60 protein-coding genes and 2 pseudogenes (2 of these 62 only partly in view) are annotated in these 55,158 nt (G+C 63.4%); 32 read left to right on the top strand and 30 right to left on the bottom strand.

What is annotated here, in order from left to right; translation table 11 throughout:
• Together LB543_RS11895 and LB543_RS11890 are read right to left on the bottom strand one after the other, a co-directional pair.
• Window positions 1–935: the 5' portion of an FAD-binding oxidoreductase gene (locus LB543_RS11895; protein ID WP_224614223.1), read on the bottom strand. 496 nt of this gene lie to the left of the window's left edge; the window shows 935 of its 1,431 coding nt (coding positions 1–935); it begins with the start codon at window positions 933–935; the stop codon falls past the left edge of the window.
• Window positions 936–944: 9 nt separating this feature from the next.
• A complete protein-coding gene (locus tag LB543_RS11890) occupies window positions 945–1,919 on the bottom strand; it encodes an L-threonylcarbamoyladenylate synthase (protein WP_224614222.1) in 975 nt (324 codons plus the stop codon).
• Window positions 1,920–2,086: 167 nt separating this feature from the next.
• Between LB543_RS11890 and LB543_RS11885 the strand changes: the two genes are divergently transcribed.
• Together LB543_RS11885 and LB543_RS11880 are read left to right on the top strand one after the other, a co-directional pair.
• Window positions 2,087–2,551, top strand: a complete 465-nt coding sequence (locus LB543_RS11885) for a hypothetical protein (protein WP_224614245.1) — start codon at window positions 2,087–2,089, stop codon at window positions 2,549–2,551.
• A gap of 175 nt (window positions 2,552–2,726) precedes the next feature.
• Window positions 2,727–3,113, top strand: a complete 387-nt coding sequence (locus LB543_RS11880; RefSeq protein WP_224614221.1) for a hypothetical protein — start codon at window positions 2,727–2,729, stop codon at window positions 3,111–3,113.
• A gap of 78 nt (window positions 3,114–3,191) precedes the next feature.
• On the opposite strand, the gene LB543_RS11875 is transcribed toward LB543_RS11880, so the two are convergent.
• Together LB543_RS11875 and glyS are read right to left on the bottom strand one after the other, a co-directional pair.
• Window positions 3,192–3,482 (bottom strand): ATPase, encoded by a 291-nt coding sequence (locus tag LB543_RS11875; RefSeq protein WP_224614220.1) that lies wholly within the window; start codon window positions 3,480–3,482, stop codon window positions 3,192–3,194.
• Between the two features lie 110 nt (window positions 3,483–3,592).
• Window positions 3,593–5,989: a glycine--tRNA ligase subunit beta gene (gene glyS, locus LB543_RS11870; RefSeq protein WP_224614219.1), complete on the bottom strand. Its 2,397-nt coding sequence runs from the start codon at window positions 5,987–5,989 to the stop codon at window positions 3,593–3,595.
• A gap of 313 nt (window positions 5,990–6,302) precedes the next feature.
• Between glyS and LB543_RS11865 the strand changes: the two genes are divergently transcribed.
• The gene (locus tag LB543_RS11865) at window positions 6,303–6,479 is read left to right on the top strand and encodes a hypothetical protein (RefSeq protein ID WP_181182955.1); all 177 of its coding nucleotides are present in this window, start codon (window positions 6,303–6,305) and stop codon (window positions 6,477–6,479) included.
• Between the two features lie 3 nt (window positions 6,480–6,482).
• Here the strand turns inward: LB543_RS11865 and LB543_RS11860 are convergent, their stop codons facing one another.
• Window positions 6,483–7,403 carry a glycine--tRNA ligase subunit alpha gene (locus tag LB543_RS11860; protein ID WP_224614244.1) on the bottom strand — a complete coding sequence of 307 codons (921 nt, stop codon included), beginning with the start codon at window positions 7,401–7,403 and terminating at the stop codon, window positions 6,483–6,485.
• A gap of 227 nt (window positions 7,404–7,630) precedes the next feature.
• On the opposite strand from LB543_RS11860, the gene LB543_RS11855 reads away from it, so the two are divergent.
• Window positions 7,631–8,092, top strand: a complete 462-nt coding sequence (locus tag LB543_RS11855; protein ID WP_224614218.1) for a GNAT family N-acetyltransferase — start codon at window positions 7,631–7,633, stop codon at window positions 8,090–8,092.
• 97 nt (window positions 8,093–8,189) lie between these two features.
• Here the strand turns inward: LB543_RS11855 and LB543_RS11850 are convergent, their stop codons facing one another.
• The 5 genes from LB543_RS11850 to LB543_RS11830 form a co-directional block, all read right to left on the bottom strand.
• Window positions 8,190–9,965, bottom strand: coding sequence for a tetratricopeptide repeat protein (locus LB543_RS11850; protein ID WP_224614243.1), 1,776 nt, complete (start codon window positions 9,963–9,965; stop codon window positions 8,190–8,192).
• Between the two features lie 143 nt (window positions 9,966–10,108).
• On the bottom strand, window positions 10,109–10,558 hold the full coding sequence (locus LB543_RS11845) for a DUF1284 domain-containing protein (RefSeq protein ID WP_224614217.1): 450 nt from the start codon (window positions 10,556–10,558) through the stop codon (window positions 10,109–10,111).
• Window positions 10,555–11,148 carry a biotin transporter BioY gene (locus LB543_RS11840; protein ID WP_224614216.1) on the bottom strand — a complete coding sequence of 198 codons (594 nt, stop codon included), beginning with the start codon at window positions 11,146–11,148 and terminating at the stop codon, window positions 10,555–10,557. The genes LB543_RS11845 and LB543_RS11840 overlap by 4 nt, the downstream gene beginning before the upstream one ends.
• Before the next feature lie 106 nt (window positions 11,149–11,254).
• The gene (locus LB543_RS11835) at window positions 11,255–11,923 is read right to left on the bottom strand and encodes a GntR family transcriptional regulator (protein WP_224614215.1); all 669 of its coding nucleotides are present in this window, start codon (window positions 11,921–11,923) and stop codon (window positions 11,255–11,257) included.
• Between the two features lie 101 nt (window positions 11,924–12,024).
• Complete coding sequence (locus tag LB543_RS11830) at window positions 12,025–13,041, bottom strand: polyprenyl synthetase family protein (protein WP_224614214.1); 1,017 nt, start codon at window positions 13,039–13,041, stop codon at window positions 12,025–12,027.
• Between the two features lie 190 nt (window positions 13,042–13,231).
• Between LB543_RS11830 and LB543_RS11825 the strand changes: the two genes are divergently transcribed.
• From LB543_RS11825 to moaB, 6 genes are all read left to right on the top strand, one after another.
• Complete coding sequence (locus LB543_RS11825; protein ID WP_224614213.1) at window positions 13,232–13,456, top strand: DUF2007 domain-containing protein; 225 nt, start codon at window positions 13,232–13,234, stop codon at window positions 13,454–13,456.
• Window positions 13,456–14,256 carry a tRNA1(Val) (adenine(37)-N6)-methyltransferase gene (locus LB543_RS11820; RefSeq protein WP_224589646.1) on the top strand — a complete coding sequence of 267 codons (801 nt, stop codon included), beginning with the start codon at window positions 13,456–13,458 and terminating at the stop codon, window positions 14,254–14,256. The genes LB543_RS11825 and LB543_RS11820 overlap by 1 nt, the downstream gene beginning before the upstream one ends.
• A gap of 77 nt (window positions 14,257–14,333) precedes the next feature.
• On the top strand, window positions 14,334–15,197 hold the full coding sequence (locus LB543_RS11815; RefSeq protein ID WP_224614242.1) for a S49 family peptidase: 864 nt from the start codon (window positions 14,334–14,336) through the stop codon (window positions 15,195–15,197).
• Window positions 15,198–15,280: 83 nt separating this feature from the next.
• Entirely contained in the window at window positions 15,281–15,466 is a 186-nt protein-coding gene (locus LB543_RS11810) for a hypothetical protein (protein ID WP_140759972.1), read from the top strand.
• A gap of 26 nt (window positions 15,467–15,492) precedes the next feature.
• On the top strand, window positions 15,493–16,380 hold the full coding sequence (locus LB543_RS11805) for a 4-(cytidine 5'-diphospho)-2-C-methyl-D-erythritol kinase (protein ID WP_224614212.1): 888 nt from the start codon (window positions 15,493–15,495) through the stop codon (window positions 16,378–16,380).
• 1 nt (window position 16,381) lies between these two features.
• Window positions 16,382–16,936, top strand: a complete 555-nt coding sequence (moaB, locus tag LB543_RS11800; protein WP_140759968.1) for a molybdenum cofactor biosynthesis protein B — start codon at window positions 16,382–16,384, stop codon at window positions 16,934–16,936.
• A gap of 147 nt (window positions 16,937–17,083) precedes the next feature.
• Here moaB and LB543_RS11795 read toward each other — a convergent pair whose 3' ends face one another.
• Complete coding sequence (locus LB543_RS11795; protein WP_224614211.1) at window positions 17,084–18,058, bottom strand: hypothetical protein; 975 nt, start codon at window positions 18,056–18,058, stop codon at window positions 17,084–17,086.
• A gap of 142 nt (window positions 18,059–18,200) precedes the next feature.
• Window positions 18,201–18,728 (bottom strand): glycosyltransferase, encoded by a 528-nt coding sequence (locus tag LB543_RS11790; RefSeq protein ID WP_224614210.1) that lies wholly within the window; start codon window positions 18,726–18,728, stop codon window positions 18,201–18,203.
• 149 nt (window positions 18,729–18,877) lie between these two features.
• On the opposite strand from LB543_RS11790, the gene LB543_RS11785 reads away from it, so the two are divergent.
• The gene (locus tag LB543_RS11785; protein WP_023771004.1) at window positions 18,878–20,032 is read left to right on the top strand and encodes a PA0069 family radical SAM protein; all 1,155 of its coding nucleotides are present in this window, start codon (window positions 18,878–18,880) and stop codon (window positions 20,030–20,032) included.
• A gap of 152 nt (window positions 20,033–20,184) precedes the next feature.
• A complete protein-coding gene (locus tag LB543_RS11780) occupies window positions 20,185–20,883 on the top strand; it encodes a ribonuclease HII (RefSeq protein ID WP_224614209.1) in 699 nt (232 codons plus the stop codon).
• A gap of 284 nt (window positions 20,884–21,167) precedes the next feature.
• Here LB543_RS11780 and LB543_RS11775 read toward each other — a convergent pair whose 3' ends face one another.
• The 7 genes from LB543_RS11775 to LB543_RS11745 all read right to left on the bottom strand — a co-directional run bounded on the left by LB543_RS11775 (window position 21,168) and on the right by LB543_RS11745 (window position 26,734).
• Window positions 21,168–21,659 (bottom strand): F0F1 ATP synthase subunit B, encoded by a 492-nt coding sequence (locus tag LB543_RS11775; RefSeq protein WP_224614208.1) that lies wholly within the window; start codon window positions 21,657–21,659, stop codon window positions 21,168–21,170.
• Between the two features lie 10 nt (window positions 21,660–21,669).
• Window positions 21,670–22,269 (bottom strand): F0F1 ATP synthase subunit B, encoded by a 600-nt coding sequence (locus LB543_RS11770; protein ID WP_224614207.1) that lies wholly within the window; start codon window positions 22,267–22,269, stop codon window positions 21,670–21,672.
• Window positions 22,270–22,331: 62 nt separating this feature from the next.
• Window positions 22,332–22,556 (bottom strand): F0F1 ATP synthase subunit C, encoded by a 225-nt coding sequence (locus LB543_RS11765; protein WP_013896722.1) that lies wholly within the window; start codon window positions 22,554–22,556, stop codon window positions 22,332–22,334.
• A gap of 67 nt (window positions 22,557–22,623) precedes the next feature.
• Entirely contained in the window at window positions 22,624–23,382 is a 759-nt protein-coding gene (locus LB543_RS11760; RefSeq protein WP_224614206.1) for a F0F1 ATP synthase subunit A, read from the bottom strand.
• An 82-nt stretch (window positions 23,383–23,464) separates the two neighbouring features.
• Window positions 23,465–23,866, bottom strand: coding sequence for an AtpZ/AtpI family protein (locus tag LB543_RS11755; RefSeq protein ID WP_140759954.1), 402 nt, complete (start codon window positions 23,864–23,866; stop codon window positions 23,465–23,467).
• A gap of 257 nt (window positions 23,867–24,123) precedes the next feature.
• Complete coding sequence (locus tag LB543_RS11750; RefSeq protein ID WP_224614205.1) at window positions 24,124–25,302, bottom strand: cell wall hydrolase; 1,179 nt, start codon at window positions 25,300–25,302, stop codon at window positions 24,124–24,126.
• Between the two features lie 145 nt (window positions 25,303–25,447).
• Window positions 25,448–26,734, bottom strand: coding sequence for an MFS transporter (locus LB543_RS11745; protein ID WP_224614204.1), 1,287 nt, complete (start codon window positions 26,732–26,734; stop codon window positions 25,448–25,450).
• Window positions 26,735–26,850: 116 nt separating this feature from the next.
• On the opposite strand from LB543_RS11745, the gene LB543_RS11740 reads away from it, so the two are divergent.
• Complete coding sequence (locus tag LB543_RS11740; protein WP_224614203.1) at window positions 26,851–27,771, top strand: LysR substrate-binding domain-containing protein; 921 nt, start codon at window positions 26,851–26,853, stop codon at window positions 27,769–27,771.
• A 17-nt stretch (window positions 27,772–27,788) separates the two neighbouring features.
• Here LB543_RS11740 and der read toward each other — a convergent pair whose 3' ends face one another.
• The gene (gene der, locus LB543_RS11735; RefSeq protein WP_140759946.1) at window positions 27,789–29,219 is read right to left on the bottom strand and encodes a ribosome biogenesis GTPase Der; all 1,431 of its coding nucleotides are present in this window, start codon (window positions 29,217–29,219) and stop codon (window positions 27,789–27,791) included.
• The gene (locus LB543_RS11730; RefSeq protein WP_224589656.1) at window positions 29,216–29,881 is read right to left on the bottom strand and encodes a tetratricopeptide repeat protein; all 666 of its coding nucleotides are present in this window, start codon (window positions 29,879–29,881) and stop codon (window positions 29,216–29,218) included. Before LB543_RS11730 ends, der begins: the two co-directional genes overlap by 4 nt.
• A 190-nt stretch (window positions 29,882–30,071) precedes the next feature.
• Between LB543_RS11730 and LB543_RS11725 the strand changes: the two are divergent.
• Window positions 30,072–31,062 (top strand): annotated as a pseudogene (locus LB543_RS11725) (polysaccharide deacetylase family protein); the annotation flags it as partial.
• Between the two features lie 21 nt (window positions 31,063–31,083).
• Here the strand turns inward: LB543_RS11725 and sbmA are convergent.
• From sbmA to LB543_RS11710, 3 genes are all read right to left on the bottom strand, one after another.
• A complete protein-coding gene (gene sbmA / locus LB543_RS11720) occupies window positions 31,084–32,343 on the bottom strand; it encodes a peptide antibiotic transporter SbmA (RefSeq protein ID WP_224614202.1) in 1,260 nt (419 codons plus the stop codon).
• A 113-nt stretch (window positions 32,344–32,456) separates the two neighbouring features.
• Window positions 32,457–33,617, bottom strand: coding sequence for a YbfB/YjiJ family MFS transporter (locus LB543_RS11715; RefSeq protein ID WP_224614201.1), 1,161 nt, complete (start codon window positions 33,615–33,617; stop codon window positions 32,457–32,459).
• 72 nt (window positions 33,618–33,689) lie between these two features.
• Window positions 33,690–33,914 (bottom strand): hypothetical protein, encoded by a 225-nt coding sequence (locus LB543_RS11710; RefSeq protein WP_224614200.1) that lies wholly within the window; start codon window positions 33,912–33,914, stop codon window positions 33,690–33,692.
• Between the two features lie 96 nt (window positions 33,915–34,010).
• Between LB543_RS11710 and LB543_RS11705 the strand changes: the two genes are divergently transcribed.
• Genes LB543_RS11705 through LB543_RS11695 form a run of 3 tightly spaced genes read left to right on the top strand, consistent with a single transcriptional unit; the run spans window position 34,011 to window position 36,631 of the window.
• Window positions 34,011–35,003, top strand: coding sequence for a LysR substrate-binding domain-containing protein (locus tag LB543_RS11705; protein ID WP_224614199.1), 993 nt, complete (start codon window positions 34,011–34,013; stop codon window positions 35,001–35,003).
• A complete protein-coding gene (locus tag LB543_RS11700; protein ID WP_224614198.1) occupies window positions 35,000–36,256 on the top strand; it encodes an aminopeptidase in 1,257 nt (418 codons plus the stop codon). Before LB543_RS11705 ends, LB543_RS11700 begins: the two co-directional genes overlap by 4 nt.
• Before the next feature lie 18 nt (window positions 36,257–36,274).
• Window positions 36,275–36,631, top strand: a complete 357-nt coding sequence (locus LB543_RS11695) for a DUF488 domain-containing protein (protein WP_224589663.1) — start codon at window positions 36,275–36,277, stop codon at window positions 36,629–36,631.
• Between the two features lie 44 nt (window positions 36,632–36,675).
• Here LB543_RS11695 and LB543_RS11690 read toward each other — a convergent pair whose 3' ends face one another.
• Both LB543_RS11690 and LB543_RS11685 read right to left on the bottom strand, forming a co-directional pair.
• Window positions 36,676–37,029, bottom strand: a complete 354-nt coding sequence (locus LB543_RS11690; protein ID WP_224589664.1) for an ArsC family reductase — start codon at window positions 37,027–37,029, stop codon at window positions 36,676–36,678.
• A gap of 112 nt (window positions 37,030–37,141) precedes the next feature.
• Window positions 37,142–37,495, bottom strand: a complete 354-nt coding sequence (locus LB543_RS11685; RefSeq protein WP_140811719.1) for a nuclear transport factor 2 family protein — start codon at window positions 37,493–37,495, stop codon at window positions 37,142–37,144.
• Between the two features lie 166 nt (window positions 37,496–37,661).
• On the opposite strand from LB543_RS11685, the gene LB543_RS11680 reads away from it, so the two are divergent.
• Window positions 37,662–38,366 (top strand): SOS response-associated peptidase, encoded by a 705-nt coding sequence (locus LB543_RS11680; protein ID WP_224614241.1) that lies wholly within the window; start codon window positions 37,662–37,664, stop codon window positions 38,364–38,366.
• Between the two features lie 7 nt (window positions 38,367–38,373).
• Here LB543_RS11680 and LB543_RS11675 read toward each other — a convergent pair whose 3' ends face one another.
• The 3 genes and pseudogenes from LB543_RS11675 to LB543_RS11665 all read right to left on the bottom strand — a co-directional run bounded on the left by LB543_RS11675 (window position 38,374) and on the right by LB543_RS11665 (window position 39,896).
• Entirely contained in the window at window positions 38,374–38,688 is a 315-nt protein-coding gene (locus tag LB543_RS11675; protein ID WP_224614197.1) for a hypothetical protein, read from the bottom strand.
• 118 nt (window positions 38,689–38,806) lie between these two features.
• Window positions 38,807–38,951: pseudogene (locus LB543_RS11670) on the bottom strand (aldehyde dehydrogenase family protein); the annotation flags it as partial.
• A 45-nt stretch (window positions 38,952–38,996) separates the two neighbouring features.
• Complete coding sequence (locus LB543_RS11665) at window positions 38,997–39,896, bottom strand: SMP-30/gluconolactonase/LRE family protein (protein WP_224614196.1); 900 nt, start codon at window positions 39,894–39,896, stop codon at window positions 38,997–38,999.
• Between the two features lie 118 nt (window positions 39,897–40,014).
• On the opposite strand from LB543_RS11665, the gene LB543_RS11660 reads away from it, so the two are divergent.
• From LB543_RS11660 to LB543_RS11605, 12 genes are all read left to right on the top strand, one after another.
• Window positions 40,015–40,722, top strand: a complete 708-nt coding sequence (locus tag LB543_RS11660) for a FadR/GntR family transcriptional regulator (protein ID WP_224614195.1) — start codon at window positions 40,015–40,017, stop codon at window positions 40,720–40,722.
• A 1-nt stretch (window position 40,723) separates the two neighbouring features.
• Complete coding sequence (locus tag LB543_RS11655; RefSeq protein WP_224614194.1) at window positions 40,724–41,926, top strand: mandelate racemase/muconate lactonizing enzyme family protein; 1,203 nt, start codon at window positions 40,724–40,726, stop codon at window positions 41,924–41,926.
• Between the two features lie 23 nt (window positions 41,927–41,949).
• Window positions 41,950–42,924, top strand: coding sequence for a sugar ABC transporter substrate-binding protein (locus LB543_RS11650; protein ID WP_224589673.1), 975 nt, complete (start codon window positions 41,950–41,952; stop codon window positions 42,922–42,924).
• A 79-nt stretch (window positions 42,925–43,003) separates the two neighbouring features.
• A complete protein-coding gene (locus LB543_RS11645; protein WP_224614193.1) occupies window positions 43,004–43,981 on the top strand; it encodes an ABC transporter permease in 978 nt (325 codons plus the stop codon).
• Window positions 43,982–43,984: 3 nt separating this feature from the next.
• On the top strand, window positions 43,985–44,716 hold the full coding sequence (locus tag LB543_RS11640) for an ATP-binding cassette domain-containing protein (protein WP_140811727.1): 732 nt from the start codon (window positions 43,985–43,987) through the stop codon (window positions 44,714–44,716).
• Between the two features lie 12 nt (window positions 44,717–44,728).
• The gene (locus LB543_RS11635) at window positions 44,729–45,484 is read left to right on the top strand and encodes an SDR family oxidoreductase (protein ID WP_224614192.1); all 756 of its coding nucleotides are present in this window, start codon (window positions 44,729–44,731) and stop codon (window positions 45,482–45,484) included.
• A 10-nt stretch (window positions 45,485–45,494) separates the two neighbouring features.
• Complete coding sequence (locus LB543_RS11630) at window positions 45,495–46,364, top strand: aldose 1-epimerase (protein ID WP_224614191.1); 870 nt, start codon at window positions 45,495–45,497, stop codon at window positions 46,362–46,364.
• A gap of 97 nt (window positions 46,365–46,461) precedes the next feature.
• Window positions 46,462–47,619 carry a fumarylacetoacetate hydrolase family protein gene (locus LB543_RS11625; protein WP_224614190.1) on the top strand — a complete coding sequence of 386 codons (1,158 nt, stop codon included), beginning with the start codon at window positions 46,462–46,464 and terminating at the stop codon, window positions 47,617–47,619.
• 291 nt (window positions 47,620–47,910) lie between these two features.
• The gene (locus LB543_RS11620) at window positions 47,911–48,846 is read left to right on the top strand and encodes a substrate-binding domain-containing protein (RefSeq protein WP_023794606.1); all 936 of its coding nucleotides are present in this window, start codon (window positions 47,911–47,913) and stop codon (window positions 48,844–48,846) included.
• Between the two features lie 121 nt (window positions 48,847–48,967).
• A complete protein-coding gene (locus tag LB543_RS11615; protein WP_224614189.1) occupies window positions 48,968–49,954 on the top strand; it encodes an ABC transporter permease in 987 nt (328 codons plus the stop codon).
• 3 nt (window positions 49,955–49,957) lie between these two features.
• Complete coding sequence (locus tag LB543_RS11610; RefSeq protein ID WP_224614188.1) at window positions 49,958–50,749, top strand: ATP-binding cassette domain-containing protein; 792 nt, start codon at window positions 49,958–49,960, stop codon at window positions 50,747–50,749.
• Between the two features lie 27 nt (window positions 50,750–50,776).
• Window positions 50,777–51,799, top strand: a complete 1,023-nt coding sequence (locus tag LB543_RS11605; RefSeq protein WP_224614187.1) for a LacI family DNA-binding transcriptional regulator — start codon at window positions 50,777–50,779, stop codon at window positions 51,797–51,799.
• A gap of 295 nt (window positions 51,800–52,094) precedes the next feature.
• Here LB543_RS11605 and LB543_RS11600 read toward each other — a convergent pair whose 3' ends face one another.
• Window positions 52,095–52,685, bottom strand: a complete 591-nt coding sequence (locus tag LB543_RS11600; protein ID WP_224589679.1) for a TetR/AcrR family transcriptional regulator — start codon at window positions 52,683–52,685, stop codon at window positions 52,095–52,097.
• A gap of 123 nt (window positions 52,686–52,808) precedes the next feature.
• Here LB543_RS11600 and LB543_RS11595 point away from each other — a divergent pair, with 123 nt between their 5' ends.
• Window positions 52,809–53,183: a hypothetical protein gene (locus tag LB543_RS11595; RefSeq protein WP_224614186.1), complete on the top strand. Its 375-nt coding sequence runs from the start codon at window positions 52,809–52,811 to the stop codon at window positions 53,181–53,183.
• Window positions 53,177–55,158, top strand: partial view of an efflux RND transporter permease subunit gene (locus tag LB543_RS11590; RefSeq protein WP_224590065.1) — the 5' portion only. 1,195 nt of this gene lie beyond the right edge of the window; the window shows 1,982 of its 3,177 coding nt (coding positions 1–1,982); the start codon lies at window positions 53,177–53,179; its stop codon lies off the right edge, out of view. Before LB543_RS11595 ends, LB543_RS11590 begins: the two co-directional genes overlap by 7 nt.

Here is a 55,158-nt window from a genome sequence, read left to right as displayed (position 1 = left end):
GCTGAGAGCACATCCTCGATCAGCGCCCGCGAATCCTCCGATGAGCGGCCGGACGATATCTGCATCAGCACATACCAGGGCCAATCCTCCATCAGCGGCCGCGTCACGCCAGGGGTATGCGCCAGCGTGAAATCGTATGGCCGCTTGCCGATGAGTTCGAAGGCGGTGAGCGCTGCCCCGGCGCGGTCCATGGCCAGGCTGAAAAGGGAAAGAGCGGCCTCGGGCGACGACAGGCCGACGAAGGCGACGTCGCGCCCCTTGGGCTTCGGAAAGAGTTTGAGTACGGCGGCGGTGATGACGCCGAGCGTGCCTTCTGCGCCGACGAACAGGTTCTTCAGGTCGTAACCGGTGTTGTCCTTCTTCAGCTTGCGCAAATCGTCGAACACCTCACCGGTAGGCAGCACCACCTCGACGCCGAGGCAGAGCTCGCGCGCATTGCCATAGGCCAGCACGCCGGTGCCGCCGGCATTGGACGACAGGTTGCCGCCGATCTGGCAGGAGCCTTGCGCGGCGAGCGACAGCGGGAACAGCCGGTCGGCGGCATCGGCCGCTTCCTGCAAGGTCTGCAGGATCACACCGGCCTCGACCGTGACCGTGTTGGAGAGAACATCGATCTCGCGGATGCGGTTCAGCCGCGACAGCGACAGGACGATTTCATGGCCGGACTTGTCCGGCACTTGGGCCCCGACCAGCCCGGTGTTGCCGCTTTGAGGCACGACTGGCGTTCCGGTCTCCGTCGCCAGCCGCATGATCCGGCTGACCTCGTCGACGCAGCCCGGCCGCAGCACCAGCGACGTCGCGCCATGCCAGAGGCCGCGTCGCTCGATCAGATAAGGTGCGATGTCCTGCTGATCGCGCAGCGCATATTTATCGCCGACGATCGCCGCGAAACGATCGAGGAGAGCGGGATCGAGTGTCTTTGCCGTTTCGGTCATGTGGGAAAACTACGTCGAGGGCTGTGCATTGTCACGAGGAGCGGCGGCACGGGAGAGCCGGTCGTTGATAGCCTCGCCCAGCCCGTCAAAGGGGATCGGCTCGACCGCGATGGTGCGCGCGCCGCTGCGGTCGAGTTCCTGCATGTAGGCGAAGAGATTGCTTGCCGCTTCACGCAGATCGCCTGAAACCGAGAGGTTGAGGAAAGCGGTTGCGCCGCGCCAGCCTTCCGCTCTCCGGATGCCAAAGGCGAGCAGCGCTTCGCCCTCGCCGATTGCCCGCGCGTTGAGCCGCACCGCGGCACCCGGCGCGTAGTGCGAGGCAAGCATGCCCGGCGCCTCGACGCCGGCAATGCCGCCGCGCAGCAGGTCCATGCCGATGGCCGCCTCGATTTCGCCTGTGGCAATGCCACCGGGCCGAAGCAGGCGCAATCTTTCGCCCTCGGACTTGACGATGGTCGATTCCAGCCCGACCGGTGTGGCGCCGCCATCGACCACCAGCTTGATACGCGCGCCTAAATCCGCCGCCACCGCTTGCGCCGTCGTCGCGCTGATCTTACCGGATGAATTGGCGCTGGGTGCCGCGAGCGGTCGGCCGAGCCTTGCGATCAGCTCGCCGCCAAAACCTCTCGGCATGCGCAAGGCGATCGTGTCGAGCCCGGCGGTGACCAGCGGATGAACGCCGTTGCCGGGGCGCTGCGGCAGCACCAGCGTCAGCGGACCCGGCCAGAAGGCAAGCGCGAGCTTCGTCGACAGCGGATCGAACAGAGCGATTCGCTCGGCCATCGCCATGTCGGCGACGTGGGCGATCAGCGGATTGAAACGCGGCCGACCCTTGGCTTCGAAAATGCGCGCCACGCCAATGCCGTTGGTGGCGTCGCCGGCAAGCCCGTAGACGGTTTCGGTCGGGATAGCGACGACCTCGCCGCCCTCAAGCAGCGCCAACGCCGGTTCCATCGCTTCGCCGACGGCAAGTATTTCAGCCACTCTCGTCACCTCGCGGAAGCCGGCTGCGTAGTACGACAGCGTCGCGGGGGCAAGCGGGCATTGGCAATTCATCAATTCCTAAAATGCTATGTTTCCATGAAAGCCGGTATCAATCGCCGGGCACTATCGTGCGGGCTTCTGGGCAATGGGGAGCTATGTCAGTGTCTATGCGCATCTGGGGAACGCTTGCTATCAGTCTGGCTGCCATGGCTGGCGGGGCTCAGGCCTCGTCGCTGGTCTTTCCCGGTGCGCCGGCCTCGACGCCCTCCATCCTTGCGCTGAAGGCTGCCGACGGCAAGGCGAGCGACGTGGTGTCCGTGGTTGCGATCGGCGAGCCCGACGTCACTTATGAAAAGGTGGCGGCAATCCCGGACAAGGCCGAGGCGAGGCACGCCTTCCCGCAGAGCCCGATGATCATTCGCGGCGGGATCGTCGGCGGCGCCTTCTCGACACCAGTGCAAGCCAAGGCGCCGGCCGCCGCAACCGCCCCCGCTACGGCAACCTCCCCCGCCACGGCGACCGCCTCGGCAGCCCCCGCGCCGGCGGCGCACGGAAAAGCAGCGGCACCGGCGGCAGCCGTAACACCGCCGGCAGCCCAACAGCCTGCTTCAGGAGCCGGCAAGGTCAAATAGCGAGCTGCCAACTGGCCGATCAAAATGCTCGATGGCTTGACGGCAGTCTGGCGCGCTGCGCAACCATTATGAGGCGAATTTCGTCTCGACGATCTGGCTGGCGGCCCTGGGGCCTGAGTTTCGCCAAGCGGCTCCGGCAGACGGGATTGCATCGTTCAAGGCAAGGGGGTTGCTCATGAAAAAATCGAAAACCGTTACCGTGGCTGGGTTTCTGCTGGCGTCATTGCTTGGCGGCGCGGCCCATGCGGATGACATGCTGGGGTCCTATGTCGCGCGCATTTCCGATCGCGATCACCAGGCAAGCGACGGCTATGCGCTGGATGGCGCCGCGCAAATGGTGCGGCAGGACCGCGCCAACTGGCACAAATTCCACCGCCGCGACAGCGACGACGAACGTGATGCCTGGTTCAGGACCAACGACCAGCGTGCCGACCTGCAGCGCATGCTGGAACGCCCCGGCGCGATGAGTTCCTCGACCAAGCGCGCCATCGTCAATGGCGAGCCGCTGATCCAGGTCGACGTCTACGAAAACAGCGTGCGCGTCAGCATTCTGGAGAACTGATCAAATCAGTTTGAAAAGACAACAAAAAGGGCGGCGCCAAAGCGCCGCCCTTTCCTCGATAAAACCTGTCACCTGAAATCAGGCCGCTTCTTCCTTGTCGTCTTCGTCGGACTCGCCGTCTTCGGATTCTTCATCGTCCTCGGCGTCGTCGCCTTCGGCTTTCACGGCGTCATCGTCGTCATCTTCATCAGACTCTTCGCCGTCTTCGTCGTCGCCTTCTTCGTCATCGCCATCCTCGTCCTCGTCAGACAAATCGGCGGCTTCGGCCGTGGCAGCGGCATGATCGAGGGCGGTTTCGGAAGCGGATTCAAGCGCCTCGGCGGGGGCCGAGGTTTCTTCTGTCACTTCGATTTCGTGATCGGAATTCATGGAAGCCTCCGTTGGGTTGGGGAACATGTTCCTTTTGCCACGGAGAGGTCATCGTCATATGACTGTAAGCCGGCTCGAACGGCCGGCTGGAAGATATTTTTCCTCGCCTCTCAACCAGCGATTTTCGAGAAATCCGCGACCTGACCGGTAGCCGTGCGAATGCGCGTGAGCAGCGCAAGGCGGTTGGCGCGCACGGACAAGTCCTCATCATTCACGAGAACATGCTCAAAGAATGAATCAACAGGTTCACGCAAAGCGCTAAGCGCCAGCATGGCAGCGGAAAAGTCTTGGTTTTGAATCGCTTCGCCGGCTTGCTTCTCGGCCTGATTCACCGCCGCAAACAGCGACTTCTCGGCATCTTGCCGAAACAACGCCGGTTCGACGGTTTCGGCGACCGCCGTTTTCTTCTTCTCCTCGGCGGCCAGGATGTTGGCAGCACGCTTGGTGCCGGCGAGCAAATTCTTGCCGTCCTCAGTGTCGAGGAAAGAGCCAAGGGCTTCGACGCGGCGGACGATTTGCAGGAGATCGTCCGACTGCGGCGTGATAACGGCGTCGATGAGGTCGTGCCGAGCCCCCTTGTCGCGGAGGTAAACCTTGAGACGGTCGTGGAAAAACGACCGTAGCTCGTCAAACAAAGACATGTTGGCTTGGTATTCAACGGCCGTGTATCTGCTGACGTATGCGTCGGCGATCTTGAGAGCATCCGCTTGCTGGAGAGGGGAAATCCGGTTGGCCTTCTCTGCAGCCTCTAAGAGCGTGTAGAGATGCAGGTATTCGTCTTTCCCCAAATGCGCCAAGATTTCGGTCTCGGCCAAATGTTCCGCAGCAGCTTCGCGGGAAGACAACACATCGGCGACAATCCGCCCACGTATCGCATCAGCCTCCTTTGATATTTCGAAGTCGCGCTGTTTATAGAAGACGTCGGTAAGCTCAACGTTCACGGAGTTCTCGACCAGAATCCTGATCACCCCGAGCGCCGCCCTTCTCAACGCATAAGGATCTTTCGACCCCGTCGGCTTTTCGTCAATCGCCCAGAAACCGACCAGCGTATCGAGCTTATCGGCGAGCGCGACGGCAACAGATACCGGATCGCTCGGCACATAATCGGAAGGCCCTTGCGGCTTGTAGTGCTCTTCGATGGCCGCGGCCACGGATTGATGGTCGCCCTGCAGCAACGCATATTTGCGGCCCATGCCGCCTTGCAATTCGGGAAACTCGCCGACCACTTCAGTGGTGAGATCGGCCTTCGCCAGGACAGCGGCGCGACGCGCCAGCGCGGGATCGGCGCCGACGATCGGTGCCAGTTCTTCCGCCAACCGCGCAATCCGCTCCACCCGCTCACCCTGCGTGCCGAGCTTGGCATGGAACGTGACATTGAGATGGTCGAGGCGGGCCATGCGCTGGTCGAGCGGCTTCTTCAGATCGAGCCCAAATTTTTCCGCAGATGCCCGGAGCTGCTCGAGATCGGGCAGATCCCCTTGGTCGGTCGTCCAGAAATAGAGCGCGTCGGACAGTCGGGCGCGCACCACCTTGCCATTGCCGTGGGCGATTTCCTTGCCGCCGTCCTTCGCCTCGATGTTGGCGGTCAGGATGAAACGGTTGGAGAGCGCGTCGCTTTCTCCCTGCGGCCGCGTCACAAAGCATTTCTGGTTGGCGCGGATGGTCAGGCGGATCACTTCCGCCGGTATGGCCAGGAAAGCCTGCTCGAATTCGCCCATCAGCACGACGGGCCACTCGACCAGCCCGGACACTTCTTCAAGCAAGCCCTCGTCCTCGACAAGGTCGAGCCCGTTGGCGAAGGCGAGGTTGCGGGCGTCGGCAAGGATGATCTCCTTGCGGCGGTCGGCATCGAGCACGACCTTGGCCGCTTCCAGCTTCGACACGTAATCGTCGAAGCGGCGCACGGTGATTTCGCCAGGCGCGAGGAAACGGTGGCCGTAGGTGATGTTGCCCGAACGGATGCCGTCGATCTCGAAATCGACCACGACCGGCTCCTCGGTCTCGGGGCCGAAAGTGCACAGGATCGATTGCAGCGGGCGCACCCAGCGCAGCGAGCCCGGCTTGGCCGAGGCCGGCCCCCAGCGCATCGACTTCGGCCAGGGGAAATTGCGGATGATATCGGGCACCAGTCCGGCAATGATCTCTTCGGCCGCCCTGCCCGGGTTCGAAATATGGGCAACGTAGAAGTCGCCCTTCTTCGGGTCGGAATGGACATGGGCTTCGGCGATCGAAGACAACCCGGCCTTGCGCAGGAAGCCTTGGACGGCCTGTTCAGGCGCCGATGTCGACGGCCCCTTGATATCCTCGTGAATATCCTTCGAGCGTGCGTTGAGGCCACGGATATCGAGGGTAAGGCGCCGCGGCGTCCAGTACTCGCGCGCCGCCTCGTAGGTCAGACCCGCCTCGACCAGACCGTCGGTCAGCATCTTCCTCAGCTCGCCCGCCGCCTTGCGCTGCATGCGGGCAGGGATTTCCTCGGAGCGAAGTTCGAGCAACAAATCCGGCATCAGCGTATCTCCGCCCGCATGCCATTTTCCTGTTTGCGCGTCCTCGCGCCTCCGGCGCTGCGGTCGCGCGGCTGGGCAGGAATCTCTTCGGAGCGAAGTTCTAGAAGCAGGTCAGGCATGCTTGGGGCTCACGCGGCAAAATGGTCCGCGCGGGGCATAGCAACTCGGCTGGCCGCTGTCACCCTTTCCAGAAATTTTGGCCACCCTGTCGGGACGAGCCGACCCCGCCCGTCCTTGGATCAAAGATTTCCATGAACCTGATGCAGCGCTGAAGCGACCCACGCTCAGGCAGGGAACTATTGGCTGAACGATCATGAAAACCGCATCCAGACTTCTTCAGATCCTCGCGCTCAGTGCCTGCTTCACCGCGCAGGCCCACGGCGCCTTTTCGATGCCGGGCGTGCGGCAGGCGCTGCGGACGATGTCTGGTCCGAGCGGCCAGATCCTGCCGCAGATCAACGCTTCCCTCGAAATGATCAACGGCGCTTGAGGCTCAGGCCGCCATTCCACCGGCCTGCGTCTTCAAGAACGCCTCGCCGCAGGCTTTCGCCAGATTGCGCACGCGCAGGATGTAGCTTTGCCGCTCGGTGACCGAGATCACACCACGCGCGTCGAGCAGGTTGAAGACATGGCTCGCCTTGATGCACTGGTCGTAGGCCGGGAAGACCATCTTGTGCATCGGCAAATTGTCGTTCGAGGCCGGCGCGCCGGCCTCGAGCAGCGCCTTGCACTCGGCCTCGGCATCCTCGAAATGCCGAAGCAGCATCGCGGTGTTGGCGTATTCGAAATTGTGGCGCGAATATTCCTGCTCGGCCTGCAGGAAGACGTCGCCATAGGTCACCTTGTCGGCGCCTTCGCGGCCGTTGAAATTGAGGTCGTAGACATTGTCGACGCCCTGCACATACATGGCCAGGCGCTCCAGGCCGTAGGTGAGTTCGCCGGCCACCGGCGCGCATTCGATGCCGCAGACCTGCTGGAAGTAGGTGAACTGCGACACTTCCATGCCGTCGCACCAGCATTCCCAGCCAAGACCCCAGGCGCCCAGCGTCGGGCTTTCCCAGTCGTCCTCGACGAAGCGGATGTCGTGCAGCAGGGGATCGACGCCGATCGCCGCCAGCGATCCGAGGTAAAGTTCCTGCAGGTTCGGCGGATTGGGCTTCAGGATCACCTGGTACTGGTAGTAGTGCTGCAGCCGGTTTGGGTTCTCGCCGTAACGGCCGTCCTTGGGACGGCGCGAAGGCTGGACGTAGGCGGCGGTCCAACGCCTGGGCCCGAGTGCGCGCAGCGTCGTTGCCGGATGAAACGTGCCGGCGCCGACCTCCATGTCATAGGGTTGGAGGATGACGCAGCCATAGGCCGCCCAGTAATTGTGCAAGGTCAGGATCAGCCCCTGGAACGAGCGGCTGGGATGCATATGGGCTGGGATTTCAATCGTCACGATGGCCTCGGCGACACAGGCTAGCTTGCGGCCACGTCCTAGAGACACGGCGGCAAAGCGTCAAGCAAGGCGCGTCCGATGCAGGCCGCCGTGAGCATTCCGGACGATGTTGAAAACTTTGCCAGCGACTGGCCCATTGCCCGTCGCCACTGCCCGCGATCCAATTCGACCAAGCATCCGCCTCAAGCACAACAGGTTCAGCCATGTCCAGCCCGATCACCATCCGCCCGGTCACGCGTCAGGATTTCGACCAATGGTTGCCGCTGTGGGACGGCTACAATGCGTTCTATGGCCGCTCGGGCGAGACAGCGCTGGCAAACGAGATCACCGCGATGACATGGTCACGCTTCTTCGACGCCTATGAGCCGGTCCATGCGCTGGCCGCCGAGAGCGGGAGCCGGCTTCTTGGCCTCGTCCACTACCTGTTCCACCGCAGCACCACGGCGATCGCGCCGAACTGCTATCTGCAGGATCTTTTCACCAACGAGGCCTCGCGCGGCAAAGGCATCGGCCGGGCGTTGATCGAAGGCGTCTACGAGCGCGCCCAGGCGGCGGGTTCCGGCCGGGTGTACTGGCTGACGCATGAAACCAATCACACGGCGATGAATCTCTATGACAAGGTCGGCGAACGCTCGGGCTTCGTCGTCTATCGTAAGATGTTCTGAGGACGTTTCCAGCGCGTCGGCATGCGTTTGAGCGGCACGGATCTCAAAACCAAAACGGGGCTCTGAGAGCCCCGTTCGCATTCCAAAAAAGGCGGTTTCAGCCCTTCGGGGCCGGGACCGGCTCCGGCTTGACCTTCGGGGTCTCCTGCGCCGTGTTGGATTCGATCGGCGGCAGGCCCTTCATCAGCTTCTGCTGCAGGTTGGCCAGCACGTCGGGATCGGGCTTCAGATCGCGGGCCTGGTTCCACTGGAAGGTGGCTTCCAGCTTGCGGCCGACGCGCCAATAGGCGTCGCCGAGATGGTCGTTCAGAACCGGATCTTCCGGCTTCAGCGCGACCGCGCGTTCCATTTCGCGCACGGCGTCATCGAACCGGCCGAGGCGGAAATAGGCCCAGCCCAGGGAATCGACGATGTAGCCGTCGCTCGGCCTGAGATCGACGGCCTTCTGGATCATCTCCAGGCCTTCCTTCAGGTTGGTGTTCATGTCGACCCAGGAATAGCCGAGATAGTTCAGCACCTGCGGCTGGTCCGGCTGCAATTCCAGCGCCTTGCGGAAATTCGGCTCGGCCTTCGGCCATTCCTTCAGCCGCTCATAGGCGATGCCGCGCTGATAGAAGATGTTCCAGTTGGCGGCGGTCGGCGTCTTCAGCACCTCGACGGCCTTGTCGTAGAGATTGGCGGCGGAGCGGAAATCCTCCTTCGAGGAGTAGACGCCCCCAAGCGCCAGATAGGCGCGCATGTCGTTGGGATGGGCTTCGACGAAGGCCTTCAGATGCGTGATCGCCTCGTCATGGCGGTCGAGATCGGCAAGGTTGAGGCCAAGCTGCAGGTCCGAAATCTCCTTCAGCGGCGAAGAGTCGGGGATGCGCCGATAAAGCGCGATGGCGCCCTCGCCGTCCTTCAGCTGTTCGGCGACGGCGGCAAGTTGCACGAGCGCCGCGTCGCTGTCGGGCTTCAAAGCCAAGGCATATTGCAAATAGAGACGCACGAACGGCTCGCCGCCGCCGCGGTTGAGCGCGGTGGCAAGATCGAGCAGGATTTCGGAAGCACCGTCGGACGGACCGGAAACGAAGGGCGCGATCTTGTCGCCCTTGCTGATCTTGTCACGCAAGGCGACGATTTCCAGCTTGCCCGGCGAAAACGCCTCGGCCTGGTCGAGCACCGAGAGCGCCTTGGCCTTGTCGCCCTTGCGGGCCAGGAACGAGGCATAGGCCTGCGCGTTGCGCATCCAGGTTTCAGGCGCCGCACCGCCGGCGGCGGTGTCCTGCATCGTCGCAGCGTAGATCGCCTCGGCCTTTTCGGGCATGCCGGATGCATCGGCAATCAGGGCGCGGTGGAAGGACTTGAACAGGCCGAACCAGTCAGGTCCCTGAAGCTTGTCGATCGAAGCCATCGCTTCGCTGGCCTGGCCGGCACCTTGTTCGGCCCAGCCGGACATGACGCCGGAGATCAGCCGGTCGAGATCGGATTCCAGCGACAGCTTGAGCCAGTACTGTGCCTTGGTGAAATCCTTCTTGTGGAAGGAATCGACCGCCAGCGCCAGGCGCGAGAAGCGCTCGACATCGGGCACTTCCTTGAGCTTGTCGGCATAGACCAGGGATTCGTCGAACCGCCCTTGGGCGATCAGCGACAGCATCAGGCTCTGCTGCAGTGCGGTGTCGCTCGGATTGAAGGCCAAGGCCTGCTTGTAGTACGCGATGGCGCTGTCGAGATCGTTGTCGCCTTCGGCGATCCGGGCAGCCAGATAGGCGCCCGAGAACGACGATATCTTGACCGGTTCGGTGGATTGCTTGGCATAGGCCGGCAAAGCCGAGATCGCCATGCCCGTCACAATTGCCAGCCTCGTCAGCCAGCGCGCATGTCCTTGCTGCATCATATCCCTTTCAGCCAGGCGCCATCTCCGCGTCAGCGGGATCGACCCAGACTCGATCTTTCCAGGCAAAGCATGGCCTTTTTGGGGTCGCGCTTCAATCCGCCCGAAATTCACAATCGGGTCACCCGATTAACAAACCATGGCTAAAAGGGACAGTTTTGCGTCTCGACGGGCCGTTGCAGCCGCGTATCGCGATAGCCGCCGCTTGCCACCGCGCTGCACAGCCCGCTCCATTCGCAGCCTTGGCACGCCTTGCGCACGTGGCCGGCCGAGAACGCCTGCCGTAGCCGTATCAGGGTCGCGGCATCGAGATCGAGGCGGACGCCGTCCCGGATCGGCCGAGCCAGCAGCGCTTCCACGTCATCGCCGGCCTGCCGGTCGCGCCCGGCCGCGCTGTCGCGCAGGCAGTGCGGTTCCGGCTCGCCAAGCAACGGGGCACAGATGTCGTCCGGGCCGGAAACGAGGAGGATGTCCTCGCCCCGGCTCAGGCGCTCCGCGATCCCGTCATAATTGGCGGTGAAGGCGGGGCTGTATCCCTTGCCCACATAGGTGAGCAGGCAAAGGAGATGGTGGGCGCGAAGCCTGATCGTCACGGCTTCGGCAAGTTCATCTTGCCGCGCGGGAGCGCCATCAGCGTCGCAGCGCCAAGCGCCGACTTCAGCAACCCGCCGACGATGAACGGCAGGAAGCCGAAGGTGATGGCCTTCTCGGCGCCGATCATGACGGCAAGCCAGGCCGTGCCGAGAGCCAGACAGGCGAGGTTGCCGAGCAGCATGGCGACGAAGGTAAGCAAAACGCTGTTGCCGTTCCAGCCACGTTCGGCCAGCCAGCCGACAAGCGCACCGGTGATGGGAAAGGCAAAGAGATAGCCGCCCGTCGGGCCGACGAAATGCTGAATGCCGGCGGCGCCGCCAGCCAGGACCGGGAAGCCGACAGCACCTTCGACCAGCCAAGCGGCGATCGTCACCGCGCCAAGCCGCCAGCCATAGAGCGCGCCGATAAGCGTTACCGCGAAGGTCTGCATGGTCACGGGAACAGGCACCATCGGCACCTCGATGTAGGAGGACAGCGCCAGGAACAGCGTGCCGAGCACGACGGCACCGGCCTGCCAGGCGAGTGATCGCTGCTGCAGCCGCAGCGGGCTGAAAGACGGTCTGGCGGACGAGAATGCAAGGTTGGTCATAGGCTTCCCTTCGGTCGATCCAAAATTATAGATAATTTGTGATTTCGATCTATTATCGAATCCACATTTCTGGAGCGATAGCAAGCCCGGGCTCGGGAAAAGGCGCTTAACCCACGATCGCGAAGGCTTCGCGCGTGGCGCCGGACGCTGTCCTGACCGGCTTGCGGCCAATCCATTGGACATGCCGTCCCAGTGTCGCCGCAGCCGATTCGGCATTTCCCTGCCGCAAGGCGCTGAGGATCGCCCGGTGATCCTGATCGGTGCGCGCCTCCCACTCCGAACGCCATGCCGCGAACAGGAAGCGGGCGCTTGCGGCGTGCAGGTCGTCAATGGTGGCAAGCAGGCGCGGCATGCCGCACGGCGCCAGGATCAGCCGATGAAAGGCGCGATTGGCCTCCTCCCACGACCTGACGTCGCGGGATTTGTCGCCGGCCTTGGTCGCCTCCTCGGCCTGATCGAGAATGGCCGAAGTCAGATGCGGCGCGGCGTGGCGCAGTGCCAGCACTTCGAGCGCCGCCCGCATTTCGGCGACCTCCTTGACCTCGCCCAGATCGAAGGCAGCCACGCGCACGCCACGGCGCGGCTCACTGACGGCGAGCCCCTGCGCCTCGAGGCGGCGGAAGGCCTCGCGCACCGGCACATGGCTGGTGTTGAATTCCTCGGCGACATGATCCTGCCGCAGCCTCGCCCCCGGCTCGATCGCGCCGGAGATGATGCGATCCGCCAGCGCCTTGCTGATGCGCACCGCTATGGTGTCGTCCGTGCCCTTTGCCATGAGTTATAGATAATTTGCGGCAAGGCGGCTTGTCGAGACGGCAGGGGCGAATTCTCTTTCCACTGGCACAGCCTGGAGGACGTCCGTGAAAGCCGGTCTCCTCAGTTCACCCGGCTGATGCAGAAATCGATGACGTCGATCAGCGCCGATTTCTGCGGCGTCTCTTCCAGCGGCGCCAGCGCGTCGCGAGCGATCTCGCCGAAATGGCGGGCGCGTCCGATCGTGTCGGCAATGGCGCCGTGGCGGGTCATCAGGCCGATCGCCTTTTCCAGCCCGGCGTCATCGACGACATTGTCCTCGATGGCACGCTTCCAGAAGGCGCGTTCGGTCTTGCTGCCGCGCCGGTAGGCGAGGATGACCGGCAAGGTCACCTTGCCCTCGCGAAAATCGTCGCCGACATTCTTGCCGAGATCCTTGCTGGTACCGCCATAATCCAGCGCATCGTCGATGAGCTGGAAGGCAAGACCGAGATTCATGCCATAGGAGCGCAGCGCGGCACGGTCGTTGCGGGTCGCCTGGGCGATGACCGGTCCAACCTCGGCGGCGGCCGAAAACAGCGCCGCGGTCTTGGCCTTTATGACGGCGAAGTGCTCGTCCTCGGTGGTTTCGAGGTTCTTGGCGGCGGCAAGCTGCATGACCTCACCCTCGGCGATGATCGAGGCGGCGCTCGACAGGATGTCGAGCGCTTCGAGCGAGCCGACATCGACCATCATGCGGAAGGCCTGGCCGAGCAGGAAGTCACCGACCAGCACGCTGGCCTGGTTTCCCCAGATCATGCGGGCGGTCTTCTTGCCACGCCGCATGCCGCTTTCGTCGACGACGTCGTCATGCAGGAGCGTGGCCGTATGCATGAACTCGACCGACGTAGCGAGCTTGACGTGGCCCTCGCCGGCATAGCCGAACATCTGCGCCGCGGCCAGCGTCAGCATTGGCCTGAGCCGTTTGCCGCCGGACGAAATCAGATGGTTGGCGACCTCGGGAATCATCTCGACGTCGGAGCCGGCCTTGGACAGGATCAGTTCGTTGACGCGCCCCATATCGGCGGCCGTCAAATCGATCAAATCCTTGATGGAGGCGGGTTCCCGCTTCCCGTCTTCGATGTTGAGAACGACACCCACGACAATCACTCCCGTCTTGGTATAACGCGTGCGACGGCACCCTTAGTCCCGGCATGGACTCTAGGGCGGCGGACACGGCCACGGCAAGAGGCGAATTGGCGCGGCGGCGGCGACAGCGTGTCAACGTCGGGAAAATGCGGGTATGCGGCCGGACGTTTACAGGCACGCTGCAACCTGCGAGTTTCTCGCGATGATAGAGCTCATCCGCACCAACGACGCCGTCATCATCTCCTTTGTCGAATCGCTGATGCGCGATGCCGGCATCGGCTGCTTCGTCGCCGACCAGAACATGAGCGTGCTCGACGGCTCGCTCGGCATCCTGCCACGGCGCATCATGATCGATGCCGACCAGGCCGACGCCGCGCGCCGCATCCTGACCGACGCCGGCATCGCCAACGAGATCCGGGGGAAATAATGTCGGCCGCGCCAGCCGCACTTGCCACCGATACGCCGGCCCACACGGTCGATGCCTTCCATCGCGGCCGGTTCTGGCTGGTGCAGCCCAAGCATGGCGGCCATCGCGCCGGGATGGATGCGATGATGCTGGCTGCATCCGTGCCATCCTCCTTTGGCGGAAGGCTCGCCGATTTCGGGGCCGGCGCCGGTGCTGCCGGTCTTGCGGTGCTGTCGCGCTGTCCGGGCGCCCAGGCAGTGCTGGTCGAACGCGCGCCCGAGATGGCCGCCTTCGCGGCGGCCACGCTTGCCCATCCCGGCAATGCGCATCTCAGCGATCGCGCGGCCGTGCTCGTCGCCGATGTCACCGTTTCGGGCCGGGCCCGGGCCGCCGCCGGGCTTGCCGACAATGATTTCGACTTCGTCATCATGAACCCGCCTTTCAACGCTGCACGGGACCGCGCCACATCGGACCGCCTGCGAAAGGAGGCCCATGTCATGGAGGATGGGCTGTTCGAAAGCTGGATCCGCAGCGCGGCGGCGGTTGTCAGGCCGCGCGGCGGGCTTGCCGTCATCGCCCGGCCCGAACAGCTCGGCGCCATTCTCGACGCGATTTCAGGCCGCTTCGGCGAAGCCGAGATGCTCGCCGTGCACCCTCGCCCGGACGCGGCGGCAATCCGCATCATCGTGCGGGCGGCTCTCGGGGCACGGGGAAAGCTTGCCATCCGCCCGCCCCTGATGCTTCACGCGCGATCGGGCAACGGCCCCGACGAGCGCAGCGAAATGATCACCAACGGGCTCGCCTCGCTGTTCGGAGACTGAGCTGTTCGCGGCCTGCACATTGCCGTTGGCTGGGAAATCCCTACATGCCTGCAACCATCGCCGGAGACCACGTCATCGTGAAACGTCTTTTCAACCGTCTGCTGCCGAAGTCCTGGCGCTCCACCGTCGTCACCATTCCGGTCATCCGGCTGCACGGCACCATCATGGCCGGCGGCGGTCTGTTCCGACCGAGCCTGTCGCTTGCGTCCACCGCCGGACTGATCGAAAAGGCCTTTTCCTTCGACGCACCCGCGGTCGCGATCTCGATCAACTCCCCCGGCGGCTCCCCGGTGCAGTCGCGACTGATCTTCAAGCGCATTCGCGACCTTGCGGTCGAGAAGAACAAAAAGGTGCTTGTCTTCGTCGAGGATGTCGCGGCGTCTGGCGGCTACATGATCGCGGTCGCGGGCGACGAGGTCTTCGCCGATCCGTCGTCCATCGTCGGTTCGATCGGCGTGGTGTCGGCCTCGTTCGGCTTCCCGGAACTGATGAAGAAGATCGGCGTCGAGCGCCGTGTCCACACCGCCGGCCAGAACAAGGCGGTGCTCGATCCATTCAAGCCCGAGAAGAAGGAAGACGTCGAGCGGCTGAAGGTGCTGCAGCTCGAAGTGCACGAGACCTTCATCGACCTGGTCAAGGAGCGGCGCGGCACGAAGCTGGCGGACGATCCGGACCTGTTCACCGGGTTGTTCTGGACCGGCAAGAGAGGCCTGGAACTTGGCCTCGTCGATGCGCTTGGCGACATGCGTACGGTGCTGAAGACTCGCTTCGGTCCGAAGACCGAACTCAGGCTGATAACGGCGCCGCGTGGTTTGTTGGGCCGCTTCGGCCTGTTCGGCTCGAGCAGGGGCTTTTCAGCGCCCGATATCGCCGCCGCGGCGGCCAGTGGCGTCATCGATGCGGCGGAAGAGCGCGCATTGTGGGCGCGCTTCGGGCTTTGAAAAAGCCATGAAAGCGTCTAGCATGGTTGCCCGAAAGACCCGACCGGCCGCCCTTACCGGCCCAGCGTGGTAGGAGTTTGGACATGCCACAGCTCATTTTCTTCGCCGTCGTCGGCATCGCCGCCTATTTCGGCTATCGCACTTTCGTGCGCGAGGCCGAACGCGTGACGGCCAAGGTGCGGCGCACCGAAAAACAAGCGGCAAACGGCACGATGGGAACGCTGGTCAAGGATCCGAAGACCGGCGAATACCGGCTGGCCAAGGACTGACCCTCATTTCACTCGCGATCGAGACTGTGCAATCCGGTCCGCGTGTCCGGACATGGGCGGCACCCGCCAAGATAAACCTTGCCTTGCACGTCACCGGCAGGCGCCCCGACGGCTATCATCTCATCGAAAGCCTGGCCGTGTTCACGCGCTTTGGCGACAGGATCGAGATCGCGCCGGCCGAAGGCGACGATTTCAGCGTGTCCGGCCGCTACGCGCCGGACGTTCCGCTCGATGGCGACAATCTGGTGCTGAAGGCACGCGACGCGTTACGGCAGGCCGCTGGTCCTCGGAGCACGCCGCCCGTGACCATCAGGCTCGAAAAGAACCTTCCGGTCGCGTCCGGCGTGGGCGGAGGGTCGAGCGACGCGGCGGCCGTGCTGCGTGGGCTGGCCGACAGCTGGAGCCTGGACATCGATAACGCCGAGCTGGCTCGGATCGGTCTCTCACTCGGCGCCGATGTGCCGATGTGCCTGGCGGCAAAGCCGCTGCTGGCGCGCGGCATCGGTGAGGAGCTATCGATGGTGCCGGATTTTTCGGCGCTGGGTCTGGTGCTGGTCAATCCGGGCACACCGGTCTCGACGGCGGAAATCTTCGCTGCACTGTCCCGTCGCGACAATGAGCCACTGCCGCCCCTGCCGCGCGGCATCGAGTTTCACAGCCTGCGCAACTGGCTGGAGGTGACCCGCAACGATCTCGAGCAGCCCGCCCTTGCGATACAGCCCGCCATAGGCAGGGCGCTTTCATGGCTTGATAAGGCTGGATCAGGGTTTTCGCGAATGTCCGGATCGGGCGCGACATGCTTCGGCCTGTTCGAGACCGGCAATGTCGCAAAGCGCGCGGCGGCCGAGATCCGCAGCCGCCAGCCCGACTGGTTCGTCGCGGCAACGCGCAGCATGGCATCGGAGGCTGAGTGAGATGGCCAGGATTGACGAGAGCCGTGCCTTCATTCCGGTGCGCATCGCGGTGCTGACGGTTTCCGACACACGCAGCCTCGCCGACGACAAATCCGGCCAGACGCTGGCCGATCGCATCACCGGGGCCGGCCACATCCTGGCCGGTCGCGACATCGTCACCGACGACCGCGAAAAAATCCGCGACACCGTTCTGGCGTGGTCGCGGGACAAGGCCATCGACGTCGTGATCACCACCGGCGGAACCGGTTTCACCGGACGCGATGTGACGCCCGAAGCGCTGGAGCCCATCTTCGAAAAGCGCATGGACGGCTTTTCGGAAGTGTTCCACCGCATCTCCTACGACAAGATCGGTACCTCGACGATCCAGAGCCGGGCGACCGGCGGCGTCGTCAACGCCACCTTCGTCTTCGTGCTGCCGGGCTCGCCCGGCGCCTGCAAGGATGCCTGGGACGGCATCATCGAGGCACAGCTCGACTACCGGCACATGCCCTGCAACTTCGTCGAGATCATGCCGCGCCTGGACGAACATCTGCGGCGCGGGAAGACCGCTCCATAAGGGTCGAGGCACGCACCGTTTACAAGGTGGAACGGCACCGGCGTCTTCGAAAGGTCACCCCAAACCGGATGTTGGAGGAAAGTACCTTCTCGTGAAACGGCCATATAGCTGTACACGACAAGAAAGACGGCCTCAGACAATCAGCTTTCAGCGAATGACCGGTTCGCCATGAAAGCGCCGACGCGAGGGACGCGAAACACCGAAGCCGACTTCCATCATCAGCCTCGGCGTGCGCGCCGGCACCGTGCCCATATGGAAACCGAAGGGATCCTCGACGAAGCCGAGACCCGCCTCCCCGGTCAGGGTGACCGGGCTTTGCTCGCCATAAACGTCCAGCACCTCCTTGGCGGGATGGCCGACGAGAAGGGTGAGCTGATGCTTTATGGCACGTTTGTTGTGGCTGCCCCTGACATAGACGTGCGGGCCAGTATCGATGTCGACGGGCTTGAGATAGAAGAAGAATTTCAGCATCCGCCAGTCGTCGAGGTCGAAATGATACTTGCCGAGCGAGGCAAGGTTCTTGTGGGCTTCCGAGGCCTGGCCAGTTGGAAAGCTCCACCAGACGCGCGTTGTGATCAGTCTGGCCTGAGCGCCGAGATAATGTGCGGCGATGTCGAGAAGCAGCGGATCGCGCTGTACGGCGAGTGCCGCCGGGCAGTCGAGGATGCGTTCGAAATAGTGCCCGCTGAGCAACGAGCGGCCCAATCGTCTCTCGGCTTCGGCATGCTCGCCCGGCATGAATTCGAGGCGGCGGTCGAAATTGCCGAAACAAGGCGTGCGCCCCGCGAAACGCGCGATCTCTTCATGGATCACAGCCGGCAGGACGAGGCCTGAAAACAGGCCTTGGGAGCGTAGCGCATCGACCACCGTCCTTCGCTCGACACCCGCAAACATCGTGTTTCCCGCATTGTCGACCGGACGAGCGCGTCTTGCGCCCAGCCAGTGCATGCGGCGCCCGGGCATGGTGCGCGCCAGCACGAACATCGGCAGCCAGGCAGGGTTTTCGCGCAGGTCCGCGAGATAGGTCGGAACGCGCACGGCGATGCGCCGCAGCAGGCTGCCATTGCGCGCGACGGCCTCGAGACTGGCAGTGCCGGATTTGTCAGGAATCGAAAGCTTCATTGGATCCTCGGCTGTGACGGCGCCACCGATGCCGCACCGGTTACCGCGCGGCATGACCCGAACCCAACTCACCACCTCGTCGTAAGGTTACCTCTGCGTCAGTTTTTGTGCAACGCACAATGGGCAGAGCAGTTGCAAAAAATCATTTCGAGGCGCGGTGCCCGTGCTTCGGCGGCGCCGCCCATATCTCGGCGTCGAGTTTCCTTGTCGCCAGGCCGCGCGCCAGCGCCTCGGCGCTGCCGGCACTTTTCGACAAGGAAGCGGCCTGGCGCTTGCTGATCACCAGCCCGTCGGCCAAAGCACGGTTGCCCGAAAAGACCCGGGCCATGAACGGCGGACGGCTGCCCCGCGCTCGCGAGAACCGGGCGGCCATGGTCTGCCTGGCCGTATGGGCGACGACCGCGTCGATCCAGCCCTCTGCCAGCCTCGCACCCGGTTCGAGAAACAGCAGCCAGTCACCCTTGGCCTGGCGGATGCCGGCGGCGATGCCGCCGCTCCCCACATAGTGGCAGCCGGCATGCTCGGCGACGCGATGCGTGTGGTCGGTGGAGCCGGTGTCGCAGACGACGACCTCGCGCACCACGCCCTCGACCGCGCCGCCAATCAGCGTCGCCAGCGTGCGGACGAGCCCCTCCTCGTCATTATGCGTTTCGATGAGAACACTAAGCATCGTGAGCCGAATAGCGGAAAGCGTTGACCGACGCCAGTTTTTGCAGCGCACCATAGAAAGTTCTTGCTTTGTTCTCATCGACAAAATAGAATAATTTCATGAGCAGAGCGATTCGACACAACATGGACAGTCCCTGGGAGCGGGCGAAGATGGAACCGATCATGCGCGCCGACATTGCGGCCTTCGGAGCAGGACGAGCCGAAATGGCCAACGCGATGATCGAGCAGAGTGGCATGCGGGTCCGTCCGGACCGCAACCGTGGCCGGTCGGCGGGCATCAATCCGTCAGGCCGGTTCGAACCCGTCAGCCGGCATGTCTTCGACGACGGCTGGAGTTCGCTGGAGGAACTGCCTCCGTTCAAGACCGAGGTGCAGGTGGAGAAGCCGCGCACCATCATCACCCGCAACGAATCGCCCGACATCTCCTTCGACCGGTCGATCAATCCCTATCGCGGCTGCGAGCACGGTTGCGTCTATTGCTTCGCGCGGCCGACGCACTCGTTCATGGGCCTGTCTCCGGGCCTGGATTTCGAATCCAAGCTGTTTGCCAAGCCGGACGCGGCACGCCTGCTCGACAAGGAGTTGTCGAAGGACGGCTACCAGCCGCGCACCATCGCCATCGGTACCAACACCGATCCCTACCAGCCGATCGAGAAGCAGTACCGGATCATGCGCGAAATCCTCGAAGTGCTGGAGGCACGCGGTCATCCGGTCGGCATCGTCACCAAATCGGCCCTGGTGGTGCGCGACATCGACATTCTGTCGCGCATGGCCGAGCGCGGGCTCGCCAAGGTGGCGCTGTCGGTGACGACGCTCGACCGCATGCTGGCCAGGACTATGGAACCCCGCGCCTCGACACCGACCAAGCGGCTGGAGGCGATCAGGCAGCTTTCGGATGCCGGTATACCCGCTTCGGTGATGGTGGCGCCAATCATTCCGGGCCTGACCGACCAGGAGATGGAACGCATCCTCGACTCGGCACACCATGCCGGTGCGCGTGAGGCTGGCTATGTGGTGCTACGCCTGCCGCTGGAGGTCAGCCCGATCTTCAAGGACTGGCTGCTGCGCCACTATCCCGACCGCTATCGTCACGTCATGTCGCTGATCCGTTCGATGCGCGACGGCAAGGACTACGATTCGGAATGGGGCAAGCGCATGAAGGGCGCCGGACCCTATGCCTGGCAGATCGGCCGGCGCTTCGAGATCACCGCCAAGCGGCTCGGCCTCAATGCCGAACGGCGCACGCTGCGGACCGACCAGTTCGTCGCCGCCGGCAAGGACCAGGAGCAGTTGATGCTGCTCTGAACCGACAATCGCCGCGGCTGTTTATTGCCGCCGTGGCGAAAAAATCCCGTCCGGCCTGCCCCGGCCTGCAGACGGTGCCCTCCCGGTCCGGCGCCCCACCCGACCCGGAGGGACTTGCGGAGAATCGGAGCCGATGCGAACCTCGCCGCAACATGGCTCGCGCGCGTTCTGATTCTCCGCTTCTCTTCGAAATCGTCGAGAAGCCCGATTTCTCCTTCGAGACGAAGGCGATGGCCGATGGCCTGTGGCCGGTCGCGGGGATGGACGAAGCCGGCCGTGGACCGTTGGCCGGGCCGGTCGTCGCCGCGGCAGTGGTACTCGACCCCGCCAACATTCCCGAAGGGCTCGACGATTCCAAGCGGCTTAGCCATTTGCAGCGTGAAGCGCTGTTCCTGCGCATTCTTGGCTCCGCGCAGGCGGTCTCCATGGCCTCAATCAGCGCCGAGGGCATAGACGGCAGCAACATCCTCAAGGCGAGCCTGGAAGCAATGCGCCGCGCCCTGGTCGGACTGTCGGTTCAACCGAAACTCGCGCTCGCGGACGGGCGCGACGTGCCGCCAGGACTGCCCTGCGAGGGCCGCGCGCTGATCAAGGGCGACCAGCGCTCGCAATCGATCGCCGCCGCCTCGATCGTGGCCAAGGTCATGCGCGACCGCATGATGTGCGGCTGCGGCAATCATCACGATCGTTATGGCTTCGAAGTCCATATGGGCTACGCCACGGTCCGGCACCGCACGGCGATCGAGGCGCACGGGCCTGTGGCGCGGCTGCACCGCACCTCGTTCGCGCCGTTCCGGCTGGGTGGCGCCGAGGTGATGGAAGAAGAAGAAAGCTTCGCCGGGTTGGAGTAAGCGACGGCAGTGGTGATGGCCGATCTCCCCCCTTGTGGGGGAGATGTCCGGCAGGACAGAGGGGGGCGCTGTCCCGCCAGCCTATCAATCGGTCGCGCCCAGGTTCCTCGGTAAATTTCACCCTATGCGGAGGATGAAAGTCAAACCGCTGGCGATCCTTTGCGCCCCCCTCTGCCCTGCCGGGCATCTCCCCGACGAGGAGGTAGATTGCCCCGTTGACGCACCGCACAACAAAAAAGCCGCCAGGTTTCCCAGGCGGCTTTGATTTACTCGATGTCGTCAGCTCAGTTCAGCTTGGCCTTCACATCCTGGAGCGCCGACTTGAACAGGTCGGCTCCGGCCTTGGAGTCAACCTTGGCAGCGAGCAATGCGCGTGCCGCCTCGACAGCGATGTCGACGGCGCTGGCGCGCACCTCGCCGATCGCTTCGCGCTCGGCCTGGCCGATCTTCTGTTCGGCAAGCGCGGTGCGCCTGGCAACGTAGTCCTCGGTCTTCTTGTGGGCATCGGCGGCCAGCAGTTCGGCCTCGCGCTTGGCGGCCGCGACAATGTCGGCAGCCTCCTGCTCGGCTTCCTTGCGCTTCTTCTTGTACTGGCCGAGCAGTTGCTGGGCTTCTTCGCGCAGCTTGCGTGCCTCGTCGAGCTCACTGCTGATCCGGGCGGCGCGGGCGTCGAGCGCCTTGGCGATCATGCCGGGCACCTTGATGTAGACGGCGATGGCCAGGAAGATGATCAGGGCAATCGTGGCCCAGAGCGTTGCGAGAGATGTAGCGTCCATGATGCGCTCCTCACCGGGCCACGGATTTGACCGCGGCCGCGATCTCGGCCTTGCTGGCCTTGCCGCCAACGAGTGCCTCGACGATCGCCGAAGCGGTGTCCTCGGCGATGCCGCCGACTTCCTTCATGGCATTGGCCTTGATGGAAGCAATGCGTGCCTCGGCCTCGCCAAGCTTGGCGTCGAGCGCGGCCTCGATCTTCTTACGCGCGGTCTCGGCTTCCGCCTTGGCCGCATCGTTGGCCTGCTGGCCGATCGAGTTCGCGTTCTTCTTGGCTTCCGCTAGTTCCTGCTCGTAAGCGGCAACGGCGGCGTCTGCCTCGCCCTTCAACCTCGCTGCTTGGTCGAGATCCTGGCTGATGCGGTCGTTGCGGACATCGATGATGCCCCCGACGCGCGGCATCACGACCCGCTTCAGGAAGAGGTAGAACAGCCCGAACGTGATCGCCAGCCACAGAAGCTGCGACGGGAACGTCTCCGGATTGAATGGCGGAAACGTGCCGTGCGCTTCGGCAGGCACGCTGGTGCCGGAATGCGTGTCGCCTCCGGTCGCAGCGTGGCTGGTGTCGGCTGATGGCGCGGACTCTTGCGCGAAGGCAGATGTCACGAACATGGACTATCCCCAGATATCAGGCCCGCCGCTTGCGCGGCCGGCCTGTCCAATCTTCTCAGTACTCAGCCGAACAGGGCCAGCAGCGCGATGAGAAGCGAGAAGATGCCCAGAGCTTCGGTCACGGCGAAACCGAAAATCAGGCGGCCGAACTGGCCGTCGGCAGCCGACGGGTTGCGCAGCGCGCCCGAGAGATAGCTGCCGAAGATGTTGCCCAGGCCAATGCCCGCGCCACCCATGCCCAGGCAAGCGATGCCGGCGCCGATGTACTTTGCTGCTTCTGCGTCCATTTGTTCAACTCCTTTGGATCTGAAAATTCCGTTGCTATTCCATCCGGCGTCGTGCCGGAAACCCTGATTAGTGCGAAGGATGCAGCGCGTCGTTCAGGTACATGCAGGTCAGCACCGCAAAGACGTAGGCCTGCAAGAGCGCCACCAGCAATTCGAGCGCCGTCAACGCCACCGCCATGGCCAGCGGCAGGATCGAACCCGCGATGCCAAGCGCGCCCAGCGCGCTGAGGCTGACGACAAACCCTGAAAACACCTTCAGCGTGATGTGGCCGGCGAGCATGTTCGCGAACAGACGAACCGAGAGGCTGACCGGGCGCGACACGAAGGAAATCACCTCGATCGGAACGACGAGCACCATCATCAAGAGGGGCACGCCTTTCGGCACGAACAGCTTCAGGAAGCCGAGGCCGTGCTTCATGAAACCATAGACGATCACGGTGCCAATCACGATGATGGCCAAACCGAAGGTGACGATGATGTGGCTGGTGATGGTGAAGAAATAGGGGAACAGGCCGAGCAGATTGCCGACCAGCACGAACATGAACAGCGAGAACACGAAGGGGAAGAATTTCATGCCCTGCGTGCCGGCGGCATCGCGCAGCATATTGCCGACGAACTCGTAAGCCATCTCGGAAACCGACTGCAGCCGGCCAGGCACCAGGCTGCGGCTCGACGTCGTCAGAAGCAGGAATGCAGCGGCAACGACCACGGTCGCGACCATGAACAGGGCGGAATTGGTGAAGGACAAATCATAGCCGCCGATCTCGATCGGAACCAGCTTGATGATATGGAACTGGTGGATCGGATCGACCTTGTCAGCTGCCACGTTCAAACCCCGTCAATGCCGCGTACGGCTAAATTACCATTGCCGCATGAAGCGGCTATTTCCAAATGCCGCCTAAGGGCGGTCATTTGCTGTCGTCCCGGTCACGGCGCGGCTTCGCACCTTGTCCGAATTCCGCCACAACGCCAGCCGAACGCATGACGTTGAGCACGCCGGCGCCAAAACCAAGCAGCAGGAAAACGATCAGGCCCCACGGCGATGTCCCCGCCATACGGTCGATGATCCAGCCGATGCCGGCGCCCACCACCACCCCGGCGATAAACTCGCTGGATAGTTTGATCGCCTGACCGTATCCGGTCACTGGTTTCGCGTCGTCTTTCCCCTCGAGCCGGTTCGGCAGCCTTGTCGCAAGCGATGCTCCAAGTTCACGCCGACGGCGCTCAAGATCGTCGTCGCGGATTTCGGGGTCATGCTCTTTGCCGCGGCCGGTTTCTCCGGTTCCGTCTGGCCCTTTTTTTTCGGCCATCGCAACCCCCCTGCCCGGGCAGACCGTCACCGTCCGTCCGCTTCTAAAGTCGCCGGCAACATAGTTAGAGGGTTTGCGCCCGTCAAGCCACGGGCGGAACTTCCATGCTGGGTATTTTAGACAGCAAATTCAATGGATTAGAAAGGTGCGACATCGTGCCCTTTGCGATCGGGGGGATGCGCCGCGCGAATCCCCCAGGCAATGGCTCTCCGATCGACGGTGCGACCGGCCAAAAAGAGCGGTGACCGGCGGGCCGCTCAGCTCCAGCCGCCACCATAGGTCCGGTAGAAGATATGCAGGCCGATCTTGGTCATCTTCTGCATCGTGCGCGCCCAGCCGGGATGGACATAGTTGGCATAATAGTGGGTGGACGATCCTACTTCCGGAATGAAGATCTTGCCGGCGGTGACGGCCATGCCGACATCCTGCGCGGTCTTGTAGGCGACAGGATTGTCGATGCGCTTCTTTCTGCCGTCGCAAGCGAACGAAAACTGACAGCGGTTGAACCAGCTGTCGTTCTGGTAGACGACGCCGCAGATCGAATTGGGATAGGCGGGATTGCGGACCCGGTTGAGGATCACCTGGGCAACGGCGGCCTGGCCGCGCACGGCTTCGCCGCGTGCCTCGAAATAGATGCCGTTGGCCAGGCATTTCTGCTCCGGCTTGGAGAAGACGCTGGCCGGAAGCGGATTCTGGATCCAGGCGTGATCGCCCTTGGCCATCGGCGGAATGAAGCGGCCGCTGTTGGGCTGCTCGTCCTGGAGCAGGGCTTCAAAAGGGGAGGCCTTGGCATAGTCCGGCGCGGATTGCGCATAGGCGGTCGCCAGTACGTCGGGATGTTCGTTGTTGACCAGGGCGGCAAGCATGGCCGGCACGCCGGGATCCGGCTTCTTGTCCTCACGCGCGTGGAATGCGGCGGCGATCTGGATTTCCTTGCCTTTGATCTGAGGCTTGGCGAAGGCCATTTTCAGGTCGCTGTCCATGCTCGGCCGCATCAGCGAGGAGGTCCGCTGGAAGATCGACCCGGCATTGAAGTTCTTCGGCGGTGCCACCGGAGAGACCTGGACGATGCGGCCCTTCTTGTCGGCGCGCACGACGCGATCCTCGTCGGGCGACCCGCTGACCTTGCCGCCCTTGCCACGGAACGAGACGGAGCCGATACCGGGAAGGCGAACACCGGAACCCGAGATCGAGCCGGTGATGTCGGAATCGACGAACGGCATCTCGGCCGCGTGGACCGAGCCGGCGACCGATTTCTCGACATAGGAGTTCCAGCGCGTCGGCGCTTCGAGGCCGGAAACGAGGCTTGTCATGTCCTGGTAGGCGGCGACGGTCGGGAAGCCGATCCAGATGCCGAGGCCGATGATGAACGGAGACACAAGGCTGCGTTTCTCACCGGCGGCGGCCATCAGCCGCTTCAACACACGTCGATGCACGGAACTCTCTCCAGGAACGCAACTGACCCCACTGGAGAGCAAAATGATGCATTAACCTTGATGGGACGTTAACGGGATCGGTCGGGTTTTCTCAGTCGGCTGGAGGTCGTGGCTTCGAAGTCGGGCGGTTTTGCGGCGGGAGCGCTCAGGTCCGCCTCACGAAGATCGGCCAGGTGGCCAGGGCGCAGGCGGCGGCCGACAGCCAGACGCCGGGCCATGACCAGAGGTGCAGTAGCCCCGGAATGGCCACCGGAACCAGGAAGAAGCCGACGAAGACAAAGCTGTTGGCAAGGCTGAGTGCCGTTCCGACATGGCCGGCACCGGCCAGCGTGGCAAGCTCGGTATAGGCAACGCCATGCCAGGCGGAGACCGAGATGCCGGCGACGACAAGCACCAGGGGCAGCACAGCGATCAGAAAGGATTGGCTGCCAGGCATTGCGGGAACGGCCAGAACCAGCACCCAGAGCATCACGAAGGCCAGCGCGCTCAGCGCACTGCACGAGCGAAGAAACTGACGACGGTTGCCGTGGCGGTCGGTAAAGCGGCCGCTCCACACGCGCATGACCATGGCGCCGACCTGCACCAAGGCGAGGCTCGCGCTGATCGCCGTCGTGCCAAGTCCGGCGAAGTCGTGCAGGAACACCGACGCGAAAGTGAGGACCGCCACCTGCGGAAAGCAGAGCAGGCCGATCGCGGTCGAGATGCGCCAGACCTCGACGTTGCGCAACGGCGCCGGTCCATCAGACAAGACAGCGTGGCCTTCACCCGCTGTCGGCGGTTCGTGCAGCCAACGCCAGGCAAACAGTGCCGAGAGAGCGGATGCCGCCGCCAGAAACCCGAACACCGCGGCAAAACCAAAAGCCAGGGCAAGCGAAGGCAGGACAAGCGCGCCGAGGCCGCCGCCGAGCGGCACCGCCGTCTGCCTGATGCTCATGGCAAAGCCGCGCTCATTCTCCCGGAACCAGGCCATGATGGCGCGGCCGCTCGAGCCGTTGACACTGCCGCCAAGCAGTCCCGTGACGAGCAGGCTTGCCGCCAGCAGTGTGACATCGGGAATGCCTGACCTTGTCGGCACGACGAGCATCGCCATCGCAAGCAGCCACGCCGCCGTCGCGCCAAGCCCGATCAGAAGCACGCGGCGATCCCCCCAGCGGTCGGTGAGCAGACCCCACGGCAGTTCGCTGAGCGCAACGCCCAGCCCGAGCAGGCCAAGCGCCAGGCCGAGTTCGGCATTGCTCAAATGATAGCCCTGGCGAAGCACGACCGCCGTTGCCGGTATGCCCGAGAAAGTGGCCGAAAACCCGGCATTCGCGGCAACCCCGATGCCCAGGACCTTCCAGCGATGGCTAGGCCCGAAGGTCCGGCCGGCCGCGGTGATGGCGGCGCCTCGTCCGGATGGCTGGCAATCGTTGCGAATGACGGTGGCAGACATAGTTCCATTCCCGTGACGCCGGTCGAGCGACCTTGACGGGAGGGATGTAGCGCCATAGCTTCATCCATAAAATCAGGAAGTTTTTGATCAATAATCCTGTAAATAAGGACGATACCATGCGACGCGTCACATTCGATCTCGACGTGCTGAGGACTTTCGTCACCGGCATGGAGCTCGGGAGTTTCGCCAGGGCAGCCGAACGGCTTGGCCGCTCAACCTCCGCCGTCAGCGCACAGCTGAAGAAACTGCAGGAGCAGGCCGACACGCCGATCTTCCGCAAGGCGGGTCGCGGCCTGTCACTGACCGAAGCCGGCGAGACGATGCTCGGCTACGCGCGGCGCCTGATCGAGATCAATGACGAGGCAGTCTTGGCCATCCGCGATGTCGAACTGGAGGGCTGGGTGCGGCTCGGCCTGCAGGAGGATTTCGGCGAGGCCGTGTTGCCGGACGTGCTCGGGCGCTTCGCCCGCGCCCATCCCAAGGTTCGGATCGAAGCACGGATCGGGCGCAGCCACGAATTGGCCGAGCGTGTTCTTTCCGGCAACCTCGATATCGCGCTCGCCTGGCATGATGGCACGACGCTGCCCTACAGCCGGCATGTCGCCGACGTGCAGGCGCGCTGGATCGGCCCGGCAAAACCGATGGAGGCAGGCCCCCACACCGACGAGGCGCTGCAACTGGTTGTGTTCGAGGCGCCTTGCCTGCTGCGCACCGTGGCGACCGAGACGCTGGATCGTGCCGGGCGCCCCTGGCGCATGGCGTTCTCTAGCCCCAGCCTTGGCGGCATATGGGCGGCGGTGGCGGCAGGCCTCGGGCTGACGATCCGCACCGACATCGGCCTGCCCGCGAATGTCAGGGCGCTCGCGCCCGGAGTGCTCGGACTGCCGCCGCTGCCCAAGATGGCGCTGCACCTGCATCAGAAGGATGCCGAGCTCGATCCGGTCGCGGCGCGGCTGGCCGACATCCTGCTGCAATCGGCGTTCGAGGCGTTGCCCGAGGGCGCCGACACGAAAGAGAACCGGCTGAAAGTCGCTTAAGCGTTGCCGCCCGAGCCTCACCGCTTCTTCGCCCGGCCGGCAAAGGGGTTGTCGGACGTCCTCAGCGCGATGCGGATCGGCACGCCCGGCATGTCGAAGGCTTCGCGCAGGCTGTTCGAGAGATAACGGACATAGCTTTGCGGCATCGCGTCCGGCCGCGAGCACTGGACCACGAAGCCCGGTGGCCGCGTCTTGGCCTGGGTGACATATTTGACCTTCAGCCGGCGCCCGGCGACAGCGGGTGGCGGATGATGCGTCAGTATGGCTTCGAGCCAGCGGTTGAGCTTGCCGGTCGAAACACGGCTGTTCCAGACCTTGTGCGTCTTCAGCACCGCATCCATCAGCTTGTCGAGGCCGCGTCCGGTCTCGGCCGAGACCGGCACGGCCTGAATGCCGCGCGCCTGCGGCAAGAGCCGCTCGGTCTTCTCACGCAATTCGGCCAACAGCTCCTGCGGGTTGTCGATGAGGTCCCATTTGTTGAAGGCGATCACCGGCGCCCGGCCCTCGCGGATGATCAGGTCGGCGATCTGCAGATCCTGCTTCTCGAAGGGAATGGTGGCATCGAGCACGATGATGACGATCTCGGCGAAGCGGATGGCGCGCAAGCCATCCTGCACCGACATCACTTCCAGTTTTTCGTGGATCCTGGCCTTGCGGCGCATGCCGGCCGTGTCGAACAGTTTTATGCGGCGGCCGCGCCAGTCCCAGTCGACGGAGATGGAATCGCGGGTGATGCCCGCCTCCGGTCCGGTCAGCAGCCGTTCCTCGCCGATCAGTGCGTTGATCAGCGTCGATTTGCCGGCGTTCGGCCGGCCGACGACGGCGATGCGCATCGGCTTGGTGTCGTCATAGGCCGGCTCGGCATCCGGATCGGCGATGTCCTCGCCGATCAGCACTTCGCTGGCGGCGGCTTCTTCGTCGTCGCCGTCTTCATCCTCGCCGAAAGCCCGAGCCTCGCCCAGGGCTTCGATGACTGCGTCGCGAAGGTCGGGCATGCCTTGGCCGTGCTCGGCCGAAACCGGGATCGGCTCGCCAAGCCCGAGCTCCCAGGCTTCCAGCATGCCGCCCTGCGCGCCCTTTGCCTCGGCCTTGTTGGCGACCAGCACGACAGGCCTGCCGGATTTGCGCACGATCTCGGCAAAGGTCCTGTCATCCGGCAGCAGGCCGGATTTGGCGTCGACCGTGAAGAAGATCAGATCCGCCTCGCGGATGGCGATTTCGGTCTGCGCGCGCATGCGGCCCGGCAAGGTCGACGCGCCGGCATCCTCGAAGCCCGCTGTGTCGATGACGTCGAAATGCAGATCGTAAAGCTTCGCGGCATGGACACGGCGGTCACGGGTGACGCCCGGCGTGTCGTCGACAAGCGCCAGCTTCCTTCCGACCAGCCGATTGAAAAGCGTCGATTTGCCGACGTTAGGCCTGCCGATGATGGCGACTTTGAAGGTCACGACGCACTGCCCGACCCGCGGATCAGTTCGGACATCAAGGTCGCCCGCTCGCGCGCGTTGCGCGGGGCGCCGTCATCGGAGGCGATCTGGTCGAACAGTTTCAGCGCGTCCTGGGTCTTGCCTTCCTTCCAGGCGGCAAGCCCGAGCGCCTCGCGCGCGCTGTGGCGCAGCGCGTTGGTGTCCGATGTCAGCGCCTCGACGCGGCTCGACACGTCGGCGAAGGTGCCGTGATCGACGAGCAGGAGCGCCGCCCTCAGCCGCGCCATGTCGCGCAGGCCCTGGGGGATGGCGGTGTCGGCGGCGACATCGTCGAAATCCTTGACGGCGGCATCGACGTCGCCCTTGTTGGCCTTGACGGTCGCGGCGCGCATGCGGGCGAGCAGCGGATAGGCGCCGTAGCCATCCTTCTCCAGCTGATCGAGCGCGGCCAGCGCGTCATCGCTCTTGCCATCATTGGCAAGCTTCAGCGCCTGCGAGAAAGCATCGCCGGAGCGGTTGGCGCGCGTCTCGTCCCAATAGCGATAGCCAACGAAGGCGGCGGTGCCGAGCACCACCAGGACGGCAATCACAAGCAAGGCCGGGCCAAAACGGTCCCACAGCTTCTGCGCCTGTTCGCGACGCATCTCGTCATTGACTTCACGGATAAAACTGTCGTCGGACATCAATCAAAACCATTCCTGCCCCGGGCCGGGGCGGTTCATGAGCCCGCGTTTTAGCGAAATTTTGTCGGCATGGAAGGGGTTCGAGCGGAAAATCGGCTATTGCCGGGGCAAACCCACGAAAACCCGATCGCACCGGCGCCACATTTGCGCGATAGCCGGCTTGCCGGTCACCCGGAGCCGTAGATTGCCGATGCCTTGTTTGTCCCGCGTTGTTGCGTTCTCGCTTGCCTCGCTCGCCACCGCCGGCGCGGCCCTGGCCGATCCGCCCGCGCCACCAGCACCGGCAAGGCCGAAGCAGGTCGTCATCATCTCCTTCGACAGCGCGCGCGACATCTCGCAGTGGAAGCGCAGCCGGGCGCTGGCCCAGCGCACCGGCGCGCATTTCACGTATTTCCTGTCATGCGTCTTCCTGCTGTCGCCCGAGACACGCGGCCAATACACCGCGCCGGGCAAGAGCGCGGGCAAATCCAACATCGGCTTTGCCGCCTCCAGGCAGGAAGTGGCCGAGCGGCTGGAACAGATCGGCCTCGCCGCCCATGAGGGCCACGACATCGCCAGCCACGCCTGCGGCCATTTCGATGGCAAGGACTGGACCAAGGCCGACTGGCTGAAAGAGTTCGCCTCATTCGAGCACATTCTCGAGGACGCCTATGCGATCAACGGCATTGCGCCCGAACCCGAGGGCTGGCGTGATTTCGCGCGGCATACGGTGGTGGGTTTCCGGGCGCCGTATCTGTCGACAGGCAAGGCGCTCTACGAGGCGCTGCCGACAGCCGGTTATCAGTTCGATGCCAGCGGCGTTTCAAAAGGCCCTGCCCTGCCGCCGACCATCGGCGGCATCACCCGTTTTTCGCTGCCGCAGATCCCGGAGGGACCGACATCGCGGCCGGTGATCGCCATGGACTACAATCTCTATATCAGGCATTCCGCCGGCTTCGAGCGGCCGAGCCAGGCCGGCGAGTTCGCCGACCGCACTTCAGGCGTTTCGCACTGCGTTCGAAGCACAATATCAGGGCAAGCGCATTCCGCTGGAACTCGGCTTCCACTTCACGCTGATGAATGACGGCGCCTACTGGAATGCGCTGGAACGCTTTGCCGGCGAGGTCTGCGTCAAGGCCGATGTCGAATGCATCACTTTTCGCGACTATGTTTCGCGGCAGGATGGCGGCCAGAAGCAGGCCTCGGTTGGCGTCAGAGCGTTCTCAAGCCGGATCCTCGGCGCCTTGCCTTGCCAGATAGCGCTGATCGATATCAGGCAGCGGCTCGCCCAGCAACGTCGCCTCGAAGGCGCGCAGACGTTTGTGCACCGACTGCAGTTCGACGATTGTCGACCAGGAGGTCAGCAGGAATTGCAGCGAACCAGTCACCTTGCCGAACGCGTTGGAGATCTGGTTCAGCGCACCGAACGTTATCTTATGCGCGACCAGCGACGGCCCCAGGATCAACAGCGAGAAAATGTTGTCGGCCTGCAGGTAGGTGTACCGGACGACGTTGAAATAGATGTAGTGGAAATACAGCCTGAAATAGTTGTGCCGGACATTGGCGAACAGCTCGGCGGTGGTGGCGGGTTGCGCCCTGTCCACATGGTCCTCGCCATAGACCAGTTCCTTGCGGTAGGCGGCTTCGACGCGTTGGTTGCGGAACTGCAGCCCCGGAAGCTTCATGCCGGCAACCATCACCGAGATGGTGCCGAACAGACACCAGGCAAGTGCCGCGACCACCAATGGCTGCGGGATCGCGCCGATGATCGGCAGTTCGCTGATATGGGCCTGCAGCTGGATCATGACCGGCAGGAAGGCGATCAGTGTCATGATCGACTGGACGAAGCTGGAACCGAGATCCTCCATGATCTGCGAGAACCGCATGGTGTCTTCCTGGATACGCTGCGACGCGCCCTCGATATGGCGCAGCCTGCTCCAGTTCTCGATAAAGTAATTGTTCATGGCCGTGCGCCAGCGGAAGATCCAGTGGCTGACGATGAAGGCATTGACCACCTGCACGTTCATGCCGACCAGCGCCAGCCATGAGAAGTCGGCCAATCCGGTGTAGAACTCGGCATTCGTCGACTTCCCGGTCCCCGACATCAACCCCTGTACATAGTCAAAGAACGGGCCGTACCAGGCGTTGACGGCGACGCTGACCTGCACGTTGAAATAGATGAAGAACAGGATGACCGCCGTCATCAGGATCGACCAGCGCTGCCATGGGTGCGGAGAATACCAGCTCCAGAACGCATAGAAGATGGCCACGCACAGCACGAAGTAGATATAGAACCAGAGGAACGGCTTCGACACCAGCACCGCGATGCCGATGATGGGCGGCGCGCCGGCAACAGCAGGTGGCATGCCGAAAACCGCCCCCAATTGCTCCCCGCCGAAAAACCAGAACAGGATCGCCGCAAGGCTCCAGATGGCGGCCGAAGAGAAGAAGAGCTTCGGCTGCGGGAAGAAGGATACGAACACTGTGGCGAATTCCTCGATCTATGCGCAAATCAGGTGGGTTCGGCGGGCATAAGGTCACACATTAGGGGGAAAGAAAATGCCCGCCCGATCTCAGGCGCAGAGCAAGACCACAATCATGGCGATTTTGGCGCGGCCGACCATGTGACGGCGCCGGAGACGACCAGGACGGCCGCGGCGACGATCGAGGCGAGGAAGAAATCGCCCGACGCCTGGGCCAGAAGCCCGGCCGCGATCGGGCCGGTGATCTGGCCAAGACCGAAGGAGGCGGTCATCAGGGCAAAGACGCGCCGGGGCGACCCCGGCGCCTGCCGCCGCGCCGCCTGCAGGCCCAGTGCCGTGATGGCAATGAAGGTGCCGCCGAGCAGCACGCCCCCAAGCAGCGGCCCCGTGCGGCCGCCGGCGGCGACGCTCGCGGTAACGCCGACAACTTCGACGAAGCATCCCAAGGCATAGGCGGCATAGAGCCCGATCCGCCCCGCTAACTTTTGCCACAGCCAGACCGAAGGCAAACCCGCAAGGCCGGCAACCATCCACACCACGGCCTCGAAGACACGGCCGCCGCCGCCCTGGCGGACGATGGCGACGAGGAAGGTCGCCGTCACGACATAGCCGAAACCGAACAGGCCATAGGCGAGGATCACCTTGATCAGTGACCGGTGTTTCGGCAGCCCCGGTTCAGGGAGGGCTTCGCCATTGGTGAGCGGACCCTGGTTCGTCAGCAGCGCCACGGCGACGAAGCCGCAAGCCGAAATCGCGCCCGACCACAGCCAGCCCTGCGCCCACCCGGCGTGACCCGTGACCAGCACGGCCATCATCGCCGCCGATATCGCGATGCCGAGGCCAACGCCGCCGAAATGCCAGGCCTGCAGATCGCCGCGCCCGGCCGCAGCGATATGGCTGAAAACGATGCTGGCCATGAACACCATGACGAAAGCGCTGGCCAGGCCGGCCAGAAAACGGATGGCGAGAAAGGCAGCCATGGCGTCGGTCAGCCCCATCGAGGCTGCCAGTACGGCGCTGGCACCGAGTGCGGCCAGCACCAGCAAACGCTCGCGTCCATGCGCCCAGTTGCCCGCCGCCACCAACGCGCCGACGAGGTAGCCGACATAGTTGGCCGAGGCGATCCAGCCGGCATCGGCCGGCGACAGATGCAGTTCCTCCATCATGCCGGGCAGGATCGGCGTGTAGACGAAGCGGCCGATGCCCATGGCCACGGCCATGGCGATCATGCCGGCGAAGGCGTAACGCAGCGCTGTCGATGCGGCCAATGTCATTGCAGTGCACAATAAATGTGCGGGCGGGTGAAACAATCCGCCTTGTGTTGGGCCAGTGCCCGGATCGCGCGCTCAGCAGCGCCCGCCGCAACCGGCATTCAGTGAAACGACCTCATGCACGGTCCGGCGCGCCGTCAGGCGGAACGGCACATCACCGAGTTCGCGCTCCGACATCGCGTCCAGCGCGGGATAGGCAAGCGGATCGGTCAGCCATCTCAGCGTATCGATATCGCAGCGCGCGTCATCCGCCGAAGTCACGGCGAACAGGACCTTCAGCGACGACAACATGCTCGGCATTTCCGGCTCCATGGGGCCTGTTTCCATCGATAAAGTCCGACGTTTCGATATCTCTTTCAATTGAGATTCCGGCCGGATCGGTTTAGAAAATCTCAAATGGCCACGCTCAACCGCGTTCATCTCAACGGCCTTCGCGCCGTGGAAACCGTCGCCAGTCTCGGCTCGCTCGCGACCGCCGCCAGCGAACTCAACGTTTCCGCCAGCGCCGTCAGCCAGCAGATCAGCCGTACCGAAAAGCAGCTCGGCCAGGCACTGTTCGAGCGCACGACGAGCGGTCTCGTGCTGACCGAATTCGGCGCCATCTTCGCGGCCCGCCTTGGTGCTGGATTTCGCGAGCTTGCCCAGGCCGTGGCGCTGGCCGACGAGGCGACCCAATGCACATTGGTCGTTTCGGCGGCACCGGCCTTTGCCTCCAAATGGCTGCTGCCACGGCTGTCGCGGCACTTCGACCGGCATCCCAACGTGCTGTTGCGTATCGATGCCTCGGTGCGGCTGGCCAATCTCGATCATTCGGACATCGACATTGCCATCCGGCTTGGCGACGGCAAATGGCCGGGTGGAAAGGCGGAGCTGCTTCTGGCGCAGGAAGTCTTCCCGGTCTGCCCACCTGGCATTGCAAGAAAACTGAAGTCGATCGGCGACCTTGCGCAGACCTGCGCCATCACCGACGAGCGGGCGATGATCAGCTGGGAGAGCTGGTTCGCGGCCGCCGGCGTTCAACCCGTCACCTTCCAGAAAGGCGCGCGCTTCACCGACCCGATGCTGTGCCTGGAATCGGCGATCGCCGGCCATGGCGTGATGCTGGGCTGGCAATTGCTGACGGCGGACGCGCTGGCCGATGGGCGACTGGCGGCGCCGTTCGGAATCCGCGCCCAGAGCGGACTCGGCTACTGGCTGGTGACGCCCACCACCAAGGCCGAGAGCCGCAAGGTCCGGGACTTCAAAATCTGGATCAAGGAAGAGATCGCGGTGACGATGGCACGGTTCGGATCGTCGGTCGCGGAGCCCAGCGGCGCGATCGCGGTGGAAAGCACCGCGGCACCGTTCTATGTTCAATCAGACATCCCACGACGACAGGCAGGATCATGACCACACATTCGCGCGGCGTTTCCGCAACGATCGACCCGGTGAAGCTCGACAGGCTGGCGGAGGTCGCCGTCAAGGTCGGGCTGCAATTGCAGCCCGGACAGGACCTGGTACTGACCTCCTCGATCGCGGCGCTGCCGCTGACCAGGCGCATCGTCGAGCATGCCTACAAGGCCGGCGCCGGACTGGTCACGCCGATCTTCAACGATGACGAGATGACGCTGGCGCGCTACCGTTTTGGCGCCGATGCCGGCTTCGACCGCGCCGCCGGCTGGCTCTATGAAGGCATGGCGAAGGCCTTTTCCAACAATGCGGCGAGGCTCGCCGTGCGCGGCGAGGATCCTTCGCTGCTATCGGCACAGGATCCGGCGAAGGTGGCGCGTGCCAACAAGGCCAATTCGATGGCCTACCAGCCGGCACTGGAGAAGATCACCGGCTTCGACATCAACTGGAACATCGTCGCCTATCCGGACCTCGCCTGGGCCAAGCAGGTTTTTCCCGATGACGCCGACGATGTCGCTGTGGCCAAGCTCGCCGATGCCATCTTTGCCGCTTCGCGGGTGGATGTGGAGGACCCGATCGCCAACTGGAAGGCGCACAATGCGGCATTGCGCGGCCGCACCGAATGGCTGAACGAGCATAATTTCCATTCGCTTTATTTCACCGGCCCGGGCACCGACCTGATGGTCGGGCTGGCGGATGGCCATGAGTGGATGGGCGGCGCCTCGACCGCCAAGAACGGCATCACCTGCAACCCCAACATCCCGACCGAGGAAGTTTTCACCACGCCGCATGCGAGGCGCGTCGAGGGGCATGTCTCCTCGACCAAGCCGCTGTCCTACCAGGGCACGCTGATCGACGACATCTCGGTGCGCTTCGAGGAAGGCAGGATCGTCGACGCCAAGGCATCGAAAGGTGAGGACGTGCTGAAGAAAGTGCTCGACACCGACGAAGGCGCGCGTCGCCTCGGCGAAGTGGCTCTGGTACCACACTCCTCGCCGATCTCGGCCAGCGGCCTGTTGTTCTTCAACACGCTGTTCGATGAAAACGCCGCCTCCCACATCGCACTCGGCCAGTGCTATTCGAAGTGCTTCGTCGACGGCGCCTCGCTCAGCCAGGACGAAATCGCGGCGCGCGGCGGCAACAAGAGTTTCATCCATATCGACTGGATGATCGGGTCGGACAAGATCGACATTGACGGCGTCGCCAAGGATGGCAGCCGCGTGCCAGTGATGCGCAAGGGCGAGTGGGCCTGAGAGGCCAGTTGAGGTGTGATGGCCTTCGATATCGCGGTCAAGCGCGTCTACGAAGCACCCGGCAACGACGATGGCCAGCGGGTACTGGTGGATCGGATATGGCCGCGTGGCGTCGCCAAGAAGGATGCGGCGCTAACGCTGTGGCTCAAGGAGATCGCGCCGAGCGACGAACTGCGGAAGTGGTTCGGACACCAGACGGCGCGCTGGGCGGAGTTTCAGAAGCGGTACCGTGGCGAGCTGGACGGGAATGAAAAGGCGGTGGCGCAACTTCGCGCCCTGCTCGGCGACGGCAAGGTGACGCTGCTCTATGGCGCCCACGACGAAGCGCATAACAACGCCGTGGCACTGGCGGGGTATTTGCGAGCCAACGCGTAACATCGAGACGCCGGCGAAGGATCGCGGCGCGGGTGAGAGTCGGTCTACTTCCCGCCCACCGCCCCCTCATAGACATCCGGTTTGAACCCGACCAGGATGCTGTCTCCTATCTCCAGCACCGGACGCTTGATCATCGTCGGCTTAGCCAGCATCAGCGCTTTCGCCTTCTTCTCGTCGAGACCTTGCCTATCCGTCTCCGGCAGTTCGCGAAATGTCGTGCTGCCCTTGTTGAGCAGCTTTTCCCAGCCGACCTTGCCGACCCAGCCATCCAGCCTGGCTGCCTCGATTCCTTCGGCGCGATAGTCGTGGAAACGATAGGCAACCTCGTGGCTCTCCAGCCAGACGCGCGCCTTCCTGATCGTGTCGCAGGTGGTGATGCCGTACATGGTGATCGTCAAAGCGTGGTCCTCTGGCTGACAGTCGAATCCGCCCACAGCCTAAAACCGCTCTTCCCGCTTTGCCAGCAAATCGGCGAAGTGGGCCGGAAGCCGATCGCTCCGGCCCGGTAGCTCAATAATAGAAGCGCTCCTCGGCGATCTTGCCGTCCTTGACCGTGTACAGGCCCACCTCGTCCATGGTGACACGCTGGCCGGTGGCCTTGGGTGTTATGTCAAAGGTGAAGCGCACCGCGAACTGGTCGCCGTTGACATAGGGACCCTCGACCGAGCCGCCATGCACTTCGTTGTTGTCTTGCCACCACTGGCCCTTCTCCTTGACGGCCGCCTTGCCACTGCAGACGGCCATCGGCCCCTCCATGGCTTCGTAGCTGACGATATCGTCGGCATTGTACTTCTCGGCAGCGCCTTCGTTGTCACCCTGCTTGAGGCGTTCGGTGAAATCCTTGGCAATTTCCGCGTTGGTCATGTGTGTTGCTCCTGTTCGACGCATTGGAAATAGGGAACCGCCTGCTGGCCGACCACTGCCAGACCGGTCCATAGCTGACATGGCGCTGTCAGGATGGATGCCTGCCATCCTCATCGGCAGAGCGACTTCAGTTGCAGACACAAGCCAATTCCGCAATTCTAGGCTCATGTGTAACCTCTACAATATCACCACGACGCAAGAGGCGATCCGCCAATGGACGCGCGCACTGCGCGACGTCATTGGCAACCTTGAACCTTCCGTCGACATCTATCCCAATCAACCCGGCCCGGTTGTTCGCAACACGCCGGAGGGGAATCGGGAGCTGGCGAAACTGCTTTGGGGTTTGCCGACACCGCCAGAGCGTATGAAAGGCAAGGCCGATTACGGCACCACGAACGTTCGCAATCCGCAATATTCGCACTGGCAACAGTATGTCGGCATCGAACACAGGTGCGTCGTGCCAGTGACCAGCTTTGCTGAACCCAGCCCTACCTCGAACGACAAGGACCCAGAAACAGGCATCCAGCGAAACTACTGGTTTGCCCGTGACGAAAGCCGGTCTTTATTCTTCTTCGCTGGGTTCTGGACTCGCTGGCAGGGCGTGCGAAAAGTCAAGGATGGGCCAGGCGACTTCGAGCTGTTTGCCTTCATGACGACCAAGCCTAATGCACTCGTCGCGCCAATCCATGACAAGGCCATGCCCGTCATCCTGACGACGTCGGAAGAGACCGAGACCTGGCTGACAGCCCCATGGTCCGAAGCACGCCATTTGCAGCGTGCAGCCCGCGACGACGCTTTGACAGTCGTTGAGAAGCCAGCCACACAGATCAAGTTTCCGCGGCAGGCGCCAGCACAGGGGTCCCTTTTCTAGGCTTCGTTCAATCATCGTCTCGCCAGATCACTCGGCGAACCATGCGGATTTCGACAAGGCGCCTGACACGAATTTTCAGACGTTCGGCAGCGCTGGGCAGAACGATGCCTGCGTCAAGCTCGCGCTCTTTACATCGCTCGCATCGCATATGCCGTTCGACGTCCCAAAAGGGAATGTCGCCGACCAGCTTGACGAGGTCGCCGGGCAGGTAGTGCCGCGTGATGTTGCAGTTCCGGCACCGGACACGAATGAGCTGCCCGACTTCGTGCGCGAGGCCCAAGGTCTGCACATTTCGGCGCGGTCGGCTGCTCGGTTCAGGCATTCGCCGATTTGGGAATGTACTCCTACTCGAGTCAATTCCTACTTAATTCCACATTCTTTTGTCCGCGGCCGGCGGAAGAACCTCAAGACGCAATAGCCGGGGCGTTTTGACCGAGACTTTACGCACCGTGGCCAATAATACTCCTGACCTTGAGGAAATCGTGGATCGCCCAGTCGGCATATTCGCGGCCGTTGCCGGACTGCTTGTAGCCGCCGAACGGCGCGAACGGTCCATTCCGGATAGTTGATCGAGACTTGGCCGGCACCGGAGGCGGGCCGTTCGTCTTCGGCTGCAATGGGCCGATCGACTTATCCAAACCTGTTGGCTGGAGCGCCTTGGACACCCGGACGGAGCGCGAACACGCCGCCTTCTTGCGGGTTCGCCTCAAGATGATCCGCGCTCATGGTAAATCGGGCTGAAGTTACAAACAGCGTGTCAAGATTCTCGCCACCGAAAGCGCAGCTCGTTGGCCAACTGCAAGGCAGCTCCGCGATGCGGTCCAGCCTGCCGTCGAGCGCGATACGGGCAAGGCAGCTTCCTCCCACCACCCGGCAGTTCCAGATATAGCCTTCAGCGTCCAGGCAGGAGCCGTCCGGCAGGCCGCGCCCGAAATCGACGAAGAAGGGCTGTGGTTTGCCAAGCCGCGACGCACTCCTGTCCCAGGCATAGCTGTAAAGTGCGTTCTTCGTCGTATCGGCGGTGATGAAGCGGCCGTCAAATGCCCACACCATCGTGTTGGTGATGCCGAACCGATCCTTGCTCAGGCTCGTCACCTCGCCATCCGGACCGATGCGATAGAGCCGGCCTTCGTCCCGCGCAATGGCGACCGGCGCGTCGTCCGGTCCAATATTGTTGGCCATAGTGCCGACCCAGAATGAACCGTCCGGCGCCACAGCGCCTTCGTTGAGCCGCGTCGCTCTCCGATCCGGCTCGATCGTGGCGATCGTTCGGAACGCTCCACCGAAATCCCACAAGGCGACCTCCTTGCGCAGGCCGACGATCGCGCCGCCATCCCTGCGCAGACCGACGGAGGTGACCAGATCCGGCGTCGGCCAACTTTCATGGTCTCCGGTCACCGGATCGAGCCGATGTATCCGGCGACCGATGATGTCGACCCAGACCAGCCTGCCGCGGTGATCGTCCCAGACGAGGCTTTCGCCGACCACGTCGCGCGCTTCGAAGATCAGGGCAGCTTGCGTTTCCTTCATGAGGTCCTCTGGTTCAGGTCATCCAGAAATCGACTTGACATATATCTTCTAGCTGACATATGAGCAATTTGGCAATCACCTGTCATACAGGTTTTAAGGGAGTGAGATGCAAGATCCGATGGACACAGCGGGTGAGCCGAGCCCCGGCCTGGTGAGCACGGCGATCCAGGCGATTACCCGGCATATCCGCTCCGAAGGTCTTGCGCCGGGTGATCCCCTGCCCAGCGAAGCCGCCATGACGCGCCAGCTCAACGTCTCCCGCACCGTCGTGCGCGAGGCGTTCCGCTCGCTTTCTGCGATGCGCCTGATCGACATGAGCGCCGGGCGCCGGGCCACGGTCGCCAAGCTGGACACCGGCGCGATGTCGATGGTGATCGAGCACGGCATCACCACGCAGCAGATCAGCGTTCACCAGGTCTATGACGTCAGGCGCACGATCGAGATGCGCACGGTAGCGCTTGCGGCACTCCGGCGCACCGATGCGGAAGCCGCCGCGATCGCGCAATCCGCCCGGTCGATGCGCGAGAATTTCCTGAACCCCGAAATTGTCATGGAGCACGACATCGCTTTCCACGAGGCGATCGCGGCTGCCTCGCACAACCCGGTCTTCTCGCTGATCGTCACAGCCTTCAGCGGCGTGACGCGCAGCACCTGGGTGATCGGCTGGCGAACCCGCTCGTCGAACGAGGACCAGCTCAAGATGATCAAGGGGCATGAGGACATAGCCGAAGCCATCCTCAAGGGAGATCCGCGGCTCGCCGCCGAGCATATGGCGCAACATTTCGACAAGAGCGTCAAGGCGCTCCTCGACGCTGGAATTGCCTGACATGAAGATCACTGCAATCGAAACCATCCGCATCGAGGAACGACCCAACCTGCTCTGGGTCGAGGTCCATACCGACGAAGGCATCACCGGTCTCGGCGAGACCTTCTTCCTGTCGCGCACCGTCGAGGAATACCTGCACGAATATGTCGCGCCACGCGTCATAGGCCGCGATCCGCTGCAGATCGATCTCCTGGCCGCCGACCTGGTCGGCTATCTCGGGTTCCGCTCCAGCGGCGCCGAGGTGCGTGGCAACTCCGCTTTCGACATCGCGCTGTGGGACATTTTCGGCAAGGCCACCGGCCAGCCGGTCGCGCAACTGCTCGGCGGCTTCAGCCGCCAGTCGATCCGCACCTACAATACCTGCGCCGGCACCGAATACATAAAGGACGCGAAGGGCCAGACAACCGCCAATTACGGCATCGGGGCCAGGCGGGACTATGATGATCTCAACGGTTTCCTCACGCGCGCCGGCGAACTGGCGCAGGAGCTGCTCGAGGACGGCATCACCGCCATGAAGATCTGGCCGTTCGACCACGCGGCCGAAAAGACCCGCGGCAACGACATTTCGGCGACAGACCTCAAGGCCGCGCTCGAACCTTTTGAAAAGATACGCAACGCCGTCGGCGACAAGATCGACATCATGGTCGAGTTCCATTCGATGTGGCAGCTCCTGCCCGCCATGAAGATAGCTCGTGCGCTAACGCCCTTCGGCACCTACTGGCACGAAGATCCCATCCGCATGGACAGCCTCGGCGACCTCAAGCGCTACGAGGCCGCCAGTCCCGCGCCCATCTCGGCGTCCGAGACGCTTGGCAGCCGCTGGGCCTTCCGCGATTTGCTGGAAACCGGCGCGGCCGGCATCGTCATGCTCGACATCTCCTGGTGCGGCGGGCTGTCCGAGGCCCGCAAGATCGCCTCGATGGCCGAGGCCTGGAGGCTGCCGGTGGCGCCGCACGACTGCACCGGTCCCGTCGTGCTCGCCGCCTCGACGCACCTGTCGCTCAATGCCCCCAATGCGCTCGTCCAGGAAAGCGTGCGCGCCTTCTACCGCACCTGGTACCGCGACCTGGTGACCGCGCTGCCGGAGGTCAAGGACGGGATGATCACCGTGCCGCCGGGACCGGGGCTGGGGCTGGCGCTCAATCCGGACCTCGGTCGCGTCTACACCGTCCATCGCCGCGTCACCGACAAGGCGGAGATCTGAGAAATCCAAAGGGAGGAACTACGATGAAAAAACTGACTGCAATGCTTCTGCTTGGCGCCGCTCTTGTCGGCGCGCAATCCGCCCGCGCCGACGGGCTCAACATCGTCTTCACGCATCATTCGTCCGCATCGAACACCTTCTGGCAGGCCGTCAAGAAAGGCTATGACGACGCCTGCGCCAAGGTCGAGGCGACCTGCAACATGGTCTTCACCCAGACCGAGGGCTCGGTCGAGCAGCAGGTCGCCAATATGCGCGCCGCGCTCGCCGCCAAGCCCGACGCGCTCTTGACCTCCATCGTCGACGACCATGCCTTCGACGACGTCATCAAGGAGGCGCGCGATGCCGGCGTGCTGGTGATCGCCGTCAATGTCGACGACACCGAAGGTGCCAAGGGCAATGCCCGGCAGGCCTTCGTCGGCCAAGGCTTCAAGCCCGCCGGCTATTCGCTCGCCAAGGCCATTTCCGAGAGCTTTCCGAAGGACGGTCCGATCAAGGTGCTGGTCGGCATTTCCGCCCCCGGCCAGAACTGGTCGGAAAGCCGTGGCGCCGGCGTGATGCAATTCCTAGAGGAATACAAGGCCGCCCATTCAGACCGGCAGGTGTCGTGGGAGCGCATCGACAGCGGCACAGACCTCGCCATTACCTCCGACCGTGTCGGCGCCTATCTCAACGCCCATCCCGACACGACAGCCTATTTCGACACCGGCTTCTGGTGTGCCGGCGTCGCACGCGTGCTGGCCGATCGCGGCGTGGCGCCGGGCAAGGTCTTGCTCGGCGGCTTCGACCTGGTGCCCGAGGTGCTGCAGCAGATGCAGAAAGGCTATGTTCAGGCGCTGGTCGACCAGCAGCCTTACATGCAGGGCTTCATGCCGGTGATGGAGGCTTATCTCAACAAGAAGATCGGCCTTGCCCCATCGGACATCGACACCGGTCAGGGCATCGTGCGGCCAAAGGAGGCCGATGGGATCATGGCGCTCTCCGCTCAGGGTCTGCGCTGAACTCCAGCTTCGAACCGTTTGGATCGGCGGCGCCCGGCGCCGCCGATCAGCCTGAAATCTCAAAGTGCCGGAGCCCAAGTTGAAGCGCCTGTTCAAGACCTATCTCGAAAAACCGGAACTGGCGGGCCTCATCCTGCTGGTGCTGCTCATCGTCCTGTTCCAGATCCGCTCGCAAGGCGTGTTCCTCAACCAGGATAACCTGCGCGGCATCCTCGGCATCCTGCCGGAGGCCGGCCTCGTCGCCATCGGCGTTACCATCCTGATGATCAGTGGCGAGTTCGACCTGTCCGTCGGCTCGGTCTTCGCGCTGATGCCGATGACGATGGCGGTCCTGATGGTCCATGGCGCGCCGTTTCCGCTCGCGCTGCTGGCCGGGTTGCTGGTCTGCGCGGCTGTCGGCTTCATCAACGGCTACGTCACCATACGCTTCGCCATACCGAGCTTCATCACGACGCTCGGCATGCTGTTCATGGCGCGCTCGCTGACCGTCGTCGTCTCGGGCGGCTTCCCGCCGCTGCTTCCCGCCGACCTGCCGACATGGCTGTTTACCTCCTTCGTTGGCCCGGGCAACATGTTCCGCATGTCGTTCGTCTGGTTTGCCGGCATTGCCCTTTTGACCTCTTTGATGCTGTCGCACACCAATTTCGGCAACTGGATCAAGGCCACAGGCGGCTTCCTGCCCGCGGCCGCTTCGATGGGTATCCCGACCGCCAGGGTCAAGCTCGCCTGCTTCATGCTCTGTTCGATGCTCGCCGGCTTTGCCGGCATGCTGCAGGTGCTGCGGCTGGGCTCGCCCCTGCCCTCGATCGGCGAGGGAATGGAGCTTCAGGCGGTGGCCTCCGCCGTCATCGGCGGCGCTTCGCTCGCCGGCGGCATCGGCACCGTCATGGGCGGCATCATCGGCACCACGCTCATCCGGGTCATCGACAATGGCCTCGTGCTCAGCCATGTCGATGCCAACTGGTTCAAGTTCGCCATCGGCTTCCTGACCATATTCGCCGTCGTCGCCAATGCCTGGATGCGCAAGCGCGCCAAGGCTATCAAGATGGAGGGCTGAACGATGACCGACGCGATCATCTCGGTCCGCAACCTCCACAAATGGTATTCCGGCGTCCATGCCCTGAAGGGCGTGACGCTCGACTTCACACGTGGCGAGGCACTTGGACTGGTCGGCGACAATGGCGCCGGCAAATCCACCCTCATCAACATCCTCTCCGGGGTCCACACGGCGGATCAAGGCGAGATCCAGGTCGAAGGCAGGCCAGTCAGCATCACCAAGCCGCGCGATGCGATGGATCTCGGTATCGAGACGATATACCAGTACAATTCCATGGTTCCGACCATGTCGATCGCCAGGAACCTGTTCATCGGACGCGAACCGATCCGGTTCTCGGTCCTTGGCGTCGGCCTGCTCGACCAGAACAAGATGGCAAGCGAAAGCATTCGCGCCATCGCCAATGTCGACTTGCATCTGCGCTCTCCCGACGCGCTTGTCGGCGAACTTTCCGGCGGACAACGGCAAGGCGTCGCCATCGCGCGTGCCATGCATTTCAAGTCGAAGGTGATGATCCTCGACGAGCCGACCAACCATCTCTCGGTCAAGGAGACGAAGAAGGTGATCGGGTTCGTACGCAGTCTGAAGGAACAGGGCGTCACCGGCGTCTTCATCAGCCACAACATGCATCATGTGTTCGAATGCTGCGACCGTGTGGTGGCGATGGCGCGCGGCGAGGTCGTGCTGGACAAACGGATCGAGGATACCTCGATCGATGAAGTCCACGGCGTTTTGTAAGGAGTGGCGGCAATGAAGGTTCTTGCCGATCGGGTCGTGCTTTTGACCGGCGGCCTTGGCTCCCTCGGCCGGGCCCAGGCCGTCACGCTGGCGCGGGCCGGTGCGCGTGTGCTGGTGCTCGACCGGCCCGATATCGAAGACGGGCCGGAGACCGCGGCGACGCTCGCCGGGCAGGCCGAAGGCGACATTGCCTTCGTCGGCTGCGATCTCAACAAGCTTGCCGGGGCGGAAGAGGTTGTCGCGGCCTTGGCGGCAAAGGAAGGGGGGATCGATATCCTGATCAACAACGCGGCCCTGATCATCAACCGGCCGTTCGAGGAATTCTCGCTGTCCGAATACGAGGATCAGATCAGGGTCAATTCCTCGGCCGCCTTTGCGCTTGTGCGCGCCTGCGCGCCGGGCATGAAGGCGAAGGCGTATGGCAAGATCGTGAACTTCTGCTCGATCACACTCAATGGCCGGTGGGACGGCTATGTACCTTATGTCGCATCGAAAGGCGCGATGCTGGGCCTCACGAAATCGCTGGCACGGGAACTGGGGCCGCATGGCATCACCGTAAACGCAGTGTCGCCGGGTGCCGTCGTTTCCGAAGCAGAAGAACGGGTGTTCGGCGAGCGGCTCAAGGAATACAGTGATTGGATCGTGGCCAACCAGAGCCTGAAGCGCCGCATCGAACCGCATCACGTCGCCGATCTCGTGCTGTTTCTTGTTTCGCCTGCCGCAGACATGATCAGCGGTCAGGACATCCACGTCGACGGTGGCTGGTAGCGTTCCGTCGATGACGAACATCGACACCATCGAACTTGCCGACGAACGCGCCAGGGTGGTTGTCAGCCCTCGCCAGGGCGCGGCGATCCTGCGCTACGATGCGCTTCGCTCCCACGGCGCGTTCACACCTGTGATAAAGCCGTCGGAAGGATTGATGAAATTCGGCTCCCAGTTGCTGGCGCCGTGGTCGAACCGGATTTCCGGCGGCGGCTTCGAATTCGACGAGCGTTTCCATGCGATAGAACCCAACGTCGAGGGCGAGCCGTTCCCGCTTCATGGCGACGCCTTTCAAAAGCCTTGGCATCTGACGCGGCGGACGGGGACCGAGGCGGAGTTCGTTCTGAGCGATGGGGCGATCGGACCCTATCGCTATCATGCGAGCGTGCTCTACGCACTGGAGAACGGCGCGTTGAGCGTTGCTTTGACCATTGAGAACCGGGCCGCGATCCGGCTGCCTTATGGCATTGGCTTCCATCCATGGTTTCCGCGCAACGCGCGCACATCGCTCCAGGCATCGGCCAAGAGCGTCTGGCTCGAGGATGAACGCCACCTGCCGACCAGGATGGCGTCCCTCTCCGACCACCCCGACTGGGATTTCTCGAAACGTGCGTCGCTTCCCGATACCTGGGTAAACAATGCGTTTGAGGGCTGGGATGGACGCGCCTCGATCGTCCAACCCGATGATGCCATAGTCGTCTCGATCGACGCACCGCCGCCGCTCGGCGTCTTCATTCTCTATTCGCCGGCGCGAGACGCCGATTTCTTCTGTTTCGAACCTGTCTCGCATACGGTGGATGCTCATCACATCGGCGGCCTGAGGACACTCGAGCCGAGGGAATCAATGGCTTCGCGGATGCGACTACGCTGGCATGAGCTTTGATTGCCGGAGAAGCGTGTAGCGTTCGGCACGAATTGACTTGAAGAGAGGTCGTCGGAATTTCACAATCCGGATTGTCCCGCCCAACAACGAGAGAACGATGACGAACATGACTAACCTCCCCGGTGACGGTGTCTTTCTCGGCCGCGCCCGATTGCCGGCCGCCTCGCATCCCATGGTGGTCACGGTGCGTGACGGCACTGTCTTCGACATCACGTCGAGCGCGGCGCCTAGCGTGCGTGACGTCTGCGAGTTGGCCGATCCGGCCGGCCATGTGGGCTCGGCCAAGGGCACGCCGATCGGCCAGCTCGATGACATCGCGGCCAACAGTTTCGAAGCCACGCGCGATCCGGCAAAACCCTTTCTGCTGTCTCCGGTCGACCTGCAGGCGATCAAGGCATCCGGCGTCACCTTCGTGGTCAGCCTGCTCGAACGGGTGATCGAGGAACAGGCGCGCGGCTCGGCGGAAAAGGCCGACGCCATCCGCGCCGACATTGCCGGCCTGATCGGCCATGACCTTTCGAAGCTCAAGCCCGGTTCGCCCGAGGCGATGGAGATCAAGGCCAAGTTGATTTCGCGCGGCGCCTGGTCGCAATATCTGGAAGTCGGCATCGGCCCGGATGCCGAGATCTTCACCAAGTGCCAACCGATGGCCTCGGTCGGCTTCGGTGCCGACGTCGGCCTCCATCCGGTGTCGACCTGGAACAATCCGGAGCCGGAGATCGCCATGATCGCCGCCTCGAGCGGCAGGATCGTCGGCGCCACAATCGGCAACGACGTCAATCTGCGCGACGTCGAAGGGCGCTCGGCGCTGCTGCTCGGCAAGGCCAAGGACAACAACGCCTCGGCCTCCCTTGGCCCCTTCATCCGGTTGTTCGACGACACGTTCTCCATCGCCGACGTGAAGCAGGCCGTAGTGCGCCTGAAGGTCGAGGGAGACGATGGATTCTCGCTGGAGGGGGCAAGCTCGATGGCCGAGATCAGCCGCTCGCCGGAAGAGCTGGTTGCCGCGGCCATGGGGCCGCACCACCAGTATCCTGACGGACTGGCGCTCTATCTCGGCACGATGTTCGTGCCGTCGAAGGATCGCGGTGAAAAGGGCAAGGGTTTCACGCACAAGGTCGGCGACATCGTCACCATCTCGTCGGAAAAATTCGGCGCGCTGGTCAACCGCGTGCGGCTGTCGCCCGATTGCCCGCACTGGACCTATGGCGCCAGCCACTTGATGCGCGACCTCGCCAAGGCGGGCCTGCTCTAAGTGGTTCTTCGGGGACTTTCGCCCAAGTGACCGCCCAAACATGATCGACAGTCGGCTCGGCTGAGCCTCGGCGCCAATCATCCGACTGCCCGGAAAAAGTCATCCCAACTGATGCGATCTGATGGGGTCGTTGATGGCGCCGCGTCAGGCGCCAATTACGACTTACAGATGGAGGCTTGCCATCCGCCGAAAAAGGGAATGCTCTTAGGCATCCGAGCGGCGCTGGCAAAAGACGCAATCCGGCCGAAGCCGGAACAAGGGACGGATCATCTTCAACCGGGAGGAAATCAAATGCTGACGAGATTGAGACTTGTGCTCTACGGCCTGCTGATCGCGCTGACGGTCATTCCGGCAGCCGCGCAGGCCAAGACATTCTACTGGATTTCACATGGCGGGCCGGCCGACCCGGTCTGGACCTACTTCCTCGCCGGCGCCAAGCAATGGGCCAAGGACACCGGCAACACCGTCAACACCTCGTTCCACAATGGCGACGTCGCCTCGCAGCAGGAAGCGGTGCGCGCCGCCCTCTCGGCCAAGGCCGACGGCATCGTCACCACCAGCCCCGATCCGGGCAGCCTGGTCGAGATCGTCAAGGAAGCGCGCGCGGCCAACGTCCCGATCATCAACTTCAACACGCCCGATCCCAAGGCCAATTTCAACGCCTATGTCGGCGGCGACAACGTCACCTTCGGCAAGCACTGGGCGCAGTATCTCGTCGACAAGGGCCTGGTGAAGAAGGGCGACTTCGTCTGGATGCCGGTCGAGATTCCCGGCGCCACCTACGGCGTGCAGGAAGAAGAGGGCATCAAGAGCGTCTTCGGCCCGCTCGGCATCACCTATGAAGTGACCGAAGCGACGCTCGACCAGGCCGAGGTGATCAACCGCATGGTCGACTACCTCACCGCCCACAAGGGCAAGGTCAAAGCCATCATCGGCCTGGGCGACCTCGTCACCGGTTCGATCAAGCGCGTGTTCGACCAGGTCGGCGTCAAGCCGGGCGAAATCCCGGTCGTCGGCTGGGGCAACTCGCTCGACACCACCCAGGAAGTGCTGAACGGCTACGTCAATGCCGGCCAGTGGCAGGACCCGCAGGCGACCAGCTATGTGGCGCTGTCGCTCGCCAACATGGCGGCCAGCGGCATTCCTCCGGGCTTCAACGTCATCACCGGCGCGCTCTATGAAAAGGACACCGCGGCGGTCTACGACAAGATCCTGTCCGGCAAATAGTCCGCGATCCCTGGCGCCGCGCATCTCGCACGGCGCCAGATATCTTCCTGTGCCGCGGCTATGTCCACCCGATGCGTGCGGTGGAGGTCGCTGCCCGTTCCAACCATGTCGCGGGTTCCCAGTGGAAAATCATTCGCTCACCCAACGCCTGATCGCGCGGCCGGAATTCGGCCCCTTCGTTCTGCTCATCGTAGAGATCGCCGTTTTCTGGGGTTTCAACCACGACTTCCTGTCACCGCAAAACATCTCCAACACGCTGGCCTTCACCGTCGAGCTCGGCCTGATCGCGCTGGCGATGACGCTGTTGATGACGTCGGGCGAATTCGACCTTTCCGTCGGGTCCCTGTTCGGCTTCTCGCCGGTGCTGATGTGGACGCTGTTCAATGCGGGCGTCACCTCGCTGGAGATGGGCTTCGTCGTCGCGCTGGTGGTTGCCGCCTTGATCGGCCTGGTCAATGGCTGGTTCGTCACGCGGCTCAAGATCCCGTCCTTCCTGGTGACGCTCGGCATGCTCCTGGTGGTGCGCGGCAGTGCGCTTTTCATCACAGACGGGTTTCCGCAGCGCACCTGGAGCGCCGAGGGCAGTTGGCTGGCCGAGGCGCTGGTCGGCGACTTCTTCATCGGGCCGTTCCGCATCTACATGTCGCTGTTCTGGTTCATCGCCGCGGCGATCGCGCTCGGCTATGTCTTGACGCAAAGCCGGACCGGCAACTGGATCCAGGCGGCGGGCGGCAATCCCAACGCGGCGCGCGCACGCGGCGTCAATGTCAACCGCGTCAAGGTCGGCCTGTTCGTCCTGTCGTCGCTCATGGCCTCGCTTGCCGGCGTCATCTCGTCGCTGCGCACATCCGCCGCCAACCCCAACAGCGGCACCGGCTACGAGCTCGAGGTGATCGCCATGGTGGTGATCGGCGGCACGGCGCTGACCGGCGGGCGCGGCACCATCATCGGCACCGTGCTCGGCATCCTGATCCTGCGCGTGATGCGCAACGGCATCGTGCTGATCGGCGTGCCCGGCCTTGCCTACAACATCTTCATCGGCGCGATCATCCTTGGCATGATGGCGTTGCATTCATGGCTGGAACGCCGGCACCAGGCGGGGACTTGAACCATGGCCGAGCCACTGATCCGCATGCAGAACATCCGCAAGTCCTATGGGCGCGTGCAGGCGCTGGTGGACGCCAACTTCCATGTCAACGAGCGTGAGATCGTCGGCCTGCTGGGCGATAATGGCGCCGGCAAATCGACGCTGATCAAGGTTCTCTCCGGCGCGGTGCCGCTGACCAGCGGCGATATCTTCATCCGCGGCAAGAAGGTCACCTTGCGCAGCACCAGCGACGCCATCGCGCTTGGCATCGAGACCATCTACCAGGACTCGGCCCTGGTCACGCAATTGTCGATCGCGCGCAACCTGTTCCTGGGGCGTGAGCCGATCAAGCCGCCGCGTTTCCTCAACCGCATGGACCAGGACGCCATGAACACGGTCGCCCGCGACCTGCTCAAGCAGGTCGGCATCTCCAAGAACATCCCGCCGACGACGCCGATCGGTTCGCTCTCCGGCGGCGAGCGCCAGGCGGTCGCGATCGCGCGCGCCATGCATTTCGACAGCGACCTGATCATTCTCGACGAGCCGACCAACAATCTCGGCGTCGCCGAAACACAAGGGGTGCTGAGCTTCGTGCGCAACGCCCGCGATTCCGGCCACTCCTGCATCTTCATCGCGCACAACATCCACCATGTCTTCCAGGTGGTCGACCGCATCGTCGTCATGCGCAGGGGCAAGGTGGTCGCCGACGACATAGATCCGAAGACGACGACCGTGGCGGAAGTCGAGCGCATCATTACCGGCATGTCGGACAAGGACATCCGCGACGCTCTCGCCGATGGCAAGCCGGGGCACTGAGGGAGCATCGACGCATAGGGTCGCGGCATGAAGGCCACCGTCTCCGACATTGCCAGGAACTGTGGGCTGTCGACCGCAACGGTCGACAGGGTGCTCAACAATCGGCCCGGAGCAAGCGCCGCCAACAGGCAGCGCGTCATGGAGGCCGCCAAGCAGCTCGGCTATCTGCCGGTCGCCGACCAGGTGACGCTTCCCTCGAAGCCCGCAAACCTCGAATTCTTCCTGCCGATCGGCCGCAACGCCTTCATGCAGGACCTGGCAAAGCATATCGAGGACTACGCCTCGCGCCTGCCGCTTGTGGCGTCCTGCCGGATCCACAATCTTGCCGGCATCTCGCCCAATGCGCTGCGGACAGCGGCCGAAAGACTGTCGCTGCGCGCCAACGGCGTCGGCGTCATCGCGGTCGATCACCCCAGGACACGCAACATCCTGCGCGACATGGTCGAGGCCGGCATTCGCCTGGTGACGCTGGTGTCCGATATTCCGGCCGCACCCCGCTCGGCCTATGTCGGGATCGACAACCGCGTGGCGGGACGGACGGCAGCACTCTTGATGGGACGCTTTCTCGGCGGCCGCGAGGGGCAGCTGGCGATGGTCGTCGGCTCGCGCTCCTATCGCGGCCATGAAGAGCGCGAAATGGGCTTCCGCTCCGTCCTTGGCGAGGACTTTCCCACCCTTACCGTCAGCAGCGCCGTCGAGATCAACGACGAGCCGGACGCGAGCTATGCCGAGACCATGAAGGCGCTGCACAACGAACCGGAACTGCTCGGCATCTATTGCGTCGGCGCCGGGCGCTCCGGAATTGCCAAAGCAATCCGGGAAGCCAGGCCCAACCGCAAGCCGGTGTTCATCTGCCACGACCTGACAAGGGAAACACGCGGCTATCTCGTCGACGACCTCGCCGACGTCGTCATCGATCAGAACGCCAGGCTGATCGCGGAGCAGTCGGTCATCCAACTGCTCGGCTCGATCGCATCATCGGCGCCTTATCTCACGCGCAAATTCATCGAGCCGCGACTGATTTTCAGGGAAAACGTGCCGGTGCAGTGAGGTCGCACTTCCTGAATTCACGCAGCGTTACGGCGAATCTGCACAGCAGCTATGCACAATTCATTGTTGCCGAATCATTGGGCAATTCGTAGTTTCTGGTTGTCGGCCATCTACTCCTCCCAGATGCGATGCCGACGCTGAATGGGGTGCATCTCCTCCCGCACCACATTCGAAATCGAGCCCGCTGCCACCTCCTCCCGGCAGCGGGCTTTTTTCGTTCAGTCAACGGGAATGCTGCAGCAGGCATCACCTCGGTCATGCGACCGGCAAAATCACCGACAGCCACGGCAAAACTTTAACCGGCGGCAGTGCCCCGGAAGGAAACGATCAGCCCTTCCGCCATGCGCACGAACTGCGTGCTGGGGCCCTCGGCACCAACCGTCTGCACGCTGACGCGCGCGCCTTCAAACAGCAGCGACAGCGTATCGGCGAGAAGTTCGGCCTGGCCGATGCCGGCATCCCGGCAGAGCCCGACCAGGCGTTCGCGCTGGGCTTCCTTGAGTTCCTTGATCACGCGCCTTGCCGGATGATCGGGTTCGGTCAGTTCGGCGGCGGCGTTGGCCATGTCGCAGCCGCGGCCGTCGGTGTTGAGCATGGCGGCGGCCTTGTGAACCCAGGCGTGAAGCTGGGCGAGTTTGTCGCCCGGATGCTCGGCCTCGAACGTTTCCCACATCGCGCCAGCCTTCAACGCGTTGGCGCGCAGGCATTCGACGATCAGTTCGTCCTTGGACTCGAAGTGACGATAGAGCGTCATCTTGTTCGTGCCGGCAGCCTCGGTGATGGCGTCGACGCCGACGCCCTTGATGCCGTGCTTGTGGAACATGTCACGCGCCGTCTCCAGAATCCGATCCCGGGGACGAGAGCGCTCCACGACGCCGTCTGTCATCATGATCTCCTTTCGTTTCCAAAAAACCCTCGGCCACCTCTTGACTAGGGTGTTACCGGTCTGTAACTTCCAGAATGTTACTTACTGGTAACACCTATAACGTCCGTCGTCAATAACAAGGTCGTGAACTGGTCCTACCAGATCGAGATGGACGAAAAGACTGCCAATCATGCGGCTTCGGCCGGTGAAGAGATGAAAAACGATTCGCGAGCATGGGCTGCGAATCGACAGACAAGGAGCCGGCCAATGCCACAGCGCCGCGATCTTACCATAGATGAGGCCGTCCGGGATCCGATGATCCGGCTGGTCATGAAAGCAGACGGGGTAGACCCCCGCGCCTTCGAGAACATGTTGCGCTCGCTCGCCGATGGGCAGCATCGCGAGGTGCCGTTGCTGCGTTCACGGGAAGGGTCCCGTGAACGGCACGGCCAGTTGTCCAAGGTCGCCAGCGCCTTCGGGCGGGCAAGAGCGGCTGGAGAGGCGTGCGTGTCGTGGTAAACTTCTTCATCCATCGTCCGATCTTCGCCTCGGCCATCGCCATCATCATGGTGCTCGCCGGAACGATTTGTTATTTCCTGCTGCCCGTTTCGCAGTTTCCCGACATCACACCACCGCAAGTCGTGGTCAGCGCCCACTATCCGGGCGCCAGCGCGCAGGTGGTGGCAGACACGGTGACGACGCCGCTGGAGCAGCAGATCAACGGCGTGCAAGGCATGACCTACATGTCGTCGACGAGCTCCAATGACGGCTCGTCGACCATCACCATCACCTTCGATGTCGGCTATTCGCTCAGCACCGCCGCCGTCGACGTGCAGAACCGCGTCTCGCAGGCGGCCTCGTCGCTGCCGGCGATCGTCAACCAGGGCGGCGTGACGATCAAGAAGCAGAACCCGAACTTCGTCCTCATCGTCAACCTGACCTCGCCCGACCATTCCGTCGATCCGGTGGCGCTCTCCAACCTTGCCTATCTGCAGGTGGTGGATCCGCTGAAGCGGCTGCCTGGTGTCGGCGACGTGCAGATCTTCGGCGAACGGCGCTATTCGATGCGTGTCTGGCTCGACCCGGACAAGCTCGCCAATCTCGGCATCACCGCCGTCGACGTCCAGAACGCCATCGCTGAACAAAACGTCCAGGTGGCGGCCGGCAAGATCGGCCAATCGCCGGCGCCCGCCGGCACCGCCTTCGAGATGCAGGTCAACGCCGTCGGCCGGTTGAGCGACCCCAAGGAATTCGGCGACATCGTCGTGCGTGCCAACACCGATACGGGTTCGCTGGTGCGGCTGCGCGACGTTGCTCGTATCGAGCTCGGCGCCCTGCAATATTCGTCGTCGGCCTTCTTCGGCAAGGACCCGACCGTGGTGCTCGCCGTCTATCAGATGCCCGGTTCCAACGCGCTCGATCTGCAGCAGCGCGTCAAGGACAAGATGCAGGAACTGTCGGCCCGTTTCCCCAAGGGCGTCGACTATGCGATGCACTACGACACGACGCGCTTCGTCTCGGCCTCGATGCATGACGTGCTGATCACGCTCGGCGAAGCCCTGGTGCTCGTCGTGGCGGTGGTGTTCATCTTCCTGCAGAGCTGGCGCACGACCATCATTCCGACCATCGCCATTCCGGTGTCGCTGGTGGCGACACTTGTCATCATGGAGATGATGGGTTTCTCGCTCAACATGCTCTCGCTGCTCGGCATGGTGCTGGCCATCGGCCTTGTCGTCGACGACGCCATCGTCGTGGTCGAGAATGTCGAGCGACAGCTCGAGGCCGGACTGAAACCACTGGCGGCGACAAAAGCCGCCATGGCCGAGGTGACAGGCCCCATCATTGCGACCACGGCGGTGCTGATGGCCGTGTTCGTGCCGGTTGCCTTCATTCCCGGCGTCTCAGGCAAGCTCTATAACCAGTTCGCACTGACGGTGGCGATTTCCGTCGGCATCTCCGCCTTCAACTCGCTGACGCTCAGCCCGGCGCTCAGTGCTGCCTTCCTGCGCCATCGCGGCGAGACGCAATTCTTCCTGTTCCGTTGGTTCAACACAGGCTTCGACAGACTGTCGCATGCCTACGCCAATGGCGTGCGCATCCTTATCCGGCTGCGCTGGATCATGCTCGGCCTGTTCGCGGCCGGCCTCGTCGCCACCTACTTCGTCTGGCAGAAGCTGCCCTCGACCTTCCTCCCGGTCGAGGACCAGGGCTATTTCTTCGTCGTCATCCAGCTGCCCGACGGCGCTTCGCTGGAGCGCACCGATGCGGTGGCACAGAAGGCGCGCGACATCCTGCAGGCCACGCCCGGCGTCGACATCGTCGGTTCGATCAGCGGCCTGAACTTCCTGACCAGCGCAGCGCAGTCGAACTCGGCGGTCGAGTTCGCCATCCTCAAGCCGTGGGAGGAGCGTGGCCCCGACCAGAGTGCCTCCAAGCTCGTCGCCGACGTGCGCGGCAAGCTGATGCAGATTCCGGAGGCCTTCGCGCTCTCGTT

Source organism: Mesorhizobium sp. ESP7-2 (genome assembly GCF_020164715.1).
GTDB lineage: Bacteria > Pseudomonadota > Alphaproteobacteria > Rhizobiales > Rhizobiaceae > Mesorhizobium.
This window is presented reverse-complemented; position numbering and strand designations above follow the sequence as displayed.

Excerpts from the sequence above, each read along its gene's own strand:
- LB543_RS11885 (WP_224614245.1), top strand. The coding sequence starts at position 2,087 with ATGCGCATCTGGGGAACGCTTGCTATCAGTCTGGCTGCCATGGCTGGC.
- LB543_RS11880 (WP_224614221.1), top strand. The coding sequence starts at position 2,727 with ATGAAAAAATCGAAAACCGTTACCGTGGCTGGGTTTCTGCTGGCGTCA.
- LB543_RS11875 (WP_224614220.1), bottom strand. The coding sequence starts at position 3,482 with ATGAATTCCGATCACGAAATCGAAGTGACAGAAGAAACCTCGGCCCCC.
- glyS (WP_224614219.1), bottom strand. The coding sequence starts at position 5,989 with ATGCCGGATTTGTTGCTCGAACTTCGCTCCGAGGAAATCCCTGCCCGC.
- LB543_RS11865 (WP_181182955.1), top strand. The coding sequence starts at position 6,303 with ATGAAAACCGCATCCAGACTTCTTCAGATCCTCGCGCTCAGTGCCTGC.
- LB543_RS11860 (WP_224614244.1), bottom strand. The coding sequence starts at position 7,403 with ATGCATCCCAGCCGCTCGTTCCAGGGGCTGATCCTGACCTTGCACAAT.
- LB543_RS11855 (WP_224614218.1), top strand. The coding sequence starts at position 7,631 with ATGTCCAGCCCGATCACCATCCGCCCGGTCACGCGTCAGGATTTCGAC.
- LB543_RS11850 (WP_224614243.1), bottom strand. The coding sequence starts at position 9,965 with ATGCAGCAAGGACATGCGCGCTGGCTGACGAGGCTGGCAATTGTGACG.
- LB543_RS11840 (WP_224614216.1), bottom strand. The coding sequence starts at position 11,148 with ATGACCAACCTTGCATTCTCGTCCGCCAGACCGTCTTTCAGCCCGCTG.
- LB543_RS11835 (WP_224614215.1), bottom strand. The coding sequence starts at position 11,923 with ATGGCAAAGGGCACGGACGACACCATAGCGGTGCGCATCAGCAAGGCG.
- LB543_RS11825 (WP_224614213.1), top strand. The coding sequence starts at position 13,232 with ATGATAGAGCTCATCCGCACCAACGACGCCGTCATCATCTCCTTTGTC.
- LB543_RS11820 (WP_224589646.1), top strand. The coding sequence starts at position 13,456 with ATGTCGGCCGCGCCAGCCGCACTTGCCACCGATACGCCGGCCCACACG.
- LB543_RS11810 (WP_140759972.1), top strand. The coding sequence starts at position 15,281 with ATGCCACAGCTCATTTTCTTCGCCGTCGTCGGCATCGCCGCCTATTTC.
- moaB (WP_140759968.1), top strand. The coding sequence starts at position 16,382 with ATGGCCAGGATTGACGAGAGCCGTGCCTTCATTCCGGTGCGCATCGCG.
- LB543_RS11795 (WP_224614211.1), bottom strand. The coding sequence starts at position 18,058 with ATGAAGCTTTCGATTCCTGACAAATCCGGCACTGCCAGTCTCGAGGCC.
- LB543_RS11790 (WP_224614210.1), bottom strand. The coding sequence starts at position 18,728 with ATGCTTAGTGTTCTCATCGAAACGCATAATGACGAGGAGGGGCTCGTC.
- LB543_RS11785 (WP_023771004.1), top strand. The coding sequence starts at position 18,878 with ATGGAACCGATCATGCGCGCCGACATTGCGGCCTTCGGAGCAGGACGA.
- LB543_RS11780 (WP_224614209.1), top strand. The coding sequence starts at position 20,185 with ATGGCTCGCGCGCGTTCTGATTCTCCGCTTCTCTTCGAAATCGTCGAG.
- LB543_RS11775 (WP_224614208.1), bottom strand. The coding sequence starts at position 21,659 with ATGGACGCTACATCTCTCGCAACGCTCTGGGCCACGATTGCCCTGATC.
- LB543_RS11770 (WP_224614207.1), bottom strand. The coding sequence starts at position 22,269 with ATGTTCGTGACATCTGCCTTCGCGCAAGAGTCCGCGCCATCAGCCGAC.
- LB543_RS11765 (WP_013896722.1), bottom strand. The coding sequence starts at position 22,556 with ATGGACGCAGAAGCAGCAAAGTACATCGGCGCCGGCATCGCTTGCCTG.
- LB543_RS11755 (WP_140759954.1), bottom strand. The coding sequence starts at position 23,866 with ATGGCCGAAAAAAAAGGGCCAGACGGAACCGGAGAAACCGGCCGCGGC.
- LB543_RS11745 (WP_224614204.1), bottom strand. The coding sequence starts at position 26,734 with ATGTCTGCCACCGTCATTCGCAACGATTGCCAGCCATCCGGACGAGGC.
- LB543_RS11740 (WP_224614203.1), top strand. The coding sequence starts at position 26,851 with ATGCGACGCGTCACATTCGATCTCGACGTGCTGAGGACTTTCGTCACC.
- LB543_RS11730 (WP_224589656.1), bottom strand. The coding sequence starts at position 29,881 with ATGTCCGACGACAGTTTTATCCGTGAAGTCAATGACGAGATGCGTCGC.
- LB543_RS11715 (WP_224614201.1), bottom strand. The coding sequence starts at position 33,617 with ATGACATTGGCCGCATCGACAGCGCTGCGTTACGCCTTCGCCGGCATG.
- LB543_RS11710 (WP_224614200.1), bottom strand. The coding sequence starts at position 33,914 with ATGCCGAGCATGTTGTCGTCGCTGAAGGTCCTGTTCGCCGTGACTTCG.
- LB543_RS11705 (WP_224614199.1), top strand. The coding sequence starts at position 34,011 with ATGGCCACGCTCAACCGCGTTCATCTCAACGGCCTTCGCGCCGTGGAA.
- LB543_RS11700 (WP_224614198.1), top strand. The coding sequence starts at position 35,000 with ATGACCACACATTCGCGCGGCGTTTCCGCAACGATCGACCCGGTGAAG.
- LB543_RS11695 (WP_224589663.1), top strand. The coding sequence starts at position 36,275 with ATGGCCTTCGATATCGCGGTCAAGCGCGTCTACGAAGCACCCGGCAAC.
- LB543_RS11685 (WP_140811719.1), bottom strand. The coding sequence starts at position 37,495 with ATGACCAACGCGGAAATTGCCAAGGATTTCACCGAACGCCTCAAGCAG.
- LB543_RS11680 (WP_224614241.1), top strand. The coding sequence starts at position 37,662 with ATGTGTAACCTCTACAATATCACCACGACGCAAGAGGCGATCCGCCAA.
- LB543_RS11675 (WP_224614197.1), bottom strand. The coding sequence starts at position 38,688 with ATGCCTGAACCGAGCAGCCGACCGCGCCGAAATGTGCAGACCTTGGGC.
- LB543_RS11665 (WP_224614196.1), bottom strand. The coding sequence starts at position 39,896 with ATGAAGGAAACGCAAGCTGCCCTGATCTTCGAAGCGCGCGACGTGGTC.
- LB543_RS11660 (WP_224614195.1), top strand. The coding sequence starts at position 40,015 with ATGGACACAGCGGGTGAGCCGAGCCCCGGCCTGGTGAGCACGGCGATC.
- LB543_RS11655 (WP_224614194.1), top strand. The coding sequence starts at position 40,724 with ATGAAGATCACTGCAATCGAAACCATCCGCATCGAGGAACGACCCAAC.
- LB543_RS11650 (WP_224589673.1), top strand. The coding sequence starts at position 41,950 with ATGAAAAAACTGACTGCAATGCTTCTGCTTGGCGCCGCTCTTGTCGGC.
- LB543_RS11640 (WP_140811727.1), top strand. The coding sequence starts at position 43,985 with ATGACCGACGCGATCATCTCGGTCCGCAACCTCCACAAATGGTATTCC.
- LB543_RS11635 (WP_224614192.1), top strand. The coding sequence starts at position 44,729 with ATGAAGGTTCTTGCCGATCGGGTCGTGCTTTTGACCGGCGGCCTTGGC.
- LB543_RS11630 (WP_224614191.1), top strand. The coding sequence starts at position 45,495 with ATGACGAACATCGACACCATCGAACTTGCCGACGAACGCGCCAGGGTG.
- LB543_RS11625 (WP_224614190.1), top strand. The coding sequence starts at position 46,462 with ATGACGAACATGACTAACCTCCCCGGTGACGGTGTCTTTCTCGGCCGC.
- LB543_RS11620 (WP_023794606.1), top strand. The coding sequence starts at position 47,911 with ATGCTGACGAGATTGAGACTTGTGCTCTACGGCCTGCTGATCGCGCTG.
- LB543_RS11610 (WP_224614188.1), top strand. The coding sequence starts at position 49,958 with ATGGCCGAGCCACTGATCCGCATGCAGAACATCCGCAAGTCCTATGGG.
- LB543_RS11605 (WP_224614187.1), top strand. The coding sequence starts at position 50,777 with ATGAAGGCCACCGTCTCCGACATTGCCAGGAACTGTGGGCTGTCGACC.
- LB543_RS11600 (WP_224589679.1), bottom strand. The coding sequence starts at position 52,685 with ATGACAGACGGCGTCGTGGAGCGCTCTCGTCCCCGGGATCGGATTCTG.